Genomic DNA, 44,327 nt, shown 5'->3' with positions numbered 1-44,327 from the left:
ATATATGGCAGCAACCTGTCCCTCATCAGACTCTGGAGCCTTGCAAACGGGGAGGAGACCATATATGGATTTAGTGGCAAAGAATCTTTGTCTTTGTTTTCCGCGGCAAACGAACTTCCAGCCTCTTCCCGCTCCCCCTGAGCCTGTCGAAGGGAGCCTGTCGAAGGGTGTTTTTAGAGGCGCGGCTCTCGAGGGCCCCAGGTTCCGTGGCCAGACAGTTTTTAATTAAGGAGCAGACCAACAAATGACGGACAAGAGCGCAGCGGTAACGCGCCGGTATTTTGGGACAGACGGTATTCGCGGCCGGGTGGGTGATGCGCCCATTACCCCGGATTTTATGCTGAGACTGGGCTGGGCCGCCGGGCAGGCGTTCAAGCGGGATGGGCAGAACAGCGTCATTATTGGCAAGGACACCCGCCTGTCGGGCTATATGTTCGAGTCTGCCCTGGAGGCAGGCCTTTCCGCAGCGGGGGTGGACGTCAAGTTGCTTGGCCCCATGCCAACACCGGCCATCGCCTATCTGACCCGGACCTTCCGGGCCTGCGCAGGTATTGTCATCAGTGCCTCCCATAACCCGCATTATGATAACGGCATCAAATTCTTCTCCGGCGATGGCACCAAGCTCGATGATAGCCTGGAAGCCGAGATTGAGCGGTGGCTGGACGAGCCGGTTACCGTCTGTGAGTCCGCTGACCTGGGCAAGGCCTTCCGGGTGGAGGATGCGCCGGGCCGTTATGTAGAGTTCTGCAAGAGTACCGTGCCGAACGAATTCGAGCTGGATGGCATGCATATCGTGCTTGATTGCGCCCACGGCGCTACCTATCACGTGGCGCCAAAGGTGTTCCGTGAGCTGGGTGCACGGGTGTCGGTAATTGGCGGTGACCCGGATGGCCTGAATATCAACCTCGGCGTGGGCTCCACCCACCTCGAGGCGTTGAAGGAAGCGGTCCAGCAGCGCAACGCGGACCTCGGCATTGCCTTTGATGGTGATGGCGACCGGGTGCTGATGGTAGACAAGGACGGCACTGAGGTGGATGGTGATGAGCTTATCTACGTGATTGCAGCCCAGCGCAAGAAAGCCGGCACCCTCCAGGGGGGCGTAGTTGGTACGCTGATGACCAACCTGGGTGTGGAGTTGGCGCTTCAGGACCAGGGGATCCCCTTCGAGCGTGCCAAGGTCGGCGATCGCTATGTTATGGAACGCCTGCTCCAGCGTGGCTGGCTGCTGGGTGGGGAAGGTTCGGGTCACCTGGTCATCCGTGACTGCACCACCACCGGCGACGGCATTGTCTCTGCCCTGCAGGTCCTGCTGGCCTGCTGGCGGGCCGACAAAACCCTCGCCGAACTGCGCCAGGGCATGACCAAGCTGCCCCAGACCATGATCAACGTCCGGGTTGCCGAACGCTTCGACCCCATGACCCGCGCAGACATCGCCGAGGCCGTACGCAAGGCAGAAGACCACCTGGGCGCCGCAGGCCGCATCCTGCTGCGAGCCTCCGGAACCGAGCCGCTGATCCGCGTAATGGCGGAAGGGGAAGACGCTGCGGTCATCGAGCGGGTTGCCGAAGAGCTTGCTGAGGTGGTTGGTCGCTCTCGGGCGTGATTCTTTTGATCCGGTAGTGTTTTACAGGCGCCCTTCGACAGGCTCAGGGCGAACGGGAAGGTACGGCCCTTGGTCAGGCACCCTTCGACGGGCTCAGGGTGAACCGGAAGGTGCGGCCCTTGGTCAGGCGCCCTTCGACAGGCTCCCTTCGACAGGCTCAGGGTGAGCGGGGAAGAAGTTTAGCCGCGAAATCCACTAAAACCACGAAAAATTACAGTTATGATCTTTCTTGCTTTTTTTGGTGGGTTTCGTGGATTTAGTGGCAAAGAATCTTTGTCTTTGTCTTTGTCTTTGTCTTTGTCTTTGTTTTTCGTGGCAAACGAGCTTCCAGGCACCTCCCGCTCACCCTGAGCCTGTCGAAGGGAGCCTGTCGAAGGGCGCTGGTTCCCGTCAAAAACCGCTCTTGTACACTCCCGAGAGCTGCTGTATAGTTCGCGCTCGTTTCCGGACGGCCCCCGGGTACAACCCTGATGACGGATGGCATGCGCAGAAAGATTGTTGCAGCAAACTGGAAGATGAACGGCTCCCTGGAGCTGGTTCAGAAGCTGGTGCCGGCCGTCAGGGATGGGGTGGCGGCGCTTGATAATGGCCTCGAGGTTGTTATTATGCCTCCCTCGATTTACCTGGGTCAGGTCAGGGAGCTGTTGTCCGGCTCGTCGATTGCGGTTGGTGTCCAGAACGTGGCCCAGTGGCAAAGCGGGGCCTACACCGGCGAGATTGCCGCTGGCATGGCTGCTGACGCTGGTTGTCAGTACGCACTGGTCGGGCATTCCGAGCGGCGTCAGTTGTTTGATGAGACTGACGAGCTTGTTGCCGGCAAAGTAGCACGGATTCTTGAGAGTGGTTTGCAGGCCATGGTTTGTGTCGGCGAAACCCTCGAAGAGCGTGAATCCGGGGATGCAGAGACGGTTGTTTGTCGCCAGCTCGAAGGCGCCCTGAAAGGGTTGTCCGCAGGCGATGCGAGCAAGGTGATTGTTGCCTACGAGCCCGTCTGGGCCATCGGTACCGGCAAAACCGCTACGGCAGAGGATGCCCAGGCTATGCACGAGGCCATTCGTCGCAAGCTGGTTGAGCTCGGTCTGCCGGGAAATGCGATGTCAGTGCTTTACGGCGGCAGTGTAAAACCGGATAATGCGGCCGCGTTGTTTGCAAAGCCGGATATTGACGGCGGGCTGATCGGCGGAGCATCGCTGAAAGCCGAAGATTTTATCGCGATCTGTCAGGCAGGTATTTCGTAAGACCTGGCAAGTATCACACGGGTTCTGCAGTCCATAAGGGCTGTTACAGGGTTACAGAGAGCAGATATGGACTGGATGGAAACACTGGTTGTCGTCGTGCACGTCGTGATTGCCGTCGCACTGGTGGGTCTGATTCTGATCCAGCAGGGCAAGGGTGCCGACGCGGGCGCTGCCTTTGGTGGCGGTGCCTCCCAGACGGTATTCGGTAGTCAGGGTAGCGGCAGCTTCCTGACCCGCGTGACCAGTATTCTGGCCCTGGTGTTCTTTATTACGAGTTTTTCGCTGGCGATTTTCGCCAAGCAGCGTGCCGAAGTGGCAGGTCAGGCTGGTATTCCCATGGTGGAACAGGTTGGCCAGGATGCCCCGGCTGGTGATGCTGAAGGCGGGGCTCCGAGCCTCAGCGAAGAAGAGAGCGGTGATGGTAATGCCATCCCCGAGCTCGAGTGAGTTGTTGCCGAAGTGGTGGAACTGGTAGACACGCTATCTTGAGGGGGTAGTGGCGTAAGCCGTGCCGGTTCGAGTCCGGCCTTCGGCACCATACACAGAAACGGCTTGGTGTAGCTTTTACCCAAGCCGTTTTTTTTGGTCAGTCCTTGACCATGATCGCCCGGGTCCTTATACTCCGGCGATTATTGATGCAGCTTGGTGCGCGGGTTTGTCTCGTACCAGGTTGTGGAGACAGGCCAGGTGTCTGTCGGCGGTCCACCCGGTTTTTTGCCGCTGGTCCGCGATTACTTGCAACAAAAGGCCCCACAGGCAGGTAGTTCCGGAGTCGTCATGGTCCGGGCTGTCTGAGCAGTCGGGGCTTTTTGATTAAGGGGCCTGGCGCGTCGGGCCCTGATGCATGAAAAGGGCTGCCAGACAGCCCTTTTTTTGTTTTTGTGGCCTGAAAATCAGCCGCCGGCCGAGCTGGCGGGTTACCACGGGAGTCGCATCGGACTTGTCTGCGAAACTGAACAAACTTGAAGAGATCCTCCGCCCGGTGGTGGAAGGTCTGGGGTATGAGTTCTGGGGGATTGAATTCCGCTCCCAGGGCCGCCAGTCGGTATTGCGCCTGTTTATTGATGACCAGGAAAACGGCATCAGCATCGAGGACTGTGAAAAAGTCAGTCGCCAGGTCAGCGGTGTCATGGATGTGGAAGACCTCATTCAGAACGAATACACCCTGGAGGTGTCATCCCCCGGAATGGACCGCCCGCTTTTTACCCTGGAGCAATTCACCGCCTGGGCAGGGTACAAGGTCAATATCCGTTTGCGGATGGCCTTCGACGGACGGCGCAAGTTCCAGGGCATCCTGAAAGGCACGGAAGATGGCGATGTGGTGGTTGTGGTGGATGACCACGAGTACCTGCTGCCATTTGAAAGTATTGATAAAGCCAACATTGTGCCGGTTTTCGAGTAAGGCCGGGTGACAGCAAGTCTTAGAATTGTAAGGGCAGGGCATTTCAATGAGTAAAGAAATCCTGATGGTGGTTGAGGCCGTTTCCAACGAAAAGGGCGTCGAAAAAGACGTCATTTTCGAAGCCATCGAGCTGGCACTGGCAACTGCGGCAAAGAAGCGGTTCGAGGATGAGGAAGCGGACATCCGCGTCTCCATTGATCGTCGCACCGGCGAGTATGAAACCTTCCGTCGCTGGCTGGTGGTAGACAATGATGCCGTTCCGGCGCTGGGTACCGAGCTGACCCTGCAGGAAGCGGAGGAAATCGACACCAACCTCAAGCCCGGTGATCTCCACGAAGAAAAGATTGAATCGGAAAGCTTTGGTCGTATCGGTGCCCAGGCGGCCAAGCAGATCATCTTCCAGAAGGTGCGCGAAGCAGAGCGCATGCGTATTGTCGACAGCTATCGCGACCGCGTCGGTGAGCTGATTTCCGGTACGGTCAAGAAGGTGACACGGGATAACGTCATTATTGACCTGGGTAGCAACGCGGAGGCCCTGCTGCCCCGGGACCAGCTTATCCCCCGGGAAACCTTCCGCATGGGTGACCGGGTCCGGTCACTGCTCCAGGACATCCGCACTGACCATCGCGGCCCACAGCTGATGCTCAGCCGTACAGATCCCCAGATGCTGATCGAGTTGTTCCGCATCGAGGTTCCGGAAATCGCCGAGGAGCTGATCGAAATCCGTGGCGCCGCCCGCGACCCGGGGTCCCGTGCCAAGATCGCGGTCAAGACCAATGACCGCCGCATCGACCCGGTAGGTGCCTGCGTTGGTATGCGCGGCTCCCGTGTGCAGGCAGTGTCCAACGAGCTGGCCGGTGAGCGTGTCGATATTGTGCTTTATGACGACAACCCGGCCCAGCTGGTGATCAACGCCATGGCGCCGGCGGAAGTGGCCTCTATTGTAATGGACGAAGACAGCCACACCATGGAAGTTGCCGTCGCCGAGGACAACCTGGCCCAGGCCATTGGCCGTAACGGTCAGAACGTCCGCCTGGCCAGTGAGCTGACCGGCTGGACCCTCAACGTGATGACCGAAGAGGAAGCCGGCGAGCGCCAGGAGCAGGAATACAACCGCCTGGTCAGTCACTTCATTGACAACCTTGATGTGGATGAAGAGTTTGCCGGCGTACTGATTGAAGAGGGCTTTACCTCCATCGAAGAGGTGGCCTACGTGCCCATGGAGGAAATGCTCGGTATTGAGGGCTTCGACGAGGACACCGTTACCGAACTCCGGCGTCGTGCCAAGGACGTATTGTTGAACAAGGCCCTGGCCAGCGAGGAAGCCCTGGAGGGCAACGAGCCGGCCGAAGATCTTCTGGCAATGGACGGTATGGACCGTACCCTGGCGTTCCAGCTTGCTGGCATGGGTGTTCGCACCATGGAAGATCTGGCAGAGCAGTCGGTTGATGACCTGCTCGACATTGAAGGTATGGACGAAGAGCGTGCTGGTCAGTTGATTATGACGGCGCGTGCCCCCTGGTTTGAAGACCAGGCTTAATCGGGAGGAGGACCAGTATGGCAGAAGTAACCGTTAAACAACTGGCCGAAGATGTAGGCGCTCCCGTGGATCGTTTGCTGCGTCAGATCGTGGAAGCCGGCCTCAAGGCCCGCTCCGAAAATGATTCCGTGACCAGCGATGAGAAGCAGCAGTTGCTGGCCTATTTGCGCAAGAACCACGGCGAGGCCGAGGCAGAGCCGAAAAAGATTACCCTCAAGCGGAAAACCACCACCACCCTGAAGACCGGTGGCGGTGCCCGTGGCGGAAAGACCGTTAACGTGGAAGTGCGCAAGCGTCGTACCTACGTGAAGCGCGCTGAGCTGCAGCCCGAACCCGAGCCGGAGCAGCCGGTAGCGCCGGCAGCTGAGGAAAAACCGGAAGAATCTCCGCAACCGGTCGCCGAGCAGGCGCTGGCAGAGGAGAAAAAACCGGAAGCGGCCGAGGCGCCAGCCAGTGAAGGCACTCCGGAAACCGGCCCGATTGCGGTTGGCGAGGAAGACGCCCGGGAAGAAACCAACAAGGCGGTCAAGCCCGAGAATACCGTGGCGGATGAAGAAATTCCGATGCCGCCGCCAGATCCTGAAACCGCCAAGGACAAGGAACGCAAGGCCAAGAAGAAGAAGGAAAAGGGCCGCGAGCGTCCTGATGACGCCGAAGAGGGCAAGCCCAAGAAGAAGTCCGCGGGTCATCGCGGGCCCCGTAGTCGTCCGGTGGAAGAACCCATTGTGCTGTCCGAAGACGAAGAGGACACCACGCTGCGCAAGCCGCTGCGGGCGAAAAAGAAACCCAAAGAGAAAAGGCATGGCTTCGAGAAGCCAACCAAACCAATGGTCAGAGAAGTCGAAATTCCGGAAACGATTACCGTTGGTGATCTCGCTCAGCGCATGGCAGTCAAGGCTGCCGATGTGATCAAGACCCTGATGGGTATGGGTGTGATGGCCACAATCAACCAGGCCCTGGACCAGGAAACTGCTGTTCTGGTAACCGAGGAACTGGGCCACAAGCCCAAGACCGTGAGCGAGGACGCCTTCGAGGAAGAAGTGATCAGCGAGCTTGCCGGCGAAAGCAGTGGCGATAAGACCCGCCGCGCGCCGGTGGTAAGTGTTATGGGTCACGTTGACCACGGCAAGACGTCGCTGCTGGACTACATTCGTCGCACCAAGGTGGCTTCCGGTGAGTCCGGTGGTATTACCCAGCATATCGGCGCCTACCACGTGGAAACCTACCACGGCATGGTGTCCTTCCTGGATACCCCGGGCCACGCCGCGTTTACCGCCATGCGTGCCCGCGGTGCCCAGTGTACCGATATCGTTATCCTGGTGGTGGCGGCCGATGACGGTGTCATGCCCCAGACCAAGGAAGCGGTAGACCACGCCCGTTCCGCCGGCGTGCCCATCGTTGTCGCCATCAACAAGATGGACAAGGAAGAGGCAGATCCGGACCGCATCAAGAACGAATTGGCCGGCATGGAAGTCATTCCCGAAGAGTGGGGCGGTGATGTCCAGTTTGTACCAGTATCGGCCCACACCGGTGACGGTATCGAGGCGCTGTTGGAAGCAGTCCTGCTGCAGGCAGAGATGCTGGAGCTGGAAGCCGTGAAGGATGCCCCTGCAAAGGGTGTCGTGGTGGAATCCTCCCTGGAGCGCGGTCGTGGTTCCGTGGCGACCGTGCTGGTCCAGAACGGTACCCTGCGCCAGGGCGACATGGTTGTGGCCGGTGCCTGGTTCGGTAAGGTCCGCGCCATGACCGATGAAGCTGGCAAGCAGGTCAAGGAAGCTGGCCCGTCCATCCCGGTCGAGATACTGGGTCTGAACGGTACCCCGGATGCCGGTGACGAGTTCTTTGCCGTCGCCGACGAGCGCAAGGCGAAGGAGCTGGCCGAGTTCCGCCAGTCCCGGGAACGGGAACAGCGGCTGCAGCGTCAGCAGGCAGCCAAGCTGGAGAACCTGTTCGAGAACATGGGCAAGGACGAGGTCAAGACCCTCAACGTGGTGCTCAAGACCGACGTTCGTGGTTCCCTGGAAGCCATTACCAAGGCCCTGCAGGACCTGGGTAACGACGAGGTCCAGGTGAAGATCATCTCCTCTGGCGTGGGTGGTATCGCGGAAACGGATATCAGCCTGGCACTGGCGTCCAGCGCCGTTGTCTTCGGCTTCAATGTCCGTGCGGATACCTCTGCCAAGCGCCTGGTCGAGCAGGAAGGTGTCGACCTGCGCTACTACTCCATCATCTATAACCTGATTGATGATGTGAAAGCAGCCCTGACCGGCATGCTGGCTCCGGAATTCCGCGAAGACATCGTGGGTATCGCCGAAGTGCGGGACGTGTTCCGCTCACCGAAGTTCGGCCAGGTGGCCGGTTGTATGGTGACGGAAGGTACCGTATACCGGAACAAGCCGATCCGCGTACTGCGTGACAACGTGGTGATCTTTGAAGGCGAGCTGGAATCCCTGCGCCGCTTCAAGGACGACGTACCGGAAGTTCGCAACGGTATGGAATGTGGTATCGGTGTTAAGGGCTACGACGTGAAAGTGGGTGACCAGATCGAGGTGTTTGATCGGGTTCGTGTTGAACGCAAGCTGGAATCCACAGGTTCATAATGCCCAGAGAGTTCAGTCGTCTCGACCGCATTGGTGACCAGATCCAGAAGGAGCTTTCGCTGCTCATCATGCGGGAGGTCAAGGACCCCCGCGTGGGCATGGTCACCATTAATGCGGTGCGCGTCAGCAGGGACCTCGGCTATGCCGATATCTATGTGTCCCTGCTCAGTACCGAGGAACTGACCGAGGAGTCCGGCGAAGTGCAGGACTCCCTCAAGGTTCTGCGCAACGCCTCCGGATTCCTCCGGGGGCAGCTCGGTCGCGCCATGAAGTTGCGGGTGATTCCGCAGCTTCGTTTTCACTTCGATACCCTCCAGGGTCAGAGTCGTCATATCGACAGCCTCATCGACCAGGCCATGGGCAAGAAGCCCGCTGTCCGCCAGGACGACGACAACGACCAGGAGTCCTGAGTTTGGCTCGCAGACGCAAAGGCCGTGACGTCAACGGCATACTGGTCATCGACAAGCCCCCGGGCGTCACATCCAACGGTATCCTCCAACAGGTCAAGCACCTTTATGGCGCGGCGAAAGCCGGCCATACCGGTGCCCTTGACCCGCTGGCGACCGGTGTGTTGCCCTTGTGCTTTGGCGAGGCCACCAAGTTTTCCCAGCTGATGCTGGACAGTGACAAGGCCTATATCACCACGGCAAAGCTGGGTGTCCGCACCGAAACCGCCGACAGTGAAGGCGCCGTGGTCTCCGAGCGGCCGGTGCCGGAAGGACTGACCGAGACGGATGTCGAGGCCGTGCTGGTCGATTTCCGGGGTGATATCGAGCAGGTCCCCTCCATGTACTCGGCGCTGAAACACAAAGGCCGTCCGTTGTACGAATACGCCCGGGAAGGCATTGAGGTGGAGCGCCCGGCCCGACCGGTGACCATCTATGAACTGACCCTGCTGGCGGTTCGCCCGGATGAGCTGGACCTGGCAGTGAAGTGCACCAAGGGCACCTACGTTCGTAACCTGGTGGAAGATATCGGTGAGGCCCTCGGCTGTGGCGCACACGTGTGCGCGCTGCGCCGCACACTGGCTTCCGGCTTTACCCTGGCGGATGCCCACCAGGTCGCCGACCTGGAGCAGATGCGGGAGCGGGGCGAGTCCCTGGACGGGCTGCTGGTGGCGCCGGATGCAGCGCTCACCATGTTCCCGGAGTTGACCCTTGAGGGGCCAAATTTACAGTCGATATTGAACGGACAACCCGTTAGAATATCGGGTCAATCCTTGACCGGACCGGTTCGGCTTTACGGTGATAACCGTTTCGTCGGCCTCGGTGAAGGACAGCCGGAAGGCGTGGATACAACCGTGGTTGTACCCCGTCGTCTGGTTTCAAGCAGTCGATAACCAGCCGGTTGTGACTGCCTAGCCGGGCTGCAGAGATGCGCGGTTCGGCCGGATGATTTCAGGCATCGCAAACAACGAGGTGATTTATGGCACTTTCAGCCGAGGAAAAAGCACAGATCGTCAAGGACTACCAGCAAGGTGATAGCGACACAGGTTCCCCTGAAGTTCAGGTTGCCCTGTTGAGCGCCAATATCAACAAGCTGCAGGACCATTTCAAGGTCAACAAGCAGGATCACCATTCCCGCCGTGGCCTGATTCGCATGGTTAACCAGCGTCGTAAGCTGCTGGACTACCTCAAGCGCAAGAATGCTGACCGTTACCTGGAGCTCATCCAGCGTCTGGGTCTGCGTCGCTAAGCGGACGACCTGCCGGCTGGCGCCAACCTGGTGCCGGCCTGTGCTCCGGTGGCTGGGCCCGGTTTATACCGGGGCTTGTCACTGGAGTATGCTTTTCCACCCGAACCGGTACCAGAACCGGTTGCTACGCCATTACCGAAGTGCTTCTGCTGTCATGACCGAAAGCGCCGATAGCAGGTTGTTGAAAGGCCCGGGTAGCTCTCCCCGGGGTTTTGCAACAGCCTGTTCGCTTTCTGGTAGCAGGGCTTTGGGACCGCGTCTTCCTGATCTGGTGCATTTGATGATCAAGCAAAATCAGGAGTTACTGTGATTCCACAAGCAACGAAGAAAACCTTCGAGCTCGGCGGCAAGACCGTCACCCTCGAAACGGGCCGTATCGCCCGCCAGGCCACCGGTTCCGTACTGGTGACCATCGATGACATCTCCGTACTGGGTACCGTGGTTGGTGCCAAGGAAGCCAAGCCGGGCCAGCCCTTCTTCCCGCTGACCGTGAACTACTTCGAGAAGACCTACGCCGTGGGCAAGATCCCGGGTGGCTTCTTCAAGCGTGAAGGCCGTCCTTCCGAGAAGGAAACCCTGACCTCGCGCCTGATCGACCGTCCGATCCGCCCGCTGTTCCCCAACGGCTTCATGAACGAAGTGCAGGTTATCTGTACCGTCATGTCTTCCAGCAAGACCCAGGATCCGGACATTGCCGGCATGCTGGCGGCTTCTGCAGCCCTGTCCATCTCCGGTATTCCGTTTGATGGCCCCATCGGTGCCTCCCGTGTTGGTTTCACCGACGACCGTGGCTACTTCCTGAACCCGACCTTCGAAGAGCTGGAAACCTCAGCCCTGGATATGGTCGTGGCCGGCACAGAAGACGCCGTGCTGATGGTTGAGTCCGAGGCCAAGGGCCTGACCGAAGACCAGATGCTGGGTGCGGTACTCTTCGCGCACGAAGAGATGCAGTCTGCCGTTACCGCCATCAAGGAATTCGCTGCCGAAGTTGGCAAGCCCCGTTGGGACTGGCAGCCAGAGCCTGAGAACACCGACCTGCTGAACGCCATCAAGGATGGTTTCGGCGGCGCTATCGCTGAAGCCTACGCCATCCGCGACAAGATGGAGCGCTACGCGAAGCTGAAGGAAGTCAAGGACGCTGCCGTCGAGAAGCTGGCCGGTGAAGAAGAAGGCCAGCCGGCTGAAGACGAAGTGAAGAAGTACTTCGGCAAGGTCGAGAAGAACGTGGTTCGCCAGCAGGTTATCGAAGGCAAGCCGCGGATCGATGGTCGTGACAACAAGACCGTCCGTCCGATCAACATCGAAGTCGGCATCCTGCCCAGCACCCACGGTTCGGCCCTGTTCACCCGTGGCGAAACCCAGGCCATCGTGACCACCACGCTGGGTACCGCCCGTGACATGCAGATCATCGATGCCCTGGAAGGTGAGCGCAAGGATCCGTTCCTGTTCCACTACAACTTCCCTCCCTACTCCGTCGGCGAAGCCGGCCGTGTCGGTACCCCGGGTCGTCGTGAAGTGGGTCACGGCCGCCTGGCCAAGCGTGGTGTGGCAGCGGTTATGCCGACCATTGAAGAATTCCCGTACACCATCCGTGCGGTATCCGAGATCACTGAGTCCAACGGCTCCAGCTCCATGGCCTCTGTCTGTGGCTCCTCCCTGGCACTGATGGACGCCGGTGTGCCCGTTAAGGCGCCGGTAGCCGGTATCGCCATGGGCCTGGTGAAGGAAGGCGAGCAGTTCGCCGTTCTGACCGATATCCTGGGTGATGAAGATCACCTGGGTGACATGGACTTCAAGGTTGCCGGTACCTCCGAGGGCATCACTGCCCTGCAGATGGATATCAAGATCAACGGCATCACCGACGAGATCATGGAAATCGCCCTGGAGCAGGCCCACCACGCCCGTCTGCACATCCTGGGTGAAATGGCCAAGGTAATCGCCGAGCCGCGCACCGAGCTGTCCGAGCGTGCGCCGAGCATCACCACCATCAAGATCCATCCGGACAAGATCCGTGATGTCATCGGTAAGGGTGGTGCGACCATTCGCTCCATCTGCGACGAGACCGGTGCTTCCATCGACCTGGACGATGACGGCAACGTCAAGATCTATGCCGACACCCAGCTTGCTGCCCAGGCGGCGGTTAACCGGGTCAAGGAGATCACGGCCGAGATCGAAGTGGGCGCACTGTACAAGGGCAAGGTTGAGCGCATCATGGAATTCGGTGCCTTCGTCAACATCCTGCCCGGCAAGGATGGCCTGGTGCACATCTCCCAGATCTCCGACCAGCGCGTCGAGAACGTGACTGACGTGCTCAGCGAAGGTCAGGAAGTCCTGGTCAAGGTGCTGGATGTAGACAACCGTGGCCGCGTCAAGCTGTCCATGAAGGAAGTGAAAGAGGGCGACAAGCCCACCGACTTCAGCTAAGTAACACCGAAGTCAGAAAAAAGCCGCCCAGGGGAAACCCGGGCGGCTTTTTTGCGTGTGCGCCAGGCATGGCGCGTAGCGCCTTGACGGCGCTGTTCCGGTCCAGGTGGTGCTGGCCGGATGACTTGGGGGTGCAAGTCCCCTGTGGGCCCGGCAAGGGGAACCACTAGCCGGACGGCAAGGGTGTCCACCGTGAGGTGGAATCTGAAGGAAGCCGCAGGCAAAGCACTGGCCTGACGAACAGAAATCGCATATGAGGCGGTCACACCGGGTAAGGCGTCAATTATCGTCAAAGCCCAGTACTTGCACGGGAGGTGTGGACGTAAATGCGGCGGGCATAAGTGTGAAGGTCACGCGTCTTACCCTGGGAAGTCTGGTTTCCTGCCACAGTGCTACTCACCTCGTGAGGGGTGAGGATGGGAGGCCAGAACTCAGCCGAGGTCATAGTAGGTGCGTCACCGCGTACTGAAGGACCGAACATGGTTGGCCGCTAGTAGACGATGAGTTCTCGTGTTGTGCTAAAGAAGCGAGCGGCTAATGGCCGGAGACTACCATCCTCAGCGGGTACGCCGGGTCAGTATCCCCAAGCCGCAAGGCGGCGAACGGATACTGGGCATCCCGACGGTTCAGGATCGCCTGATCCAACAAGCGCTTCACCAGGTGCTGAGCCCGATGCTGGAGCCGACCTTCTCGGATCACAGCTACGGGTTCCGCCCCGGCCGAAGTGCCCAGCAGGCGATCAAGGCGATGCAACAGCACATCAACGACGGCCACCGCTGGGTGGTCGATCTGGATCTGGCCCAGTTCTTTGACCGGGTCAACCACGATGTGCTGATGGGCCTGCTGGCCCGTCGCATCACCGACCGGCGGGTCCTGACCCTGATCAGACGTTACCTGCAAGCCGGTATGCTTGAAGGTGGACTGGTCAGCCCGAGACGGGAAGGCGCACCGCAAGGTGGCCCCCTGTCCCCCTTGCTCTCCAATGTGCTCCTGACCGAGCTGGACCGGGAACTGGAGCGCCGGGGCCACCGGTTCTGCCGCTACGCGGACGACTGCAATATCTATGTTCGTAGCCGCCGATCCGGTGAACGGGTCATGGCCAGTGTCACCCACTTCCTGGAAAGGCACCTGCGACTGAAAGTGAACCCAGCCAAGAGTGCTGTGGATCGCCCCTGGCGTCGGACCTTCCTGGGGTACAGCGTGACCTGGCACAAACAGGTCCGGCTGAGGATTGCACCGAAAAGCCTGAAGGCTGTTATGGCCAAGCTGCGGCCACTGCTCAAGCGATCTCGCGGACAGTCGCTGACGACGACTATCCAGAACCTGAACCCGGTACTAAGAGGCTGGGCGAACTACTACCGCCTGACCGCTTCGAAACGTCCGGTGGAAGCGCTGGATGGCTGGATACGGCGACGCCTGCGACTGATCCTGTGGCAGCAATGGAAACGGGCCCGTACAAGGGCTCGCAATCTGATGCGCCTGGGCCTGACTGAGCCGAGAGCCTGGAAGAGTGCAACGAACGGGCGCGGCCCCTGGTGGAACAGCGGCGCATCCCATATGCACGCCGCCCTCCCCAAAAAGGTGTTCGAGCGTCTTTCTCTGGTAAGCTTGTTGGATACGATGAACCGGCTCCAGAGCCAACCATGAACCGCCGTGGTACGGAACCGTATGCCCGGTGGTGTGAGAGGACGGGGGAGGTAACTCCCCCTCCTACTCGATTATAACGGCCAGGGATGAGGGGCAGGGACCTCCGGGTAAACAGCGAGCAACAAAAAAGGCAGCCCGGGGGCTGCCTTTCAGGTCGCTGGGGAGTGGCTGGTCAGCCGTTACCCTTGCGCATCTGCTCGTACTCGTCCTCGAAGAAGAACTTCTCTTCCCCGAAGGCCGGTTCCAGCTCATGGAGCCAGGTCGCCGTGTCGCTGTACTTGGCAAAGAAGGGGCGCTGTACCCAGTCCGGGTTGCGGCCCTGCAGGAAGCGCAGTACAAACACCTTCTCACCCTTGATCTCGGTGACACCCTGGATTTCCACCTTGCCAGGGCCGGCACTCATGGACGGACCGCGGGCGGTGCGGGCCAGGCCGGAGACCTGCTTGATGGCCTCCCGATAGATATCGTAGGCCTTCGCCAGCGGTACCTCGAAGTAGTTCTTGGCGCCGGTATCCCGTTCTACGAACATGTAGTAGGGGATGATGCCCAGCTTCACTTCTTTCTTCCAGAGCTTCGCCCAGTCGTCGGCATTGTCGTTCACATGCTTGATTAGCGGGCCCTGGGCGCGGATTTCCGCCCCGGTAGCGCGGATGCGACGGATCGCCTCTTCCGCAATATCGGTGGTGATTTCCTGCCAGTGATTGTAGTGGGCCATCAGAGCCACATGCTTGCCGGCATCGACCAGTTTCGCGAACAGCTCAATCAGTTCGTCGGCATCCTTGTCTGTGACAAACCGGTACGGCCAGAAGGTCAGTGCCTTGGTGCCGATGCGGATCGTCTGGATGTGATCGAACTCCGGCTCCAGCAGCGGCTCCAGGTACTGCACCAGGTTCTTGGTTTTCATGACCATGGGGTCGCCGCCGGTCATCAGCAGGTCAGTGACCTCGGTGTGCTGCCGCAGGTAGCCGTGCAGCTGCTCTGCGTCGCTGCTGGCAATGCGCAGGTCCTTGTCACCGACAAACTGCGCCCAGCGGAAGCAGAAGGTGCAGTAGGAGTGGCAGGTCTGGCCCTGGGCTGGGAAGAACAGCACGGTTTCCCGGTACTTGTGCTGCAGGCCTTCCAGCGGCACCCCGTCCAGGGTAGGCAGGTTCATTTCCATCTGCCCGGCGGGGTGCGGGTTCAGTTCGTCGCGGATTTCCTTGGCAACCTTCTGGATCAGCTTCTTGTCGGCGCCTTCCCGGTGCAGCTTGGCCATGCGTTCGAAGTGCTCTTCCTTCAGCATGCCTTTTTGCGGGAAAACCAGCTGGTACAGCGGGTCGTTGGGAACCTTGTCCCAGTTGATCAGTTCGTTGATGACGTATTCGTTGACACGGAAGGGCAGCACGCTGGCCACCACTTTCATTTCGAACAGAGTCTCTTCGGGAAGATTCTGGATAATCTCGATCTTGTCGAGTTGGCGGTCGGTGTAGACCTGGAAACGACGCTCTTCAAACTCGACGGTCGGAATCCGGTTCGGGAAGGTGACGATGGAATTCATGGATCGCCCTCTGTCTGAGTGAAATGGCCGGCGGCCGGAATGCATCAGCCACCACTGTTCAAAAATCGGGCAGGCAAGTATACCGGAAAGGAACATCATTTTCAGGTCTAATTAAAAAAATGACCTTCCCCAGAACCTCTGTGAGGTTTCGTATCGATGCGTTGTTGCTTAATCGAAGGCGATCAAAGGTTGATCGGCGATATTGACTGCATTTGCCTCCACGTTCGAGAAGCGAGTGAGCTGAAGGGAGATCTTTAGTGTGGAAAGCATTGTTCGCCAGGAAACATGGATTGACCCTAACCGCTTGTTCAGTTTGGCGGAGTTGGTCTTTGGTCGAGTTGTGAAGGGTGTCGCAAGTTGGCAACATGACCTCTATAGTCTTGTCTGTCCTCTTAATTATTCCGGTGCCAAAAGTGCCGGTTGATCCACCACGGGCCGATTTGCCGGAGACCCCGGCCATCCTGATCTATGCTGGTGGTGACGATATTCACAGGCTGGCGCGTTCCCCGCGACGGTCCTGTTCAGCGGCACCCCTGGCCGCATAATCGAAGACACGGGAGGGTTCGATGTACCAGGACGATGATCCCACTGAAACCAGCGAATGGCTGGATGCACTGGAATCCCTGATTGAGAATGAAGGCGTTGACCGCGCCCGGTTCATTCTCGAACGCCTGTCAGAGCGTGCCAGCCGGGAAGGCACGGAACTGCCTTACTCCATAACCACACCGTTCCGTAACTCCATTCCGGTTACCAACGAAGTGCGTATGCCCGGCGACCTGTTCATGGAGCGGCGCATCCGTTCGCTGATCCGCTGGAACGCCATGGCCATGGTGGTGCGGGCCAACAAGCGCCCCGGTGAGCTGGGCGGCCATATCTCCACCTTTTCCTCCGCCGCCACCCTGTATGACGTGGGCTTCAACTATTTCTTCCACGGTGGTGATGACAAGCGCGAGTCTGACCTGGTGTATTTCCAGGGCCACGCCTCCCCGGGCATCTATGCCCGTTCCTACCTGGAAGGCCGCTTCGATGAGGAACACCTGGACAAGTACCGGGAAGAGGTCGATGGCAATGGCCTGTCGTCCTATCCCCACCCCTGGCTGATGCCGGATTACTGGCAGTTCCCCACCGTCTCCATGGGCCTGGGTCCGATCCAGGCCATCTACCAGGCCCATGTCATGAAGTACCTGGACAGCCGGGAACTGATCGAAATGGACAACCGCAAGGTCTGGTGCTTTGTCGGGGACGGCGAGTGTGACGAACCCGAAACCCTGGGCTCCATCTCCAAGGCCGGTCGCGAGAAGCTGGATAACCTGATCTTCGTGGTTAACTGCAACCTGCAGCGCCTGGACGGTCCGGTGCGGGGCAACGGCAAGATTATCCAGGAGCTGGAAGGCATCTTCCGGGGTGCGGACTGGAACGTCATCAAGGTGGTCTGGGGGCGCATGTGGGACCCGCTGTTCGACAAGGATGAAGACGGTGTCATGCAGCGTGCCATGGATGAGATCTGCGATGGCGACCTGCAGAATTACACCAGCCAGGGCCCGGCCTATACCCGTAAGGAATTTTTCGGCAAGTACCCGGGGCTGGCCAAGCTGGCAGAGAACCTTTCCGACGATGATATCAACAAGCTGAACCGTGGCGGCCATGACCCCTACAAGGTATATGCCGCCTATCACAAGGCCGTGCACGAGGCCAACGGCAAGCCCACGGTTATCCTTGCCCATACCATCAAGGGTTACGGCTTTGGCGCGGCAGGCGAGGCGCAGAACACCGCCCATTCCCTGAAAAAGCTCGACAAGGAAGCCCTCAAGGCTTTCCGGGACCGTTTCGGCGTGCCCCTCAAGGACGACGAGCTGGAAGATATCCCCTATTACCGGCCAGCCCCGGACAGCCCGGAAATGGTCTACATGAAGAAGCGCCGGCAGGACCTGGGGGGCTTCTATCCCAAGCGTCGCAAGGATGCCCAGCCGTTGAAAGTGCCCGAGCTGAGCATCTTCAAGAGTGTGCTGGAAGGTTCCGGCGACCGGGAAGTGTCCTCCACCATGACTTTCGTGCGCATCCTCAATGCCCTGGTGAAAGACAAACGGGTGGGCAAGCGGGTCGTGCCCATTGTTCCTGACGAGGCCCGGACCTTCGGTATGGAAGGCATGTTCCGGCAGATGGGGATTTATACCTCCGAAGGTCAGAAGTACGTGCCCCAGGACCGGGACCAGATCATGTACTACCGGGAGGACAAGAAGGGCCAGATCCTGCAGGAGGGCATCAACGAGGATGGCTCCATGGCAGCCTGGATGGCAGCGGCCACCTCCTACAGCCATAACAACTTCCCGCTGATCCCGTTCTATGTGTTCTATTCCATGTTTGGTTACCAGCGGGTAGGCGACCTGGTCTGGGCCTCCGGCGACATGCAGGCCAGGGGCTTCCTGATCGGCGGCACCGCCGGTCGTACCACGCTCAATGGTGAGGGCCTGCAGCACCAGGACGGCCACAGCCATGTGCTGTTTAACGTGGTACCCAACTGCCGTGCCTACGACCCGGCCTTCGGATACGAAATGGCCGTGGTGATCCAGCATGGCATCAAGGAGATGTTCGAGGACAACCGAAACGTCTTCTATTACCTCACCATCGAGAACGAGAACTACCAGCAGCCCGCCATGCCCAAGACCAAGGGCATTGAAGAGCAGATCATCAAGGGCATGTACAAGTTCGATTCGGTGGAAACCAAGGGCCGCAAGAAAACCCCACGGGTGCAGCTGCTGGGTTCCGGTGCCATCCTCAATGAGGTGCGGGCCGCCGCTGAACTGTTGCGGGACGACTGGAGCGTGGCCAGCGATATCTGGAGTGTTACCAGCTACAACGAACTGGCCCGTGACGGCATGCATGTGGAGCGCTGGAACCACCTGCACCCGGATGACACCCAGAAGACGCCCTACGTTACGAAGTGCCTCGAAAAGCAGCAGGGCCCGGTGGTTTCTGCCACCGACTACATCAAGCTGCATTCCGAGCAGTTGCGCGCCTACATTCCCAGGACCTACTACACCCTGGGTACCGATGGCTTTGGCCGCAGTGATACCCGGGAGAAGCTGCGCAACTTCTTCGAAGTGGACCGCTACTACGTGGTGATCAACGCCTTGTCGGCGCTGGCCGAGGACGGCGAGATCAAGAAGGACCAGGTGTTGGAGGCCATGCGCAAGTACAACATCGACCGCAACAAACCCAACCCGGCGTACAGCTGAGGAGGCCGCTATGAGTGAGCAGGACATCAAGGTTCCCGATCTCGGCGGTGCGGACGAAGTCGAGGTTATCGAAGTACTGGTCAGCAAGGGTGACACCGTCGAGGAAGAAGATCCCATCCTCACGGTAGAGTCCGACAAGGCCTCCGTGGAACTGCCGGCGCCCTTTGCCGGCAAGATCACCAAGCTGTCCGTCAAGGTGGGCGACAAGCTCAGCGAAGGTGACGTGGTCGGCACCATTGATACCGATTCGGCCGGTGGTGGTGATGACGAGGACAGCGGCGAGGACAAAACCGGCGAAGATACGGATAAGTCGAAAGACGAAGCTGCTAAAAAGGAGTTAGAGGAAAAGGACCAGGACGCAGAGGAGAAAAAATCTGCAGGCAAGGACGACAGCGGTAAAGCCAAAAAAGGTGGGGGCAGCCGCAAGGAAACCGTGAAGGTGCCCGCTCTCGACGGCTTCGAGAACGTCCCGGTTATCGAGATCAACGTCAGTGAGGGCGATTTCGTTGGCGAAGACGACCCACTGGTCACCGTGGAGTCCGACAAGGCCACCATGGAAATCCCGTCCCCCTACGCCGGTAAGGTCGACAAGATCCTGGTGAAGGAGGGAGACAAGCTCTCGGAAGGAGACGACCTGCTGGAGATGACCGTCGAGGAAGGCGCTGACAGCGGGGATGAAGAGGAAGCAGACACTGGCGGGGCCGAGGAAGAAACCAGCGACAAGGACGAAAAGTCCGACAAGGCTGACAAGGACGGCAAGGGCGGAAAGGATAAGGACCGCGCCGATACCTCGGAAGACACCCAAGGCGACAGCACCTATCAGCCGCCAACGCCCGGCGCCAAGGTCCATGCCGGCCCGGCAGTACGAAAACTGGCCCGGGAACTGGGGGCAGACCTCACCAAAGTGAAGCCCTCTGGCCCCAAGGACCGTATCCTCAAGGACGATGTGGAAGCCTACATCCGCCAGAACCTGAAGAAAGCCCAGGAGGGCGGTTCGGTGGAAGGTGCCGGCATCCCGGGTATCAAGCTGCCGGACTTCAGCCAGTTTGGCGAGGTGGAGCGGGAGAGCATGTCCCGCATGATGATCGCTACCGCCACCAATATGCAGAAGAGCTGGCTGAACGTACCCCACGTCACCCAGTTCGACGAGGCGGACATCACCGAGATGGAAGCCTTCCGCAAGGGCCAGAAGCAGGCCGGTGAGAAAAAGGGCGTCAAGCTCACGCCGTTGCCCTTCATCCTCAAGGCCTGCGCCGCTGCGTTGGAGGAGCTGCCCCAGTTCAACGTGTCACTGGACATGGAACGCAAGGAAGTGGTGCGCAAGAAGTACGTGCACATCGGCATTGCCGTGGACACGCCCCATGGCCTGATGGTGCCGGTCATCCGCGACGTGGACCAGAAAGGCCTGTGGCAGCTGGCGGCAGAGGCCCAGGAACTGGCGGACAAGGCCCGGGACAAGAAGCTCAAGCCGGCGGAGATGCAGGGGGCCTGCTTCTCCATCACCAGCCTCGGCGGCATAGGCGGCACCGCGTTCACACCCATTGTGAACACGCCGGAGGTGGCCATACTGGGCGTCTCCAAAGCCGCCATGAAACCGGTGTGGGACGGCGAGGCCTTCCAGCCCCGACTGATGCTGCCGCTATCCCTGTCCTACGACCACAGGGCCGTGAACGGGGCGGATGCAGCCCGGTTTACCAACCTGCTGGGGCAGTTGCTGGGGGATATCCGGCACCTGTTGTTGTAGGGGGCACGCCAGCCCCTCTCTGCCCGTTCGGAGAGGGGGGCTATTTCGGCGCCTGTGTTCGATTTGGCGTAAACTTCCCCTATGAACTTCCTCAACTCCACCACCTTCGCGTTCCTCGACCTGGAAACCACCGGCGGCTCGGCGGGCCATGATCGTATTACCGAGATTGGCATCCGCTTCTGGCGCGATGGCGAGGTCGTGGACGAGTGGCAGACCCTGCTCAACCCGCAGATGCGGATTCCCCCGTTTATCGAGCGGTTCACCGGTATCAGTAACGAGATGGTGGCAGACGCGCCGCTGTTTGAAGACGTGGCGGATGAGCTGGAAGAACGGCTGAAGGGCTCGGTGTTCGTCGCCCACAATGCCCGCTTCGACTATGGCTTCGTAAAGGCGGAGTTTCGCCGCTTGTTGCGCCCATTCGCGGCGAAGGTACTGTGCACCGTCAAACTGTCCCGGCGCCTTTATCCCCAGTACAAACGACACAACATGGATGCCCTGATCCAGCGCCACGGCCTTGGCGCTGTGCAGCGGCACCGGGCCATGGGGGATGTCACCGCCATGATGGACTTCTTCACCCACGCGCTTGCCGACCATGGTAATGAAAGCGTGGAAGAGGCCGTTCGCACCCTGCTGCAACGCCCCAGTGTGCCCTCCCACATGCCCCCGGATGTGCTGGACGACGTACCGGCGGTGCCCGGAGTGTACCGTTTCTATGGCGAGAACGATGTGCTGCTGTATGTCGGCAAGAGCACCAATATCGCCCAGCGGGTGGCCTCCCATTTCTCAGGCGATCACAACTCGGGAAAGGGCATACGCCTGTCCGAAAGCATGCGCCGCCTGGAATGGACCGAGACCGCCGGTGAACTGGGGGCCCTGCTGCTGGAACTCAAACAGATAAAGGGCCTGCGGCCCATGTACAACCGCCGCTCCCGGGCCGCCAAGACACTTTGGAGCATCGAGCTGACCGAGAGTGAGCAGGGCTACCTCCAGGCCCGGCTGGTAAGGCAGATCGAGCCCCATCGGCTGGGCCGCTACTACGGCCTGTTCCGCAGCAAGCGAGACGCCCTGAGGGCCCTGACCGGCATCGCCAGCAAGAACGAACTGTGTAACAAACTCCTCGACCTGGAGCCGGCAGACCAGCACGGCCCCTGCTTCCAGCGAACGCTGGGGCGTTGCAAGGGCGCCTGCGAAGGAGAAGAAGATATCACCCGCTACAACCTGCGGGTCCAGATTGCCTTCCACAGCCTGCGACTGAAAACCTGGCCCTGGCAGGGACCGGTCGGCGTGATGGAACATAACCCCAACACCGGCCGCACCGACATACTGATCATCTACAACTGGATGCACGTGGCCACGGTGCATTCGGAAGAAGAACTGCACAACCTGAGCCTGCGCGGTACCGCCGTCACCTTCGACATGGACTCCTATAAACTGGTGGTCAAGGCCCTGTCCGGCAAGGGCATCGATGGCCTGCGAATCCTCGAGCTGCCGCCGATTGGTGAACCGGATATCCTCGCGGTCTCCCCGGAAAACAGCTGAGTTTTCCACACACTCCCGCTCTGGCGTATGATAAGGCTTTCCAACCCCGGCCCCGTGCTGAACAGAGGCCGGCTCCGCAAGGTCCAGAGAGGAAAGTATGAACAGAGAACCCGTCACCCGCGAACTCTTCAACGACGTCATGGTCCCCAACTACGCCCCCGGCACCATGATTCCCGTGCGAGGTGAAGGGTCACGACTCTGGGACCAGCAAGACCGCGAATACGTCGACTTCGCCGGCGGCATCGCCGTCAACAGCCTCGGCCACGCCCACCCGGGCCTGATCGGCGCGCTCCAGGAACAGGCCGAAAAGCTCTGGCACGTGTCCAACGTACTCACCAACGAGCCGGCCCTGCGCCTGGCCAGGACCCTGTGTGAGCTGACCTTCGCCGAGCGCGTCTTCTTCGCCAACTCCGGCGGTGAAGCCAACGAAGCCGCCTTCAAACTCGCCCGCCGCCACGGCTGGACACACCACGGTCCGGAGAAGCACGAGATCATCTCGTTCACCAACTCCTTCCACGGCCGTACCCTGTTTACCGTCAGTGTGGGCGGCCAACCCAAATACCTGGAAGGCTTTGAGCCGGCCCCGGGCGGCATCCACCACGCCATCTACAACGACCTGGATTCGGTAAAGGCACTCATTTCCAAACAGAAAACCTGCGCCATCGTGGTCGAACCCATCCAGGGCGAGGGCGGCGTACTGCCGGCGGAACCGGAATTCCTCCAGGGCCTGCGCGACCTCTGCGACGAAAACGATGCACTACTCGTATTCGACGAAGTCCAGAGCGGCGCCGGCCGCACCGGCCACCTCTACGCCTACGAGCACTACGGCGTCACCCCGGACATCCTCACCAGCGCCAAGGGCCTGGGCGGCGGCTTCCCGGTAGCGGCCATGCTCACCACCGCCGCAATCGCCGAAAGCCTCGGCGTCGGCACCCACGGCAGCACCTACGGCGGCAACCCCCTGGCCTGCGCCGTGGCCCAGAAAGTCATCGACACCATCAGCCAGCCGGAAATCCTCAAAGGCGTCCGCATCCGCTCCGACAAACTCCGTAAGGGCATGATGGCCATCGGTGAGAAATACAACATCTTCACCGAAATACGCGGCGAGGGGCTGCTGCTGGGCTGCGTGCTGACCGAAGAGTGGCAGGGCAAGGCCAAGGACTTCGTCGCCGCCGCCCAGGAACAGGGCCTGCTCATCCTCGTGGCCGGCGCCAACGTCGTCCGCCTGGCCCCCTCCCTGATCATCCCCGACCAGGATATCGAAGAGGGACTGGAGCGGTTTGAGAAGGCGGTGGCTACACTGGTGGAGTAGTCAGATTTTCTGAAAGTTGCAGGAAATGGCGTGGCAGGTAGTTCTTTGAAGCTATGTAAAGACAGGATGTGTCGCACCAGCGAATAGCACGAAGTTTCGGCGGACGGGCTGGTATGGCTTTCCGGGACCTTCAAAAACAGGGACGTTTTTGAAGAGCCTACATGGACGTATTCACGGCGTGTCCCGGAAAGCCATACCAGACCGGCAGCCCTGCACCAAACCTGCAGTCCTGGAGGGAATATGCTCATAATCAGACCCTTAGCTGGAAACGATCTTGAGGACCTCTACAACATGGCCGCCTCAGCCGGCAACGGCCTCACAACCCTCCCTCCAGACCGCACCCTCCTCAAAACCAAGATCGACAAAGCCCAGGCCACCTTCAAAGGCCAATGCCCTCCGGGCGCTGGCCTCTACCTCTTCGCCCTCGAAGACACAGAGCAAAAACGCTGCGCAGGCATCAGCGGCATCCAGGCCCGGGTCGGCCTCGACGAAGTCTTCTACAACTACCGCCTGAGCATCACCGTCAGCGACAGCCGCGAACTCAACGTCCACGTACGGACCCCCACGCTCTACCTGACCAATGACATGACCGACGCCACCGAAATCGGCTCCCTGCTGCTGGCGGACAGCCACCGGGGTGGTGGTAACGGCCTGCTGCTCTCCCGCAGCCGGTTCCTCTTCCTGGACGAATTCCGCGAGAATTTCTCCGACAAAATCTTTGCCGAAATGCGCGGCGTCTCCGACGAGCATGGCCAAAGCCCCCTGTGGGACGCCCTGGGCCGGCGCTTCTTCGACATGGAGTTTGTCGAGGCTGACAGACTCTCCGCACGGGGCAACAAATCCTTCATCGCCGAACTCATGCCCCGCTTCCCCATTTACCTGTCTTTATTGCCCGAGAGTGCCACCGAAGTCATCGGCAAGGTCCACAAAAACACCGAGCCGGCCCTCAACATGCTCCAGGCAGAAGGCTTCAACTTCAACGGACTGGTAGACATCTTCGACGGTGGCCCGGTGGTGGAAGCGTTTCTCCACAACATCCGCACCATCCGCCAGAGCATCCTGAGACCGGTCAGGCGGGTAGACCGGCCATTATTCAACAACCTTCCCGCCCGGGAGCGGGTGATGGTCAGCAATCGCTCGTTTGAGAACTTCCGGGCTGGCACCTTACCGAGAAACGCTGTCCGTGATGACGAAGTACAGATGCCAGGGCCTATCATGGAAGCCTTGGCAGTGAATGAAGGCGACCAGGTACGCATCGCGCCCTTGAAAGAGGCGCTGTTCTGACCAATACCTTTAGTAGGTCTTTGGGGAAACAGGTCATTCCATCTACTGTGGGCACGGAGGTGTTCCATGAGTCTGACGCTAACCGGCGAACTGTTCATAAACGGGCTATGGACGTCCGGCCATGGTGAGGAGCTGGAGTCGCTCCATCCGGTGACCGGGGAAACCCTCTGGCAGGGCATCGGTGCGGGCCTGGATGATGTCAATGCCGCCGTGAAAGAGGCCCGTGGGGCCTTTCCCGCCTGGGCTCGACAGCCAGTAAAGGAGCGTGAGGCGATCATTCGCCGTTTCGGCGAACTGCTGGAAGAACACCGCGAAGAACTGGCCTATCAGATCGGCCGAGAAACCGGCAAGCCGCTGTGGGAATCCCGCACGGAAGTGTCTGCCATGATTGGCAAGATCGATATCTCCGTCCGGGCGCGGGAAGAACGGGCCGGTGAGCGAACCTCCGACGTGCCTGGAGGAAAGGCGGTACTGCGCCACAAGCCTCACGGTGTCGTGGCTGTCTTCGGCCCGTACAACTTCCCCGGGCACCTGCCCAATGGCCATATCGTCCCCGCATTGCTGGCGGGCAACACGGTTGTGTTCAAACCCAGTGAGCTGACTCCCAGTGTGGCAGAAATGACGGTGCGGCTATGGCACCTGGCGGGCCTGCCGGATGGTGTGCTGAACCTGGTGCAGGGGGAAGCCGATACAGGACGCGCCCTGGCCGGACACGAACAGATCGACGGGCTGTTCTTCACAGGCAGCTCGACGGTGGGGAAACTTCTCCACGAACAGTTTGCCAGCCAGCCCCAAAAGATCCTGGCGCTGGAAATGGGTGGCAATAACCCGCTGATCGTTGAGGATGTAAAAGACACCCGAGCTGCGGTTCACCACACGTTGCAGTCGGCGTTCCTGTCCGCCGGGCAGCGCTGCACCTGTGCCCGCCGGTTGCTGGTGCCCGAGGGCAAGGCGGGGGATGCGTTTGTGGAGAAGCTGGTCGAGGCGGCAAAGGGTATTTCGGTCGGTCAGTACGACGCGGACCCGCAGCCCTTCATGGGTGCTGTTATCTCGCCGGACGCAGCCGGCCGGCTGATGGAGGCCTGGCACAAGCTGACGGCAGCGGGCGGCAAGTCGCTGCTGAAGATGTCACATGAGGAAGGCACAGGGTTGCTGACCCCGGGCATTGTGGACCTGACCGGGGTTGAGGCACCTGATGAGGAGTATTTCGGGCCGCTATTGAGCGTTTACCGGTACAAGGATTTCGATGAGGCCATCGAGTTGGCGAACAGCACTCGTTTTGGTTTGGCGGCCGGTATCCTGACGGATAAGCGAGCGTTGTATGACCGGCTGGTGGAGGAGGTCCGCGCCGGTGTCGTGAACTGGAACCGGCCACTGACCGGTGCCAGCAGCGCGGCGCCCTTTGGTGGGGTAGGGGATTCCGGTAACCATCGGCCCAGTGCCTATTATGCTGCGGATTATTGTGCGTGGCCTATGGCCTCCCTTGAGTCTGAGCGGGTTTCGTTGCCGGAAGAGTTGGCTCCCGGGTTGAAGCTGTAGTTGTGGCTGCCTGCGTTGACCTCCCAATTCCTGGTCTGCCGGCTTGCGTGGAGGCCCCCGCAGGCCGATGAGGCATTTCGGGACACGCCGTGAACCCATCCATGGGGGCTCTTCAAAAACCTTCAACGCTAACTGCTCCTGCGTCGCGTTGAAGGTCCAGCGCTGGCCATCCGTGGCCAGCCCGTGAAACGCTTACGCGTTCCACCCCTGTTTTTGAAGGTCCCGGAAAATCTTCTCAATCCGTGGACACTCGAACTTTTCGGTTGCCTGAAGGTTAAAAGAGCCCAAAGTAAAGGCGATACACAATGGATACGTACAACCCTGAGAACGCCAGCTCCCAATCAACCACCCGGGAATTGAACCTGGATGGCCTCGTCGGCCAGACCCATAACTACGCGGGTCTCGCCCGGGGCAACCTGGCGTCGGGAGCCAACGCCAACCAGGTATCCAATCCGAAAGAGGCTGCGCTGCAGGGACTGGCCAAGATGAAAGCCCTGGCCGACCGGGGGCTGCTGCAAGGCGTGTTGCCACCACAGGAACGTCCTCACATGCCAACGCTTAGGCGGCTCGGATTCCATGGCACCGAGGAGGCCATTCTTTCCCGTGTGGCAAAAGAGTCCCCCGAGTTGCTCTCAGCGGTCAGCTCAGCCTCCTCCATGTGGGTTGCCAACGCCGCTACCGTCTCGCCGGCGGCGGACACCGCCGACCATCGGGTGCACTTTACCCCCGCTAACCTGTCTTCCAGCTTCCACCGCTCCCTGGAGGCGGCGGAAACCGGGCGCATCCTTAGGTCCATTTTCACTGACGAGGCCTGGTTCGCCCACCACGCCCCGTTGCCGTCGGTGCCTCAGTTTGGTGACGAAGGCGCCGCCAACCATACCCGCCTGTGTGCCGGCCATGGCAGGCCCGGCGTTGAGCTGTTTGTGTATGGCCAGATGGCCTTCGACAGCCGTGCCGCGATACCGCAGACCTACCCGGCAAGGCAGACCCTGGAGGCCTCCCGGGCCGTGGCCCGCCTCCATGAGCTGAAACCGGATCGGACGGTCTTCGCCCAGCAGAACCCGGCGGCCATCGATGCCGGGGTGTTCCACAACGACGTGATCGCCGTGGGTAATGAAAACCTGCTGTTCTACCATGAACAAGCGTTCCTGAATGAGGAACCCATGCTGGCGGAGTTGCGGGAGAAACTCGGGGATACACCGCTGGAGACTATCCGTGTGACGTCCGGCCAGGTGTCGCTCAGGGATGCGGTGTCATCCTATTTGTTCAACAGTCAGTTGTTGTCGATGGAACACGGCATGCTATTGGTGGTGCCGGCGGAGTGCCGTGAGGTGCCTTCGGTTAACCGGTACCTGGATGAGGTGCTGGCGGCTGATAACCCCATCACCGGCATCGAGACCTTCGACCTGCGCCAGTCCATGCGCAATGGCGGCGGTCCGGCCTGCCTGCGTTTGCGGGTGGCGCTGGCAGACGAGGCGGTTTCGGCGATGAACCAGGGTGTGCTGCTCACCGACGATCTCTACAACCGGCTGGTGGCCTGGGTGCAGGGGCATTATCGGGACGCGCTGTCACCGGCGGACCTGGCGGATCCTGAGCTGCTGAGAGAGAGCCGCCACGCCCTGGATGAACTGACCGGGATTCTGGGGTTGGGGTCTATCTACGATTTCCAGCATGAGGTATGAAAATGCCTGAGATTAGGTCTTTGTGATCATCAACGCCACCCGGTGCCCCACCGGCACCTCAGGGTTGGGGAAGATAACCGCCTCCGGCTGATCACCCACCCGGTGTTGCGTGTCCGCATCCTCCCAGATCAGGGTGCCGGGGGCGTATTCCGTAAAGTTGGCCACCTCGTCCGCTATGTGAAAGCGGAATCCCTTCCCGGTATTGATGACCTCGTGGACCACCTGGAATATCTCGGGGCGGTGTGGGCCGGCAGCCTTCGCTGGTGGCCTTTGTTCCAGCAGGTCAATCAGGGCGCTTCGCAGCCGGTTCAGCCGTTTCAGGTCGTTATGGCCGAAGGGTCGTACCTTGCCCAGTTCCAGGGTAAAGCTTTCCGCACCCAGGCACTCCGCACTGAAGCCGGAAAATGTCGTTGCCGGCCTGTGCTGCAACAGCACGGTTCCGATGCCGGCGTCGGTCAGGAAATCAAGCTCCGTTTCCGGCACTTGCCGGCCTTTCACATAGGGATAAAGGGCGAACTTCTCCCGCCTGGAAGGCCTGATGGCGGTGTGCAGGTCGTAGTGCTTCAGGGGCAGGCTGGTTTCCTCCCCAAATTTCCGGCAAATCGCCTCCAGCTGATCGGCCCGGCGAGTCTCATGGCAATCCGGGTAGTCCTGCCAGGCAGCGCAGAACAGGCGGTTCAGGTTGTGCTCGATGAAGCGTTCTCCCGCCACCATGGCCGGCGGGTTGCCGAGGACTAGCAGCAGCGGAATTCGGGGGGGCAGCCGGCCCTGGAGCAGGTCGTTTACCAGCCCATTGAGCAGCTCGATAGGAGCAGTCTCGTTACCATGGATGCCGGCGGACAGGATCAGGCCGGTTTTCGGGATTGTTCCGGCGTCAGGGTGGTAGCGCAGCAGGCCGGTACCCAGACGTTGCAGCTGTCCGCCATTAGGCAGGGTTACAGCCGCTACCGGACAGGCCTGTTCGCTCATCGCCAGGGTGTGGGATAACCAGTCCCCGTGGCGATCGAACAGTGCCTGCGCCGGGCCCACGGCTCAGCCCCCGGCGGGCCGCTGGTGCCGGAGCAGGTGGTTCTCCAGCTTGCGGAAGGCGAACACCAGCAGGAAGGTCAGGGCCATGTAAATCAGTGCCACCCCGATAAACGCCTCGAAGGGCGCGTAGAAGCGGGAGTAAATATTACGGGCCGCCCCGGTCAGGTCCACGATGGTCACCACGCTGGCAATGGCGCTGGCGTGGAGCATGAAGATGACTTCGTTGGAGTATGCCTGCACCGCGCGACGGGCGGCGCTGGGCAGCACGATGCGACGCAGGCGCAGGAACCAGCTCATACCATAGGCCTTGGCCGCTTCAATCTCGCCCTGGGGTGTGGCCGCAATGGCGCCCCGGAAGATTTCCGTGGTGTAGGCCGCGGTGTTCAGGGTGAAGGCCAGCAGGGCCGGGTAGAAAGGCTCCCGGAAGATGGACCACCAGAAGGTTTCCTGGATGCCGGGAATCTGGGCCAGTCCGTAATAGATGATGTACAGCTGGATCAGCAGCGGGGTGCCCCGGAACAGGTAGGTGTACACCCACACCGGTCCGGACACCCACCAGCGGCGGTTCGTTCTCAGGATGGCCAGGGGCACGGCCACCAGCAAGCCGATGATCAGGGACAGGAACACCAGTTGCACCGTTTGTACCAGGCCGTTCCAGTATTCCAGCATGGTCATGGTGGTGAAGACGTCGTTCTGGTCCAGCCAGGCGGTAATGAAGTCCGGCATATCAGCCTTCCCCCTGCACGACGCCGACGTTGGCCCGGCGATTGAGCCACTTGATAAACAACTCGGTTACGGCGGTCAGTGCCAGGTAGACCGCCGCAACCGGGATAAAGAACAGGAAAGGCGACCGCTCGGCCTTGGCCGCTTCCTCTGCCACACGAACCATGTCCGTGAGCCCAATGATGGATACCAGCGCGGTGGTTTTCAGCAGCACCTGCCAGTTGTTGCCGATACCGGGCAGGGCATGGCGCAGCATCTGGGGCACCATGACCCGGCGGAAGGTATGCCAGCGGGTGAAGCCATAGGCGCGGGCCGCTTCAATCTGACCGGCTTCCACCGCCAGGAAGGCGCCGCGGAAGGTTTCGGCCATGTAGGCGCCGAAGATCAGGCCGATGGTCAGTACACCGGAAATAAACGGGTCGAACTGGAAGAACCAGTCGATTTCGTAGTGTTCGTAGAGCAGGTCCGAAATACCGTTCACCAGAACCTGGCCGCCGTAGTAGAACAGCAGCATCATGACCAGGTCCGGCACACCCCGGACGATCGTGGTGTAGGTGGTGGCTATCCCCCGGGCAACCCGGCTGGCAGACAGTTTGGCTGCAGCGCCGGTGAGACCCAGGAACAAGGCCAGCAAAAGGGACAGGAAGGCCAGTTCGATAGTGACGACCGCGCCTTCGGCAAGCTGCGGACCATAGCCTTTAAGATCGATCATGGGGGCATCCGGGCAGAGGTGACCGGGCAGAACCGGCCACCTCGTGGTTTACATCTTGATATCGTAGCTGAAGTACTTGTCCATGATGGCGTCGTAGGTGCCATCATTCTTCAGGGTCTCGAGGGCTGCGTTGATTTCCTCGGCCAGGTCCTTGTCACGCTTGCGCATGGCGACGCCGACACCTTCACCCAGCTTGACCGGCTCGCCCACTTCCTTGAACCCGTCCTTGCTCAGTACGGTCTGCTCGCCCACCGGGTAGTCCACGAAGACCACGTCCAGGCGCTGGCCTTCCAGGTCGAGGACCATGTCGTCGGCCGTGGTGTAACGCTTGATGCTGACAATGCCGCCAAGCTCATCGGTCACGTAGGTGTCCATGGTGGTGCCGCGCTGAACGCCTACGGTCTTGCCTTCCATCGCGTCCATGTCAGTGACGTCGGTATCGAAGTCCTCCGGACCGAACCAGCCGCCCGGGGTAATGTAGTAGGGCTCGGAGAACAGTACCCGCTCGGCCCGCTCCTCGGTAATGGACATGGAAGACATGATGGCGTCGAACTTGCGTGCCAGCAGGCCCGGAATCATGCCGTCCCATGCCTGGATCACGAACTCGCAGTTGGCGTTCATCTCCTCGCACATGGCCTCGGCCAGCTCCACCTCGAAGCCGGTCAGGTTGCCGTCGTCATCCCGGTACTCAAAGGGCTCGTAGGGCACGTCAAAGGCGATACGAATATCCCTGCCGTCCTGGGCCAGTGCCGAACCGGCCATCATGGCCAGGGCGCAGCCCGCTGCAACAATCATTTTCTTCATGGGGTTTCTCCAGTGTTGCGATTTCAGGGTTGTCGGGACTCTTTTTTCCAGTCCTGTTTTTTCGTTTTACCAGCGTTTGAGCTGGCTCAGAACCGGGGCGCGAGGAACTGCTGCATGCGCTCCGATTCCGGGTGATCGAAGACTTTTTCAGGGCTTCCCTGTTCTTCGATCACTCCCTGATGCAAGAACAGGACCTGGCTGGACACATCCCGGGCGAAGGCCATCTCGTGGGTCACCACGATCATGGTGCGCCCTTCCTCGGCCAGTCCCTGCATCACTTTCAGAACCTCGCCCACCAGTTCAGGATCAAGGGCAGAGGTGGGTTCGTCAAACAGCATCACCTCCGGCTCCATGGCCAGGGCACGGGCGATGGCCGCCCGCTGCTGCTGCCCGCCAGACATCTGGGCCGGGTAGTAGTCCTTGCGCTCATAGATGCCTACCTTGTGAAGATAGGCCTCCGCGCGCTCGATTGCCTCCTTTCGCGGCACTTTCAGTACATGTACCGGCGCTTCGATTACATTCTCCAGTACCGTCATGTGGGACCAGAGGTTGAAGCCCTGGAAGACCATGGAAAGCCGCGCGCGGATTTGCTCCACCTGGCGGTTGTCGGCGGGAATACGCTCGCCCTTGCGATCCGTTTTGAAGCGGATCGGGTCGCCATGCACGATAATGTCGCCAGAGGTGGGTGTTTCCAACAGGTTAATGCAGCGCAGGAAGGTACTCTTGCCGGAGCCGGAACTGCCGATCAGCGACACCACATCGCCCTTGCGGGTTTCCAGGGAAATGCCCTTGAGCACCTCGTTCTGGTCGAAAGTCTTGTGGATGTCCCTGCAGATCAGGGGGGCGACGTCCGCCATGGCCATACTCCGGTAATGACTTCTTCATGATGCGTGAAAAATACACGAAAGATCCGCCACCATGAACAGAAAATGCACACATTTTACAGAAAGGCGCTCTTTGTACGGATTGCGACACAGAAAATCAACTGGCACGTCTGGGAGGATAGCTGATTTGATCAACAAAAGTCTGGTGGTGCTCCGGCGCAGCCTTCCCTATGATGAGCTGAAACAACAGCCATAATCGCGACAGGTTGAATCATGTCAGTGGCAAACTCCCATGAAACGGACACGCCCCGGCCCATTGACGGGCGTACGGATTTCCCCCCGGTGTACCGGGCAAGCCTCGCTGATCGCTTCCGGCGCTTTCTCAGCCCGGACTCTGTGATCACCGATGATGAGACCATCCGTCCCTACGAGTGCGACGGCCTCTCCATGTACTGTGAAATGCCGCAGATGGTGCTGCTGCCGGAAACCGTGGAACAGGTGCAGCAGATCATGCGCATTTGCCACGCTGAAGAGGTCCCGGTGGTGGCCCGGGGCGCCGGCACAGGGCTGAGTGCCGGGGCCATGCCCCATGCCGGCGGTATCGTGCTGTCGCTGGCGAAGTTCAATCGAATCCTGTCCATTGATCCCCAGGCCCGCAGTGCCCGCCTGCAGCCGGGTGTGCGTAACCTGGCCATCAGCGAGGCGGCCGCGAAGTATGGCTTGTATTACGGCCCGGATCCGTCTTCGCAGATCGCCTGTACCATCGGCGGCAATGTGGCAGAGAACTCCGGTGGGGTGCATTGCCTTAAATACGGCCTGACGGTCCACAATCTGCTCAGTGTGGAAGTGGTCACCGCCGAGGGTGAGCGGGTAACGATCGGCAGCGATGGCTATGACAGCTGTGGCATGGACCTGCTGGCGCTGATGACCGGTTCGGAAGGACTGCTGGGGATTGTCACCGAGGTGCAGGTCAAGCTGTTACCGAAGCCGGAAGTGGCCCAGGTGGTCATGGCCGGGTTTGATACGGTCCAGGCAGCCGGCGCGGCCGTGGCCGGGATCATCGGCCATGGCATTATTCCCGGCGGCCTGGAAATGATGGACGGCTTTGCCATCCAGGCGGCCGAAGACTTCGCCCATGCCGGTTACCCCACCGATGCGGCAGCACTGTTGCTGTGCGAGGTGGACGGCACCGAGGAAGAAGTGCACGACCATATCCACCAGGCCGAATCCCTGTTCCGGGCACTGGGGGCCACGTCGGTTCGTACCTCCGGCTCGGAGGAGGAAAGGGCATTGCTGTGGAAAGGCCGCAAGTCCGCCTTCCCGGCGGTAGGGCGAATCTCCCCCGACTATTACTGCATGGACGGCACCATTCCCCGAAGCCAGCTGGCCCACGTTCTGACTGAAATGCAGCGCCTGTCAGACCATTACGGGCTGCGCGTTGCCAACGTATTCCACGCCGGTGACGGCAACCTGCACCCGCTGATCCTGTTCGACGCCAATGTGGAAGGGGAGTTTGAGCGTACCGAAGCCTTCGGCGGTGACATCCTGAACCTCTGCGTTGCCGTTGGTGGCAGCATCACTGGAGAGCATGGTGTGGGGATGGAGAAAATTCGGCAGATGCCCAATCAGTTCGGCAACCTCGAAGTCTCCCAGTTCCATGCCATCAAGCAGGCCTTCGATACCCTGGGTATCCTGAACCCGGGCAAGGGTGTGCCTACCCTTCGCCAATGCCAGGAGTACCGTGCCATTGGCCCCCTGCGCCAGCCCGACGCCTCACAGGCAGGGGAGGCAAGTCATGGGTGATATCAGCCAGCAGCTGACAGAACAGGTTAAACAGGCGGCTGAAACGGGGACCGCACTGGCCATTACCGGCGGAGCTAGCAAATCTTTCCTTGGGCGTGGCCTGTGGGGGCAGCCCCTGAGCCTGGCAGAGCATACCGGCATTGTCAGTTATGAACCGGTGGAGTTGGTGATGACGGCAAGGGCAGGAACCCGCCTGGCGGATATCGATGCGGTGCTGGCGGAGAACAACCAGCGCCTGGCGTTCGAGCCACCGCGGTTTGGCGACACGGACACCATCGGCGGTACCCTGGCCGCGAACCTGTCCGGCCCGGGCCGTCCCTGGCAGGGCTCGGTGCGGGACCTCGTGCTTGGCCTGCGGCTGATCAATGGTCGGGGCGAACACCTGAAGTTTGGTGGCCAGGTGATGAAGAATGTGGCGGGCTATGACGCCTCCCGTTTGCAGGCCGGCGCCCTGGGTACGCTGGGTGTGATCACAGAGGTCTCCCTGAAGGTGCTGCCGCTGCCCGCCATGGAGCAGACCCTGGTACAACCCATGGCGCAACAGCAGGCCATCGCCACTATGAACCAGCTGGCTGGCCAGCCCAAGCCCCTGTCGGCGGCTTGCTGGTACGACGGCCACCTGTACCTGCGTCTGTCCGGTGCGGCCGCTGCCGTAGAGGCAACGGCAAAGCGCTGGATGGCGGATAGTGGTGGCGAAATGAAGGTGCGTGAGGACGGCGAGGCCTTCTGGCGTGATCTTCGTGATCAGCGGCTACCCTTCTTCAGTGGCAGCGAGCCCCTGTGGCGTTTCTCCGTCAATCCGACCGCTGCCATGGAGGAGCTGGGTAACCAGGCGCTGATTGACTGGGGCGGTGCCCAGCGCTGGAGCCGGCAGGATGACTCCCTGTCCGTCATGGCGGAACGGGCCGCCCGGGCCGGAGGGCAGGTGAGCCTGTTCTGCCACGGTGATCGCAGCGGGGAGGTGATGCATCCGCAACCGTCGCCGCTGCGAGCGATCCAGCAGCGCCTGAAAGCTGCCTTTGATCCCAACGGTATTTTCAATCCCGGACATCTCTATAGCTGGCTGTAACTATGCAAACCAACCTTGTTCAGGAATTCGCGGCACAACCGGAAGGCCAGGAGGCTGAAGCCATATTACGCAGCTGCGTGCATTGCGGTTTTTGCACGGCGACCTGCCCCACCTACCAGGAGCTGGGTGACGAGCGGGACGGCCCCCGGGGGCGCATCTACCTGATGAAAATGTTCCTGGAGGGACACGAAACCACGGAAAAGACCCGGGAGCACCTGGACCGCTGCCTGAGCTGCCGGGCCTGCGAAACCACCTGCCCTTCCGGCGTACAGTATGGCCGCCTGCTGGATATCAGCCGGGGACTGATGGAAGAGCGGATGGAGCGACCGGCCCGGGAACGGTGGCTGCGACAGGCGCTGGTGCGGGTGCTGCCCAACCGGCGCCTGTTCGGAAGCCTGCTGCGGGTCGGTCAGGTTGCCCGCCCCATGGTACCGGAACCCCTGCGCAGCAAGATTCCCCCAAGACGCGAGGCCAGCCCCTGGCCGGCCGGGAGCCATCAGCGCAAAGTTCTTGCACTGGCCGGGTGTGTGCAGCCCTCGGCGACACCGAACACCAACGCCGCTGCCGCCCGGGTGCTCGACCGCCTGGGGATCACCCTGCTGGAGGCGCCGGCGGCAGGCTGCTGTGGTGCCGTCAGTTATCATCTGGGTGAGCACGACGATGGCCTCGATTATATGCGCCGCAACATAGACGCCTGGTGGCCAGCCATTGAAAACGGGGCCGAGGCCATCGTCATGACGGCTTCAGGCTGCGGCGCCATGGTCCAGGACTATGGTCATCTGCTGAAGGACGACCCGGCATACGCCGACAAGGCTCACCGCGTGAGCGAACTGACGGTGGACCTGGGGGCGTTTCTGCTGCAGCAGGACCTGGACCGCCTGGGTCTGTCGAACCGGCAAGGCAAGGTGGCCTTCCATTGCCCCTGCACCCTGCAGCATGCCATGAAGCAGAACGGCGTGGTGGAGCAGGTGCTGGAAAAGGCCGGCATCCAGCTGGCGGAAACCACCGATAAACACCTTTGCTGCGGCTCCGCGGGTACCTACTCGGTGCTGCAGCCGGAGCTGAGCCAGCGGCTACTGGCCAACAAACTCGCTGCGCTGACAATAGGCCAGCCCGATGAGATTGTCACCGCCAATGTGGGGTGCCAGCTGCACTTGGAAACCCGTTCGTCCGTTCCGGTGCGACACTGGATCGAGTTGCTGGACCAATGACGGGCGGTGTCAGACCATGACATTGCCTCAATAATGCCGACGTACCGTCACACCTGTGCTACCTTGAGGAGGCACGGTCAGAAAACACTTGGAAAGTCATCATCCATCAAGGAGATAGGCAATGGCAGCACAATCCCAGGACGTCAAGGAATCCAACGCTGAATACGAGCAGGTCAAAGCTGACCTGAAGGCATTGCGGGAAGACCTGGCCAAACTGAGCAAGAGCGTGGCCGACGGGCAGAAGAGCAACCTGAACAACTTCCGTGACGAAGTTCGCCGGGAAAGCCAGGAAGCGCTGGACTACGCCCGCGGCGCCGGCGAGAAGGCGCTCCATGAAGCTGAAGAGCGTATCTCCGAGCGGCCGTTCCTGACGGTCATTATCCTCTTCCTGGCCGGACTGGTGGTTGGCAAGCTGCTCGACCGGTAACCATGTACTCCAAACAGGAAATCGAAGGGCTGGCCCGCAAGGCCATTGCCGCGCTCATCGGAGCACTGCTGGCATTTGCCTTGCTGTCGGCCCTCCTCATCGCTGGCCTGGTCCTGTTGTTATGGGCGGCAACCGCCGGCCTTACCCCACTGGTTGGACAGGCGGGCGCCCTCGCAATTTCGGGTGGTGCCTGTTTCCTGCTGCTGGGTCTTTTCTTCTGGCGACTGATCAGTGCCCGGGCGACATCGGGTGGTGGCGACAGCGAACAGGAAGAAATGACGATGCGTGAGCGCCTGGAACAGACCATTCGCGACAATCCGCTGGAAGCGGCCCTGGGAGCATTTGCCCTGGGTATCTTCGGGCAGGCGGACGCCCGTTTCCGGGCGATGGTCCTGCAAAGCGGCATGGCCTTTATGCGCCAGGCCAAGGCTGAATCATCCGGGGCCGGCGACTCTCCAGATGCCGGGGGTGGAGCTGATCCTGGTGAAGGCACACCTTTGGGCGGCGAGCCCTGAGTTCTTCAGGCTCGCCGGCATTCCTGCTCTCTCCGTTAATCCCTGCCCGTATCAGAGCAGTCCCGCGTAGGCGCAATACACAAAGGCTGCGGAGCCGCCGAGGATAACAATCCAGGCGGGTATGACCATGTCGCTGCGTCGAACCGTTTTCATTGTTGCTCCTTTTGTTGTTCTTGATGCATGTCAACTTGTATACGGTTTCAAGGCAGCATAGATCAATTGTTCGCCGTTCGCGAAATATTACGGCGAAAAATTATTGTTTCGATTGGCTAAATTGTGATCAGATGCGCTAACTCGCGCGGGATGCTAATTCGAATTCTCCACATCAAGCGTTTGAATGGCAGGGTAGAAATCTGACCGGTGCGGGTTACCCTCGTCGGGGAAGAGGAGCTTGTCCGCGAAATCCAGGCTGTAAGACATAACCTCTGGGCTGTCCCCATCCTGTGGGTTCCGGTCGCCGTTCACGATCAGCTTCAGCGTCGCCATGGGTTTGCCCGTGGTGGCGTTGACCCGGATTGCCATGCGAGCGGACTGTTCGAAAGGGAAGGCTTCGACGCCTGTCTCGTGGACGAGCAGGATCGGCGGGAAGTCCGGGGCAACCTGCGCCACCGGGCTGGCCTCCAGCGCCAGTTCACTCATATAGGCCGGGTAGCCCATCAGCGCATCGGCAGCCCCCCGGGTCTGTTCGGGCAGGTTGGTAATGTCTGACACCCCACTCCAGGAAACCACGCCTTGTACTGCTGACGACGCTTCACCATAGCCCATTGCGGTATCCTCCGCTGTCGGGTCGTCGTTGGTGGCCCCCAGCATCTGGGCAATGTGCCCGCCACTGCCACGGCCCCAGACCACAAGCCGGTCGGTTTGCAGCTGGTATTGCTCCCCGCTGGCGCGCAGATAGCGAATGGCCGCCTTGGCGTCGTGCAAAGGCGCCGGCCAGAGTGCCTCGTCCGCCAGGCGGTAGCCCGCGGTGACCAGGGCATAGCCCTGGTAGATGGACCTGAATATTGCGGCGTCTGCAGCCGCCATACGGCTACCGGACTGCCAGTCTCCGCCGTGGAAGTACACAATGGTGGGGTAGGGCGGTTCGCCCTCGAAGGGATAGACAATATCCAGTCGTTGGCGGGGGCTGGAGCCATTGACGGTGTACGGAATGTCCTGCTCGACTTTCCAGAATTGCCCCGGGTCGACCCGGCCGGATGAAAGGTCCGCGCTCACCGGGGCTTCCGGTTTCTGGCGGCGCTCTTCCATGCGCCTTAGCGCCTGGCGGAAGTCGGCCAGCAGTTCCGGTGCGGCCTCGCCGGAGAGCTCCAGTTTAACCGGAGGGATCGGTTGGGCTTCGGCAAGGCCCCCCGAAAACGCGATCATCAAAGCTGCTGGGAGAGTGATCCTTAGTGGCAAACCGGACTCCTGGATATTGGGCGGAACAGATAGGCGACCTCTGCAAGCATCAGCCAGACCCCGAATGACATGGTTTACTGACCCTCCTGCTGCTCCCGGGCCTGCCGGTTAAGGCTTTCCAGTTCCCGGTTCAGTTGCCTGGTCCAGTTGGCCAGTTCCTCCTTGAGCTGATCGAAGGATTGGCCGGACAGCTCTAAAAGTTGCTGCTGGACTCGCGCCAGTTCCTGGCTGACCTCGGCTGCGGCGTCTGAGCCCTCCCGCTCCAGGGTTTCTTTCTGGTCCTCGATGGTTTCCCGGGCCTGGTCCAATGTTCGTTGATCGTCCGCACTGGCGTCCGGGTTCTGGCTGCGGGCTTCATCCAGTGACCGGGAAAAGGCGTCGATTTCCCGTTGCAGCTCCTGGCTGTACTGGTCTACCAGGGTCGAAATATCACGCTCGACTTGCCCGGCGAGGGTGGCGAATTCTGTGGCCAGGCGGTCCATTTCCTGCGCCGCTTGCTCTGACTCGTCGGCAAAGCGTGACCGCAGGGATTCGCCCAGATCGCGGAAACTGCCCATCAGGCTTTCAAGCCGGCGGTCGCCATTAATTTCGTCAGCAGTGTGGTGATAGTCGACCTGCCACCGGTCGTTGATGCGGATCAGCCGCGTGGTGGTCTCCAGTGCCTCGCCGCTGGTGGCCTGGAGTCCGGTAAAGGTCGTGCCAATGCTGGCATGTTCACCCTCAACGACCACCCGGCCCCAGCTGGCCTCGGCGCCGGTCCAGTCCAGCCCGAACCCGTCGAAGCCGGATTCGTTCACCAGTGTGGACAGTTCGGCTGCTGTGTCGGCGTCATTTTCAATGACAGCCTCCCAGAAAGCCTGGGTGACTTCCTGTGGGGTTTCCGGGTTACTGCAACCGGCCAGGACCAGCAGGCACAGCAGGGTGAGGGTTTTGGGCAGGCGAGTCATCATCATGGGCGTTTCCACGCTGTCGGTTCGTTTAACAGAGACGGATCATACCGCTGTGGCGGCCTGACTGGAACGCCATCGGCAGGACAGGGGCCGTGTTGGCCTGACATAATGCCTCCTGACCAATGACCAGCGAACGAGATCCATGTCTGACTTACCTGACCCCAAGACAGCCCGGGAGCTCAAAGGCGGTACCGGGCTACGACGTATCCTCAATGCCGCCGGTTATTCCATGCAGGGGTTCCGGGCCGCTTTCCGCACCGAGCCGGCGTTTCGCCAGCTGGTATTGCTGAACGCGGTGTTGTTGCCCATTGCGCTCTGGGTGGATGTCTCCCCGGTGGAGCGGGCCCTGTTGCTGCTTACGCCCTTGCTGTCATTGACCATAGAGTTGATCAACTCATCCATTGAGCACGTGGTGGACCGCATTTCCCTGGAACTGCATCCACTCTCGAAGTCCGCCAAGGATATGGGCAGTGCCGCGCAGTTTATGGGGCTGGTTTTAATCTTCGTCTGTTGGGCCACCATCCTGATCGGGTAAGGGGCGAGCCTGCAGACGTAGAGATTGCGATTGCGCATTCCGTCAAAATACGGTTAGCTGTCTACCTTTTGGGAGGAAGGCTTTGTCGCAGTTTCGTCTGGCCGTATTACTGGGAATGACCGTAGCGCTGGGACCCCTTGCGCTGGATGCCTACCTGCCTGCTTTTCCGGAGATTGCTGCAGATCTGGGGGTGAGCCTGGGCGACGTGGGGTTGACCCTGAGTGCCTATGTGGGTGCCCTGGGCCTGGCGCAGCTGGTGGGTGGCCCGCTGTCCGACCGTTACGGGCGGCAGCTGATCCTGCTGGGCGGCTTGCTGGTGTTCGGTTGCGCCGCTTTCATGGTGTCCCGGGCTGCCTCCCTGGATGAAATGCTTCTCTGGCGGGTTGTCCAGGGCATTGGCGGCGCTTTCTGTGCGGTCTCGGTTCCGGCGATCGTGCGGGACACCACCAACGGACAGGATGCCGCCCGCCTGTTTGGGCTGATCGGCCTGATCATGTTCGTGGCGCCAGCGGCAGCACCTTCTATCGGCGCCCTGTTGCTGGCTGTGGGAGAGTGGCCGGCCGTCTTTTTGATGCTTACGGCGTACGCCGTTTTCCTCGGGTTTGTCCTCAAACTGGTGATGTTCCGGCGCTTGCCGGCCCATAAACCAGTATCAACCCCTGTGAGCACCCTGGTCACGAACTACGCCCTGGTTCTGCGACACCGCACCACCATGCGGTTCATCGGGATCCAGGTGTTGTGCTTCAGTGCCATGCTGGTGTTTATCACCCATGCCTCGTTTATCTACCAGGAGTGGTTCGGCCTCTCGAAGTCGGGGTTCTCGGGGCTGTTTGCGGCTAATGTCGGGATGATGGCGGTGCTGAACCTGCTCAACCGGCGACTGCTGCTTACTTATCGGTCTACCGTGTTGTTGCGCATTGGCGTAGTGGTTCAGTTTGTGGCCATGATGGCGCTGGTGGCCAGCGCCTGGCTTGAGGCGCCCTACTGGGTGGTCGCAGGCTGCATCATCGCCGGGGTAGGGTGCATGGGGGCCATTATTCCCAACAACATGGCCAACGCGCTGGAGTACTTCCCGCACCTGGGTGGCACGGCTTCCGCCCTGCTGGGGGCCAGCCAGTTCACCTTTGCCGGGATCTTCAGTGCGCTGTCCGCCACCTACGCTGGTGATGCGCTTTTGCCGATTGTGCTTACCATGGCCACCTGTTCCCTCGGTGCCGTGATCCTCGCTGTTGGGGCACCTCGTGCCGTTGCCCGGGAGGCCGAGGCCGGGTAACCTCCGGAGCTTCGATAACATGGAGGTTTCCGATGCCAGGATGGCTGCCCCTTCTCGTGATGCCGGCTTTGCTTGCCCTTCCCAACGCCTTGGCCGCCGAGGTCTACAAATGGACCGACGAGGAAGGCGTGGTGCACTACAGCGACGCTGCCCCTGCTGAACAGGTCCACCAGGCGTTCCGTTTCGAAGGTTACAGCGAAATCGAGATGCGCGGGAATATCAGCGCTGCCGAGTCCGTGGCCCGGGGGCGGCGTGAGTTGCAAGCCCGGACACACTCAGGGAACGACAATGATAAGAAAAAACGTAGAAAAGAGATTGAGGCCCGTGAACACGAGGCCCACTGCCAGGCCCTGGTCGAGCGTATTGAGAGAATCGACAGCCGGCTGCGGGCTGGCGGGTACTCGGTGAATCAGGGCAATCGCCTTCGCGCGGAACGCCGGGAATTGTCCGGAAAGCGGGCCTGGGACTGTTTGCGGAATTAGACCAAACGGGGCGGGGTCCGGCCGTCACGGGCATTGCGTACGCTTCAAGGTTGGCAGACAGTGGTACAATCCCCGGCGTAAATCAACGGCCACCAGAGGAGAACCCGATATGGCCAGGAAAAAGGCGAAAGCCACTCAGCACAGTGCTGTGCAACGTGAACTGAGAACCCCGAAGTACCAGATGCGGGTTGTTGAGGACAAGAGCAAATACAAGCGCACCCGGGACAAGGCGGTAAGGATGGGCAGCATGGAGGACTTTCGCAAGGCCGCATGAACGTGGTTTTACGAAAGTCTTCCTGCTGACTCCCTGATTATGCGACCTGCTTACCTTATGGCTGACGTGAAGTGACAGATCAGCCAGCCCCCAGTCGTCCCCCGTCCCTGGTCGGTGGCGCCAGTATTATTGCCAGCGTGTGCGTGGGTGCCGGCATGCTGGGCCTGCCCAGTTCCGGGGCCGGGGCGTGGACACTGTGGTCCGCCCTGGCGCTGGTGCTGACCATGTCGGTCATGACCCTGTCTGGCTGGATGCTGCTGGAGGCCTTCAAGCGCTTTGAGCTGAGAGCTTCGTTCAACACGGTCACCAGCTCCCTGCTCGGGGCGCGGGTCAATGTGTTCAGCAATGTGATGGTCTACTTCGTCGGCGGCATCCTGCTCTACGCCTACATCACGTCGTCAGGGTTGATCATCCGGGACCTGACCGGTATCAACAACAAGCTTGCCTCTGTCGCCTTCGTCGCCGTTTTCTCCCTGGTTGTCTGGCACTCCACCCGGGCAGTTGACCGGCTGTCGGTCATGCTGGTTACCTTCATGCTGCTGAGCTTTGTGCTCGGTGTATCCGGGCTGGCGGCCCGGATTGATCTCGGTGTTCTGTTCGACACCTCGAATGAAGGCGCTCATTACGCGCCCTATGCACTGGCCATGCTGCCCGTGGCGCTCACATCCTTTGGTTACCATCACTCCGTTGCTTCTCTTCGTGCCTACTATGGCGGGGAACGCAAGGCGCAAAAGGCCATCCTCGGCGGTACTTCGATCGCGCTGCTGTTCTACCTGGCCTGGCTGGTTACCATTTTTGGCAACCTGCCAAGGGCGGACTTCGGGCCAGTGGTTGCCGAGGGTGGTGATGTGAATGTCCTGCTGGCAGCGCTGGGGTTTGCCATCGACTCCGAGCGGGTGGCAAATACCATCAGTGCCTTCTCCGCTGCGGCAATACTGTCGTCCTTTGTAGGCGTCGGCCTGGGCACCTTCGACTTCATGGCGGACCTGTTCGGCTTCACCAACGATCGCAAGGGCCGCACCCGAACCTGGGTCATCACCTTTATCCCACCATTGCTGCTCTCATTGCTGGCACCCTTTGGCTTCGTGCTGGCCATCGGCTACGCCGGCGCAGCCGCTGCAGTCTGGACCTGCATAGTCCCGGCCCTGCTGGCGAGGAAGTCACGAATGCTGGAGGGCGGCCGGTCAGGCTTCATGGCCCCCGGTGGACAGGCTGGGATCCTGCTGGTGCTGGGGTTTGGTGTCCTTACGGTAGCCTTTCACTTCATGGCGCTGGCGGGGGTATTGCCGGTGGCCCAGTTGAGTTAGATATGGGTGGCAGTAGTCCAGTGTTAATGGCACCACAGCCATCTTAGAATCGTTTGTAAACGGTGTCTCTATGGGCAGCCGTGATAACCGTGACCACGAGCTTACCGTCATCCACATGGTAGACCAGTCGGAAGCCTTGGGACCGCAACTTTATTTTGTAAAGGTTTGGGTCGCCTCTGAGGCTGTGCTTCGGAACCCTTGGATTTTCCAGGCGACGTTCCAGGATGGTCAGAAACTCCGACTGCACGGCAGGGTTAAGCTTGTTCCACTCCCTGAGCGCTTTTTTCTTGAATTGCAGCTCGTAACTCATCGATGCTCACCGTTACTGATTCGTCGTCCATGCGTTCGCGAGCCGCGAGGAGTAGCCGGTAATCCTCAAGTTGCTCCTGCATCTGTTCATAGGTCTCGACAGGCACCATGTAGGCCCTGGGCTTGTTATGGCTCAGAATCACAACCGGCTCACCGTTCGCCTGGTTGAGAACCTCGTTCGGGTTAGCCTTGAGCTCGGAAATGGTGGCTGCGAGCCTCGCAAACAGGCTTCTCATTTGTCTTACCTCTCTGGTGCCTTCGTCATTCATTATTGCCCTTTCTCACTGGTAGCCATCAATCGGCACCATTGGGGGCGCTTCATCAGCAAAACGGGCACCAGCTAATAATACCAAGAATAAGGTCTAAAAAAAGATCTAAAAAAAGAGATAAAGAGAGCGTACTCGGATTCGGTGGTCGATCCTGGTAGCAACAAACAATCGGTCCGGACCAGTTCAATGGTCGCAAAACTGTGTCGCTCAGCAACGGTGTGGGCGATTTTGATACGTGATGCCGGTTCAGCCAATGGGCGACAAGGACGAGCCCGCAGTCGGGTCTATAGGCTTCGGTTTGGGATCGCTGGAGACTAGTGTGCCTTAACAAAAGTTCGTCTTATTATTAAGCTTATCGGATAGACGAGCAATTGATTCAATAATTTGATCC

The 44,327-nt window shown here is 60.3% G+C and carries 37 protein-coding genes, 1 tRNA gene and 1 pseudogene; 29 read left to right on the top strand and 10 right to left on the bottom strand.

Annotated elements, in window-relative coordinates:
- Positions 1-244 precede the first annotated feature (244 nt).
- From glmM to ltrA, 12 genes and pseudogenes are all read left to right on the top strand, one after another.
- Positions 245-1,603 (top strand): phosphoglucosamine mutase, encoded by a 1,359-nt coding sequence (gene glmM / locus MLC59_RS15095; protein WP_248235750.1) that lies wholly within the window; start codon positions 245-247, stop codon positions 1,601-1,603.
- A gap of 482 nt (positions 1,604-2,085) precedes the next feature.
- Complete coding sequence (gene tpiA / locus MLC59_RS15090) at positions 2,086-2,841, top strand: triose-phosphate isomerase (protein WP_248235749.1); 756 nt, start codon at positions 2,086-2,088, stop codon at positions 2,839-2,841.
- Positions 2,842-2,907: 66 nt separating this feature from the next.
- Positions 2,908-3,288, top strand: coding sequence for a preprotein translocase subunit SecG (gene secG / locus MLC59_RS15085; RefSeq protein WP_248235748.1), 381 nt, complete (start codon positions 2,908-2,910; stop codon positions 3,286-3,288).
- Between the two features lie 6 nt (positions 3,289-3,294).
- Positions 3,295-3,379 (top strand) — tRNA-Leu (locus tag MLC59_RS15080).
- A gap of 402 nt (positions 3,380-3,781) precedes the next feature.
- On the top strand, positions 3,782-4,243 hold the full coding sequence (gene rimP / locus MLC59_RS15075; RefSeq protein WP_248235747.1) for a ribosome maturation factor RimP: 462 nt from the start codon (positions 3,782-3,784) through the stop codon (positions 4,241-4,243).
- A gap of 46 nt (positions 4,244-4,289) precedes the next feature.
- The gene (gene nusA, locus MLC59_RS15070) at positions 4,290-5,783 is read left to right on the top strand and encodes a transcription termination factor NusA (RefSeq protein ID WP_248235746.1); all 1,494 of its coding nucleotides are present in this window, start codon (positions 4,290-4,292) and stop codon (positions 5,781-5,783) included.
- A 17-nt stretch (positions 5,784-5,800) separates the two neighbouring features.
- A complete protein-coding gene (gene infB, locus MLC59_RS15065; RefSeq protein WP_248235745.1) occupies positions 5,801-8,383 on the top strand; it encodes a translation initiation factor IF-2 in 2,583 nt (860 codons plus the stop codon).
- Positions 8,383-8,793, top strand: coding sequence for a 30S ribosome-binding factor RbfA (rbfA, locus tag MLC59_RS15060; protein ID WP_091854277.1), 411 nt, complete (start codon positions 8,383-8,385; stop codon positions 8,791-8,793). Before infB ends, rbfA begins: the two co-directional genes overlap by 1 nt.
- 2 nt (positions 8,794-8,795) lie before the next feature.
- Complete coding sequence (truB, locus tag MLC59_RS15055; RefSeq protein ID WP_248235744.1) at positions 8,796-9,722, top strand: tRNA pseudouridine(55) synthase TruB; 927 nt, start codon at positions 8,796-8,798, stop codon at positions 9,720-9,722.
- Positions 9,723-9,808: 86 nt separating this feature from the next.
- Positions 9,809-10,078 (top strand): 30S ribosomal protein S15, encoded by a 270-nt coding sequence (gene rpsO / locus MLC59_RS15050; RefSeq protein WP_091854281.1) that lies wholly within the window; start codon positions 9,809-9,811, stop codon positions 10,076-10,078.
- 306 nt (positions 10,079-10,384) lie between these two features.
- Positions 10,385-12,502, top strand: a complete 2,118-nt coding sequence (gene pnp / locus MLC59_RS15045; RefSeq protein ID WP_427901736.1) for a polyribonucleotide nucleotidyltransferase — start codon at positions 10,385-10,387, stop codon at positions 12,500-12,502.
- 531 nt (positions 12,503-13,033) lie between these two features.
- A pseudogene (ltrA, locus tag MLC59_RS15040) lies at positions 13,034-14,149 on the top strand (group II intron reverse transcriptase/maturase); the annotation flags it as partial.
- 172 nt (positions 14,150-14,321) lie between these two features.
- Here ltrA and MLC59_RS15035 read toward each other — a convergent pair.
- The gene (locus tag MLC59_RS15035) at positions 14,322-15,686 is read right to left on the bottom strand and encodes a KamA family radical SAM protein (RefSeq protein ID WP_248235743.1); all 1,365 of its coding nucleotides are present in this window, start codon (positions 15,684-15,686) and stop codon (positions 14,322-14,324) included.
- Positions 15,687-16,252: 566 nt separating this feature from the next.
- Here MLC59_RS15035 and aceE point away from each other — a divergent pair.
- The 7 genes from aceE to astB all read left to right on the top strand — a co-directional run bounded on the left by aceE (position 16,253) and on the right by astB (position 28,022).
- Positions 16,253-18,922: a pyruvate dehydrogenase (acetyl-transferring), homodimeric type gene (gene aceE, locus MLC59_RS15030; protein WP_248235742.1), complete on the top strand. Its 2,670-nt coding sequence runs from the start codon at positions 16,253-16,255 to the stop codon at positions 18,920-18,922.
- Positions 18,923-18,932: 10 nt separating this feature from the next.
- On the top strand, positions 18,933-20,666 hold the full coding sequence (aceF, locus tag MLC59_RS15025) for a dihydrolipoyllysine-residue acetyltransferase (protein WP_248235741.1): 1,734 nt from the start codon (positions 18,933-18,935) through the stop codon (positions 20,664-20,666).
- An 81-nt stretch (positions 20,667-20,747) separates the two neighbouring features.
- Positions 20,748-22,205, top strand: a complete 1,458-nt coding sequence (locus MLC59_RS15020; protein ID WP_248235740.1) for an exonuclease domain-containing protein — start codon at positions 20,748-20,750, stop codon at positions 22,203-22,205.
- A gap of 97 nt (positions 22,206-22,302) precedes the next feature.
- Positions 22,303-23,517, top strand: a complete 1,215-nt coding sequence (locus tag MLC59_RS15015; RefSeq protein WP_248235739.1) for an aspartate aminotransferase family protein — start codon at positions 22,303-22,305, stop codon at positions 23,515-23,517.
- 240 nt (positions 23,518-23,757) lie between these two features.
- Complete coding sequence (gene astA / locus MLC59_RS15010; protein WP_248235738.1) at positions 23,758-24,801, top strand: arginine N-succinyltransferase; 1,044 nt, start codon at positions 23,758-23,760, stop codon at positions 24,799-24,801.
- Positions 24,802-24,867: 66 nt separating this feature from the next.
- A complete protein-coding gene (gene astD, locus MLC59_RS15005; protein ID WP_248235737.1) occupies positions 24,868-26,340 on the top strand; it encodes a succinylglutamate-semialdehyde dehydrogenase in 1,473 nt (490 codons plus the stop codon).
- A gap of 305 nt (positions 26,341-26,645) precedes the next feature.
- The gene (astB, locus tag MLC59_RS15000; RefSeq protein WP_248235736.1) at positions 26,646-28,022 is read left to right on the top strand and encodes an N-succinylarginine dihydrolase; all 1,377 of its coding nucleotides are present in this window, start codon (positions 26,646-26,648) and stop codon (positions 28,020-28,022) included.
- A gap of 12 nt (positions 28,023-28,034) precedes the next feature.
- Here the strand turns inward: astB and astE are convergent, their stop codons facing one another.
- The 5 genes from astE to MLC59_RS14975 all read right to left on the bottom strand — a co-directional run bounded on the left by astE (position 28,035) and on the right by MLC59_RS14975 (position 32,147).
- Positions 28,035-29,051 (bottom strand): succinylglutamate desuccinylase, encoded by a 1,017-nt coding sequence (astE, locus tag MLC59_RS14995; RefSeq protein WP_248235735.1) that lies wholly within the window; start codon positions 29,049-29,051, stop codon positions 28,035-28,037.
- Positions 29,052-29,054: 3 nt separating this feature from the next.
- On the bottom strand, positions 29,055-29,777 hold the full coding sequence (locus MLC59_RS14990) for an ABC transporter permease (protein WP_091854558.1): 723 nt from the start codon (positions 29,775-29,777) through the stop codon (positions 29,055-29,057).
- 1 nt (position 29,778) lies between these two features.
- Positions 29,779-30,486 carry an ABC transporter permease gene (locus tag MLC59_RS14985; protein WP_248235734.1) on the bottom strand — a complete coding sequence of 236 codons (708 nt, stop codon included), beginning with the start codon at positions 30,484-30,486 and terminating at the stop codon, positions 29,779-29,781.
- 48 nt (positions 30,487-30,534) lie between these two features.
- On the bottom strand, positions 30,535-31,290 hold the full coding sequence (locus MLC59_RS14980; RefSeq protein ID WP_248235733.1) for a transporter substrate-binding domain-containing protein: 756 nt from the start codon (positions 31,288-31,290) through the stop codon (positions 30,535-30,537).
- An 86-nt stretch (positions 31,291-31,376) separates the two neighbouring features.
- The gene (locus MLC59_RS14975) at positions 31,377-32,147 is read right to left on the bottom strand and encodes an ABC transporter ATP-binding protein (protein ID WP_248235732.1); all 771 of its coding nucleotides are present in this window, start codon (positions 32,145-32,147) and stop codon (positions 31,377-31,379) included.
- Between the two features lie 240 nt (positions 32,148-32,387).
- On the opposite strand from MLC59_RS14975, the gene MLC59_RS14970 reads away from it, so the two are divergent.
- From MLC59_RS14970 to MLC59_RS14950, 5 genes are all read left to right on the top strand, one after another.
- Complete coding sequence (locus MLC59_RS14970; RefSeq protein ID WP_248235731.1) at positions 32,388-33,917, top strand: FAD-linked oxidase C-terminal domain-containing protein; 1,530 nt, start codon at positions 32,388-32,390, stop codon at positions 33,915-33,917.
- Positions 33,910-34,986 carry a glycolate oxidase subunit GlcE gene (glcE, locus tag MLC59_RS14965; protein ID WP_248235730.1) on the top strand — a complete coding sequence of 359 codons (1,077 nt, stop codon included), beginning with the start codon at positions 33,910-33,912 and terminating at the stop codon, positions 34,984-34,986. The genes MLC59_RS14970 and glcE overlap by 8 nt, the downstream gene beginning before the upstream one ends.
- Before the next feature lie 2 nt (positions 34,987-34,988).
- A complete protein-coding gene (gene glcF, locus MLC59_RS14960; protein ID WP_248235729.1) occupies positions 34,989-36,197 on the top strand; it encodes a glycolate oxidase subunit GlcF in 1,209 nt (402 codons plus the stop codon).
- Between the two features lie 121 nt (positions 36,198-36,318).
- Positions 36,319-36,624 (top strand): ElaB/YgaM/YqjD family protein, encoded by a 306-nt coding sequence (locus MLC59_RS14955; protein ID WP_248235728.1) that lies wholly within the window; start codon positions 36,319-36,321, stop codon positions 36,622-36,624.
- Positions 36,625-36,626: 2 nt separating this feature from the next.
- Entirely contained in the window at positions 36,627-37,139 is a 513-nt protein-coding gene (locus tag MLC59_RS14950) for a hypothetical protein (protein WP_248235727.1), read from the top strand.
- 306 nt (positions 37,140-37,445) lie between these two features.
- Here MLC59_RS14950 and MLC59_RS14945 read toward each other — a convergent pair whose 3' ends face one another.
- Positions 37,446-38,504: an alpha/beta hydrolase gene (locus tag MLC59_RS14945; protein ID WP_248235726.1), complete on the bottom strand. Its 1,059-nt coding sequence runs from the start codon at positions 38,502-38,504 to the stop codon at positions 37,446-37,448.
- 107 nt (positions 38,505-38,611) lie between these two features.
- A complete protein-coding gene (locus MLC59_RS14940; RefSeq protein ID WP_248235725.1) occupies positions 38,612-39,490 on the bottom strand; it encodes a hypothetical protein in 879 nt (292 codons plus the stop codon).
- A 139-nt stretch (positions 39,491-39,629) separates the two neighbouring features.
- Here MLC59_RS14940 and MLC59_RS14935 point away from each other — a divergent pair, with 139 nt between their 5' ends.
- The 5 genes from MLC59_RS14935 to MLC59_RS14915 all read left to right on the top strand — a co-directional run bounded on the left by MLC59_RS14935 (position 39,630) and on the right by MLC59_RS14915 (position 43,358).
- Positions 39,630-40,022 carry a diacylglycerol kinase gene (locus tag MLC59_RS14935; protein WP_248235724.1) on the top strand — a complete coding sequence of 131 codons (393 nt, stop codon included), beginning with the start codon at positions 39,630-39,632 and terminating at the stop codon, positions 40,020-40,022.
- Positions 40,023-40,104: 82 nt separating this feature from the next.
- Positions 40,105-41,295, top strand: coding sequence for a multidrug effflux MFS transporter (locus MLC59_RS14930; protein ID WP_248235723.1), 1,191 nt, complete (start codon positions 40,105-40,107; stop codon positions 41,293-41,295).
- A gap of 32 nt (positions 41,296-41,327) precedes the next feature.
- Positions 41,328-41,777, top strand: coding sequence for a DUF4124 domain-containing protein (locus MLC59_RS14925; RefSeq protein ID WP_248235722.1), 450 nt, complete (start codon positions 41,328-41,330; stop codon positions 41,775-41,777).
- 109 nt (positions 41,778-41,886) lie between these two features.
- Positions 41,887-42,051, top strand: coding sequence for a hypothetical protein (locus MLC59_RS14920; protein ID WP_248235721.1), 165 nt, complete (start codon positions 41,887-41,889; stop codon positions 42,049-42,051).
- Positions 42,052-42,122: 71 nt separating this feature from the next.
- Positions 42,123-43,358, top strand: coding sequence for an aromatic amino acid transporter (locus tag MLC59_RS14915; protein ID WP_248235720.1), 1,236 nt, complete (start codon positions 42,123-42,125; stop codon positions 43,356-43,358).
- A 43-nt stretch (positions 43,359-43,401) separates the two neighbouring features.
- Here the strand turns inward: MLC59_RS14915 and MLC59_RS14910 are convergent, their stop codons facing one another.
- The gene (locus MLC59_RS14910) at positions 43,402-43,668 is read right to left on the bottom strand and encodes a type II toxin-antitoxin system RelE family toxin (protein WP_248235719.1); all 267 of its coding nucleotides are present in this window, start codon (positions 43,666-43,668) and stop codon (positions 43,402-43,404) included.
- Positions 43,613-43,903, bottom strand: coding sequence for a type II toxin-antitoxin system Phd/YefM family antitoxin (locus MLC59_RS14905; protein ID WP_248235718.1), 291 nt, complete (start codon positions 43,901-43,903; stop codon positions 43,613-43,615). The genes MLC59_RS14910 and MLC59_RS14905 overlap by 56 nt, the downstream gene beginning before the upstream one ends.
- Between the last annotated feature and the right edge of the window lie 424 nt (positions 43,904-44,327).

The sequence above is a fragment of the Marinobacter bryozoorum genome (assembly GCF_023156245.1).
In the GTDB taxonomy this organism is placed as follows: Bacteria; Pseudomonadota; Gammaproteobacteria; order Pseudomonadales; family Oleiphilaceae; genus Marinobacter; species Marinobacter bryozoorum.
Note: the sequence above shows the minus strand (reverse complement) of the source record. Positions and strands in the feature narration are given on the sequence as shown.

Excerpts from the sequence above, each read along its gene's own strand:
- glmM (WP_248235750.1), top strand. The coding sequence starts at position 245 with ATGACGGACAAGAGCGCAGCGGTAACGCGCCGGTATTTTGGGACAGAC.
- tpiA (WP_248235749.1), top strand. The coding sequence starts at position 2,086 with ATGCGCAGAAAGATTGTTGCAGCAAACTGGAAGATGAACGGCTCCCTG.
- secG (WP_248235748.1), top strand. The coding sequence starts at position 2,908 with ATGGACTGGATGGAAACACTGGTTGTCGTCGTGCACGTCGTGATTGCC.
- nusA (WP_248235746.1), top strand. The coding sequence starts at position 4,290 with ATGAGTAAAGAAATCCTGATGGTGGTTGAGGCCGTTTCCAACGAAAAG.
- infB (WP_248235745.1), top strand. The coding sequence starts at position 5,801 with ATGGCAGAAGTAACCGTTAAACAACTGGCCGAAGATGTAGGCGCTCCC.
- rbfA (WP_091854277.1), top strand. The coding sequence starts at position 8,383 with ATGCCCAGAGAGTTCAGTCGTCTCGACCGCATTGGTGACCAGATCCAG.
- rpsO (WP_091854281.1), top strand. The coding sequence starts at position 9,809 with ATGGCACTTTCAGCCGAGGAAAAAGCACAGATCGTCAAGGACTACCAG.
- MLC59_RS15035 (WP_248235743.1), bottom strand. The coding sequence starts at position 15,686 with ATGAATTCCATCGTCACCTTCCCGAACCGGATTCCGACCGTCGAGTTT.
- aceE (WP_248235742.1), top strand. The coding sequence starts at position 16,253 with ATGTACCAGGACGATGATCCCACTGAAACCAGCGAATGGCTGGATGCA.
- aceF (WP_248235741.1), top strand. The coding sequence starts at position 18,933 with ATGAGTGAGCAGGACATCAAGGTTCCCGATCTCGGCGGTGCGGACGAA.
- MLC59_RS15020 (WP_248235740.1), top strand. The coding sequence starts at position 20,748 with ATGAACTTCCTCAACTCCACCACCTTCGCGTTCCTCGACCTGGAAACC.
- MLC59_RS15015 (WP_248235739.1), top strand. The coding sequence starts at position 22,303 with ATGAACAGAGAACCCGTCACCCGCGAACTCTTCAACGACGTCATGGTC.
- astA (WP_248235738.1), top strand. The coding sequence starts at position 23,758 with ATGCTCATAATCAGACCCTTAGCTGGAAACGATCTTGAGGACCTCTAC.
- astD (WP_248235737.1), top strand. The coding sequence starts at position 24,868 with ATGAGTCTGACGCTAACCGGCGAACTGTTCATAAACGGGCTATGGACG.
- astB (WP_248235736.1), top strand. The coding sequence starts at position 26,646 with ATGGATACGTACAACCCTGAGAACGCCAGCTCCCAATCAACCACCCGG.
- MLC59_RS14990 (WP_091854558.1), bottom strand. The coding sequence starts at position 29,777 with ATGCCGGACTTCATTACCGCCTGGCTGGACCAGAACGACGTCTTCACC.
- MLC59_RS14985 (WP_248235734.1), bottom strand. The coding sequence starts at position 30,486 with ATGATCGATCTTAAAGGCTATGGTCCGCAGCTTGCCGAAGGCGCGGTC.
- MLC59_RS14980 (WP_248235733.1), bottom strand. The coding sequence starts at position 31,290 with ATGAAGAAAATGATTGTTGCAGCGGGCTGCGCCCTGGCCATGATGGCC.
- MLC59_RS14975 (WP_248235732.1), bottom strand. The coding sequence starts at position 32,147 with ATGGCGGACGTCGCCCCCCTGATCTGCAGGGACATCCACAAGACTTTC.
- MLC59_RS14970 (WP_248235731.1), top strand. The coding sequence starts at position 32,388 with ATGTCAGTGGCAAACTCCCATGAAACGGACACGCCCCGGCCCATTGAC.
- glcE (WP_248235730.1), top strand. The coding sequence starts at position 33,910 with ATGGGTGATATCAGCCAGCAGCTGACAGAACAGGTTAAACAGGCGGCT.
- glcF (WP_248235729.1), top strand. The coding sequence starts at position 34,989 with ATGCAAACCAACCTTGTTCAGGAATTCGCGGCACAACCGGAAGGCCAG.
- MLC59_RS14955 (WP_248235728.1), top strand. The coding sequence starts at position 36,319 with ATGGCAGCACAATCCCAGGACGTCAAGGAATCCAACGCTGAATACGAG.
- MLC59_RS14950 (WP_248235727.1), top strand. The coding sequence starts at position 36,627 with ATGTACTCCAAACAGGAAATCGAAGGGCTGGCCCGCAAGGCCATTGCC.
- MLC59_RS14945 (WP_248235726.1), bottom strand. The coding sequence starts at position 38,504 with ATGATCGCGTTTTCGGGGGGCCTTGCCGAAGCCCAACCGATCCCTCCG.
- MLC59_RS14940 (WP_248235725.1), bottom strand. The coding sequence starts at position 39,490 with ATGATGATGACTCGCCTGCCCAAAACCCTCACCCTGCTGTGCCTGCTG.
- MLC59_RS14935 (WP_248235724.1), top strand. The coding sequence starts at position 39,630 with ATGTCTGACTTACCTGACCCCAAGACAGCCCGGGAGCTCAAAGGCGGT.
- MLC59_RS14925 (WP_248235722.1), top strand. The coding sequence starts at position 41,328 with ATGCCAGGATGGCTGCCCCTTCTCGTGATGCCGGCTTTGCTTGCCCTT.
- MLC59_RS14920 (WP_248235721.1), top strand. The coding sequence starts at position 41,887 with ATGGCCAGGAAAAAGGCGAAAGCCACTCAGCACAGTGCTGTGCAACGT.
- MLC59_RS14910 (WP_248235719.1), bottom strand. The coding sequence starts at position 43,668 with ATGAGTTACGAGCTGCAATTCAAGAAAAAAGCGCTCAGGGAGTGGAAC.
- MLC59_RS14905 (WP_248235718.1), bottom strand. The coding sequence starts at position 43,903 with ATGAGAAGCCTGTTTGCGAGGCTCGCAGCCACCATTTCCGAGCTCAAG.